The following is a 57,671-nucleotide window of genomic DNA, read 5'->3' on the forward strand; positions in this document are numbered from 1 at the left end:
CGTAGGGACGTAGGTCACGATTTCACACTGCCAAGAAAAGCCTCTAGTGAGGGGGAAGGCGCCAGTACCGTAAACCGACACAGGTAGGCGAGATGAGAATTCTAAGACGCGCGGGATAACTCTCGTTAAGGAACTCGGCAAAATGGTCCCGTAACTTCGGGAGAAGGGACGCTCTACATGAGTAGAGCCGCAGTGAATAGGCCCAAACGACTGTTTAGCAAAAACACAGGTCTCTGCTAAATCGCAAGATGACGTATAGGGGCTGACGCCTGCCCGGTGCTGGAAGGTTAAGGGGATGGGTTAGCGCAAGCGAAGCTTTGAACCGAAGCCCCAGTAAACGGCGGCCGTAACTATAACGGTCCTAAGGTAGCGAAATTCCTTGTCGGGTAAGTTCCGACCCGCACGAAAGGCGTAACGATTTGGGCACTGTCTCAACGAGAGACCCGGTGAAATCATAGTACCTGTGAAGATGCAGGTTACCCGCGACAGGACGGAAAGACCCCATGGAGCTTTACTACAGCCTGATATTGAGGCTTTGTGCATGATGTACAGGATAGGCGGGAGACGTCGAGCCCGGAGCGCCAGCTTCGGAGGAGTCACCCTTGGGATACCGCCCTTCATGCATAGAGTCTCTAACTCGCAGCCGTGATCCGGCTGGAGGACCGTGTCAGGCGGGTAGTTTGACTGGGGCGGTCGCCTCCTAAACAGTAACGGAGGCGCCCAAAGGTTCCCTCAGAATGGTTGGAAATCATTCGTAGAGCGCAAAGGCAGAAGGGAGCTTGACTGCGAGACCTACAAGTCGAGCAGGGACGAAAGTCGGGCTTAGTGATCCGGTGGTTCCGCATGGAAGGGCCATCGCTCAACGGATAAAAGCTACCCTGGGGATAACAGGCTGATCTCCCCCAAGAGTCCACATCGACGGGGAGGTTTGGCACCTCGATGTCGGCTCATCGCATCCTGGGGCTGGAGTAGGTCCCAAGGGTTGGGCTGTTCGCCCATTAAAGCGGTACGCGAGCTGGGTTCAGAACGTCGTGAGACAGTTCGGTCCCTATCCGTCGTGGGCGCAGGAAATTTGAGGAGAGCTGTCCTTAGTACGAGAGGACCGGGATGGACGCACCGCTGGTGTACCAGTTGTTCCGCCAGGAGCATCGCTGGGTAGCTACGTGCGGACGGGATAAATGCTGAAAGCATCTAAGCATGAAGCCCCCTCCAAGATGAGATTTCCCTTTGAGTAATCAAGAAAGACCCCTCAGAGACGATGAGGTAGATAGGTCACGGGTGGAAGCATGGTGACATGTGGAGCTGAGTGATACTAATCGGTCGAGGCCTTGTTCTAGCAGATGCTTGTTGATGACTTCAGTTTTGAGGGCGCGAGCCCGATCGTCTGGTGACGATAGCCAAGTGGTCACACCCGTTCCCATGCCGAACACGGAAGTTAAGCACTTGAACGCCGAAAGTAGTTGGGGGCTTCCCCCTGTGAGGATAGGACGTTGCCAGGCATTTAATTTATTCCGCAATAGCTCAGTGGTAGAGCAACCGGCTGTTAACCGGTAGGTCGTAGGTTCAAATCCTACTTGCGGAGCCAATGGCCCGTTGGTCAAGCGGTTAAGACACCGCCCTTTCACGGCGGTAACACGGGTTCGAATCCCGTACGGGTCACCATTATACTTTTTGTGCCGGTGTAGCTCAGCTGGTAGAGCAACTGACTTGTAATCAGTAGGTCGCGGGTTCGACTCCTGTTGCCGGCACTGTTTTTCTCAATTGTATAATTTTCCTAGACAAACTGGGGGGGTAGCGAAGTGGCTAAACGCGGCGGACTGTAAATCCGCTCCCTCGGGTTCGGCGGTTCGAATCCGCCCCCCCCCACCATGTCGAGCCATTAGCTCAGTTGGTAGAGCATCTGACTTTTAATCAGAGGGTCGCAGGTTCGAATCCTGCATGGCTCATTTCTTGCGGAAGTAGTTCAGTGGTAGAATACGACCTTGCCAAGGTCGGGGTCGCGGGTTCGAATCCCGTCTTCCGCTTTTTCTTTCGGGGCCTTAGCTCAGCTGGGAGAGCGCCTGCCTTGCACGCAGGAGGTCAGCGGTTCGATCCCGCTAGGCTCCACCAATTTTATTTAAAGATCTTAAGCGAGTTTCGTTCGTCTTAAGTTTTTTTTATATGAAATGCCAAGCATAACCAGAGTACGTACGCAAGAACACCGTGATTCCCTTCACGGTGTTTTTTTGTATATTCATGCGTTTTTTTGTTGAGTTGAACCACTTGTTTGTTACCGCTTACAATACATGTAGAAGTGACTATGACATAGGGGGAATATCGTATGAACATCGCGTATATCAGCGTACCGTACCGTTATGGACAAGGAAAGCCAGGCACTGAACATGGACCTGCAGCTGTCGAAAAAGCGGGTCTACTCGCGACACTCGAAGCACGGGGACAAGAAGCAGTACGCTACGGGGAAGCGGCTGTCTTATCCGAGGATGCAGTCCGGGAAGAAGATCCGAAGCTGAAACGTCTTGAAGGCGTCGTCCATACGACGAATGACTTGCATCTGATCGTACGTGACGCGTTATCGGAACAACGTTTTCCGTTATTAGTCGGTGGTGATCACAGCATGGCGATCGGAACGATTGCAGGGTTACGTCAGACTGTACCACGTCTTGGCGTCATCTGGTTCGATGCACACGGTGATTTGAATACACCGGAAACATCACCGTCTGGCAACATCCACGGTATGCCGCTCGCTGTAGCCCTTGGGGAAGGACATCAGCGTTTAACGGAAGTCGGAGGAACAGATGTCAAGCTGCAACCGGAACATCTCGTCTTCATCGGATTACGTGACGTTGATCCAGGCGAACAAGAGCTGATTGATCGTCTTGGTATTCGTGTCTATGATATGGAAGCGATCCGAACTCGGGGAATGGACGCGATCATGGAAGAAGCGATTGCCTATTTGAAGGAAACGACGGATGCGTTCTATCTTAGCTTCGATATGGATGGTCTCGATCCATCGCTCGTCGTCGGTACAGGAACACGTGTCGCCGATGGCATTTTCTTAGACGATGCGAAGACGGTGCTCAAGCATTGCGCAACGGCAGAAGACTTCATTGCAGCTGAATTCGTTGAAGTGAATCCGTTACTTGAAGAAGGAAACGGAACAGCAGAACTTGCGAATGAACTGATCGGAGATCTACTTTTGGCAATGGAAACACATCGCTTAGTAAAATAATGGATAGAACTTGAACTCTTTTCATCGGGGTTCAAGTTTTTTTTGTTACAATTTAAAAGGAGATGAAACATTTATCGGTCGACTTCGTATAAGAGATTGACCGCATAGAGCGGGGGGTATTCAAAGTGGAAGAAACGACACTACGCTTAATTGAGCGAGTGAAACAGGGAGACCGTGATGCATTCGCGGCACTTGTTGATCTATATAAGGAAGGTGCCTTTCTTGTGGCTTTCCGTGTCTTGCGCGATCGAATGGAAGCGGAGGATGCGACACAAGAAGCCTTCATCCGTGTATTTACGAAGATTGATTCGTATAATGCACAATGGAAGTTCCGGACTTGGTTGTACCGAATCGTCACGAACGTATCGATTGACCGATTACGGAAAAAGAAACCTGATTATTCTCTTGATGCTGAGATGTCAGGTACTGAAGGACTGACATTGTATTCACAACTCGAGAGCAAGGACACCTTGCCGGAGGACCAAGTGGTCGATAACGAGCAACGAAACGAAGTCGGGGACGCGATTGCAGCTTTACCAGAAAAATACCGTGTCCCACTCGTCCTGAAATATGTAGAGGATCTTTCGCTAAAGGAAATCAGTGAAATGATCGAATTACCTGTCGCTACTGTCAAAACTAGAATTCATCGTGGACGAGAAGCGCTGAAGAAGCATTTTGCCAAACGATGAGAAGGAGGAACTCACCATGTCACGAGAGCATGTACATGAACGGATCCAGGATTATTTAGATCAAAACCAACCACCTGAGGAATTCGAGCGATTAGAAGCAGAGTTACGAGAAGTAGACGCGATGGACGAGTTCGAAGAGTATCGGCTCCTTGATGCTCGACTGCGTCAACTTCCAGCGCCTAAATTATCGGCAGATTTTACATCCCGCGTGCTGGCACAATTGCCCGACCAGGTGGATACGCCAAGCGCTGCTTTGCTACACCAACCGCAACCGTCCCGTTTTGGAGGGAAGATGAAGCAGTACCCATTGCTCGCGGCAGCGGCTGTTTTCTTACTCTTGTCGGTCGGTAGCCTAGGTGGTTATATGGCACAAGAAGAACATGACTTATCCTATACGAATGCACCAGGCATCGTCGCTCAAAATGGCGAGGTCGTCGTCCCGAAAGGCGTCACGGTCGATCAAGATCTATATGTCGAAGGCGGGAACGTCCGCATCGAAGGGAAAGTCAATGGTGACGTCATGACCGTTGACGGGAAAGCGTACACAGCGAGTGCCGGTAGCGTGACCGGAGAAATCAAGGAAATCGATCAATTATTCGAACGCGTATGGTACGGAATCAAGCGTCTATTTCAATAATCAGCTGGGACGAGTCGAACTCGTCCCTTTGTGCTATAATGGAAACTGTTTAAATCAGATGAGTTAGGGGGCACGGTTGGTGAATTACTTCAGCTGGCAACCACTTCAATTTCAATTGTTGAAACTGGGAGAAAACGTACATTGGTACGATTATATTAATGATGTGATTGATATCGCGGTCGTGACGTTCGTCATTTACCGGCTCATGATCATCGTCAAAGGAACAAAAGCGGTCCAGCTCATTAAAGGGATCTCGGTCATTTTGATCAGTTGGTTCCTGAGTGGCTTTTTTGGACTCAAAACACTGCAATTCTTATTGAATCAAATCATCACCTACGGATTACTAGGGATCATCATTATCTTCCAACCCGAACTTCGGCGCGGACTGGAACACTTAGGACGAACGAGTAAATTCTTTTCACGTAGTGCCATCAGTGATGAAGATGAACAAGTTCGAATCGTCGATGCACTCGTATCGTCTGCTCAGTACATGTCAAAACGTCGTATTGGGGCACTCGTGACGATTGAACGGGAGACCGGACTGAGTGAATACGTGGAGACGGGTATTCCGCTCGGTTCACAAATCACGAGTCAGTTGCTGATCAACTTGTTCATTCCGAATACACCCTTACATGATGGTGCCGTCATCGTCCAGCAAGGCAAGTTAGCAGCAGCCGCTTGTTACTTACCGCTGTCTGAGAGTGCACATATCTCAAAAGAGCTTGGAACACGTCACCGTGCTGCCATCGGTGTCAGTGAGGTGACGGATAGCGTCACGCTCGTCGTCTCGGAAGAAACGGGTGGTGTCTCACTCGCCATCAATGGACGTCTGTACCGGGAACTCGACGAAGAATCCTTACGAACGAAGTTACTTGAGACGATCGTCAAAGCCGAACCGACGAATACTTCCTTCTTGAACTGGATGGGGGCGAAAAAATAATGTTCGAAAAGTGGTTCAATGAACGCTGGTTTTTACGCATCGTTGCCGTCGCCTTAGCCGTCATGTTGTATTTGATGGTCGCAGGTTCGAATACGACGGGAAAAAGTGATGCCGCTAGTCTATTACCGATCGCAGGACAAGGTTCGACGAAATTTGACGTGCCGGTCACGGTCCAGTATGATGAATCGCAGTGGGTCGCCTATAATATTCCAGATAGTATGGAAGTGACCGTCAAAGGGCCGTCGAGTAGCTTGACGATGCTCCGGCTCGTTCAGGATTTTGGATTATCGATTGATTTGAAGGGACTCGACCCTGGCTATCATCGTGTCCGTGTCACAGCAACCGGCTTCGGAAAAGATGTCGAGGTGACACCGAAACAGGAGACGATTGAAGTTTTCCTCGATAAGAAGATTACAAAGGAAGTACCGGTACAAGTCGCCTTACTCAATAAAAACAAAATCGCTGAAGGATATGTCGCTGGAGAAGCGCAACCGAACCAACAAACTGTTGAAGTCACGGGAGGCGCAGAGAAGTTACAGGCGATTTCAGCAATCCAAGTACCGATCGATGTGACCGGTCGGGCAGAAACGTTCAAAGAGACGTTCAATGCTAAAGCGACTGACACGAACGGGAATACGATCAGTGCATCTTATCAACCGGAACAATTAGAAATCACAGTACCGATCTATAAGGAAAGTAAGACGGTACCGATTAATGTGAAGACAAAAGACAACGTCAAAAAAGGGTATACTGTCGTCAAGATCGTTCCCGTCACGACGGAAGCTCGTCTATATGGAACAAAAGAAGAATTAGAGCGCATCGGTTCTGTTGATACGGAAGCGGTCTCGCTCAAAGGATTGACGAAGACGACCGAAAAAACCGTCAAACTCGTCGAACCGGAAAACGCGACAGCGATGGATCCGACACAGGTCACCGTCAATATCGTCGTCGAAAAAGAAAATGCCAATTCGACGACAGAAACCGTCGAGGATCGAGCGGAGAAAACAATTCCGGGTGTGACGGTCACGTTGAATGGATTTGATGAATCAAAGTATACGATTGATTACAATCAAACGATTGATGTCGTCGTCCGCGGGAAAGAATCTGATTTAGCATCGATTGATGCGACGGATATCAAAGCGGTCATCGACGTGACAGGATTAAAAGAAGGAACGCATGGATTGCCGATCTCGTATCAGACATCAAAAGCCTTTGATGTCCTGCGTCCGGATAATATGGATGTCACATTAAAAGCAATTCCCCGGACATCGATTCCGACCAATTAAAACAAATTAGTGAAATGAGGAAATAACACATGGGTAAGTATTTTGGAACTGACGGCGTACGCGGCGTCGCAAACGTAGAATTGACACCGGAACTTGCGTATCGCCTCGGTCGAACAGGTGGTTACGTGTTGACGAAACACGAAAGCACACGACCAAAAGTCTTGATTGGACGCGATACACGTGTATCTGGTCAAATGCTTGAGAATGCACTCATCGCGGGTCTGTTATCAATTGGTGCAGAAGTCATGCGTCTTGGTGTCATCTCGACACCAGGTGTTGCATACCTGACAAAAACGATGGATGCGACAGCCGGAGTCATGATCTCTGCATCGCACAATCCAGTGGAAGATAACGGGATCAAGTTCTTCGGTTCAGACGGCTTTAAGCTCGATGACGCAACAGAACTTGAGATCGAAGCATTGCTCGATGAAGCAGAAGATACATTGCCACGCCCAGCCGGAAAAGAACTCGGCTTCGTTCATGATTACTATGAAGGGGCTCAGAAATATCTTCACATGCTTCGTCAGACATCGGATGAAGATTTCTCAGGCATCCATGTCGCGATCGACGGTGCACACGGGGCGACGTCAAGCCTCGCACCACGTCTATTCGGTGACTTGGAAGCGGAAGTATCAACGATCGGTACAACTCCGAACGGACTCAACATCAATGATGGTGTCGGTTCGACACACCCTGAACATCTTGCTGCCTTCGTTAAGGAAAAAGGCGCAGACGTTGGTTTATCGTTTGATGGAGACGGCGACCGCTTGATTGCAGTCGATGAGAACGGTGATATCGTCGATGGCGATAAAATCATGTTCATCTGCGGGAAATACTTGAACGAACTCGGTCGTCTAAAAGACAACACGATCGTTGCGACGGTCATGAGTAACCTCGGTTTCCATAAAACCGTCGAAGAAAACGGGATGACGGCGCTTCAGACAGCGGTCGGTGACCGTTATGTCGTCGAAGAGATGCGTAAGAACGACTACACACTCGGTGGCGAACAGTCGGGTCATATCATCTTCATGGACTACTCAACGACAGGAGACGGCATGTTGTCAGGCGTCCAGTTGTTGCAAATCATGAAAGCGACAGGGAAGAAGTTATCGGAACTTGCAGCTGAGATGCCGATCTTCCCACAACGTCTCGTAAACATCCGTGTTTCAGACAAAAATGGCGCAATGAGCGGTCCTGCCGTGCAAGCAATCATTGCCGAAGTCGAAGCGGAGATGGCGGGGAACGGACGGATCCTCGTTCGTGCGTCAGGAACAGAACCACTCGTTCGTGTCATGGCAGAAGCTCCGACACAAGAAGCATGTGATGCATACGTCGAGCGGATCGCGAACGTCGTTCGTGAGAACTACGCGTTACAAGAAAACTAAGCAGCCCGAAGCAGAGCGATTGCTCTGCTTCTTTTTTTACAATTATTTTAGAAAAACAGATTGAGTTTTTTACAAAATATAGGGATTATACGTATTGATTAGAAAAATATCGGGAATAGTTACAAATACGTTACCTTTCTTGCTTTTTCAGATTAAAGTTCGTATGATGGTGAAGTCGGACAGAAACGGGGTCAGACGGAAACAAGAAGCGCCAGGGCTTTCTTCGTAGGATGAAAGCTGACGAGGTGGAGGTTTATCGAATTATTCGGCGGATGCCTCCCGGTACCAGATCCATACCGTAAATCGTTCTGAAATCGTCCAAGTGATTGGACGGACAAACAGACCGATCGGGATCCTCTCAACAAGAGCCGTTTCCTCTTTAGGGAAATACTTGTAAATGGAGAGATGTAACATGTGCGGAATCGTAGGTATGATCGGACAAGTTAACACGAAGGAAATTTTATTAAAAGGTCTCGAGAAGCTCGAGTACCGCGGCTATGACTCGGCAGGTCTTGCGTTCGTCAACGACGGCGTCCAAGTCCACAAAGAAGTAGGCCGGATTGCTGCGCTACGCGAAGTCGTTCCTGCTGATGCAGACGGCACAGTCGGAATCGGACACACACGCTGGGCAACACACGGTGTCCCAAGCGTACCAAACGCTCACCCACACCAAAGTGCGTCAGCACGTTTCACACTCGTGCACAACGGCGTCATCGAGAACGATGAGCAGCTAAAAGCAGAATTGAATGTCGATCTTCTCAGCGACACGGATACAGAAGTCATCGTTCAGATGATCGAAAAGAACTTCAACGAGACAGGTGACGTCGCGGAAGCATTCCGTCAAACACTCCGCGTCTTGCACGGTTCGTATGCCCTCGCATTGATCGATGCTGAAAATCCAGACGTCTTATACGTCGCAAAAAACAAATCACCACTTCTCGTTGGTCTCGGTGACGGTACGTTCAACGTCGTCGCATCAGACGCAATGGCAATGTTACAAGTAACGGATCAATTCATCGAGTTGCATGATGGCGAGATGATCATCTTGACGCGTGATAGCGTCACGATCCAAGATCTCGATGGGAACGTCCAAGAGCGTGAAGCGTACACGGCTGAAATCGATGCATCAGACATCGAAAAAGGAACGTACGCGCACTACATGCTCAAAGAGATGGATGAGCAACCAGCGGTCATTCGTAACATCGTTCAAAAATATCAAAACGAAGCAGGCGACATCACACTCGACCAATCGGTCCGTGATCTCGTACTCGGTCGTGACCGTGTCTATATCATCGGTTGCGGAACAAGCTACCATGCTGGTTTGATCGGGAAACAGTTGATCGAACAAATCGCAGGCATCCCGACAGAAGTGCACATCTCTTCTGAGTTCGGATACAACATGCCATTATTGACAGAGAAACCGCTCTTCCTCTTCCTTTCACAATCAGGTGAAACAGCGGATAGCCGTGCTGTTCTCGTCGAAGCGAAGAAACTTGGTCACCCGGCACTGACGATCACGAACGTTCCAGGATCAACATTGTCACGTGAAGCAAACGCAACATTGTTGCTCCACGCGGGTCCAGAAATCGCCGTTGCTTCAACAAAAGCGTATACAGCTCAAATCGCTGTCCTTGCTGTCCTTGCGTTTGACCTTGCTCAAGCAAAAGGAGTTGCCGTCAACTTCGATCTCATGAAGGAACTCGGTAAAATCTCAAGTGCGATGGAATCGGTCATGTCTCAAAAGGATCGTTTCCAAGAAATCGCGACAGAATACTTGTCTGAGTCACGTAACGCGTTCTTCATCGGTCGTGGACAAGATGCATACGTCGGGATGGAAGGTGCATTGAAACTCAAAGAGATCTCGTATATCCAAGCAGAAGGATACGCGGGTGGAGAGCTCAAGCACGGTCCAATCGCCTTGATCGAAGACAACACACCGGTCATCGCGCTCGTGACACAACCACATGTTCACCTCAACAACCGTGGGAACGTCAAGGAAGTCGTCGCACGTGGGGCGAACGCGTGTGTCATCGCAGCAGAAGGTCTTGAATTGCCGACGGATGCATTCGTCATCCCAGCAGTCGAGCCACTCTTGTCACCGCTCTTGTCTGTCTTACCACTTCAATTGATCTCATACTACGCGGCACTCGGTCGCGACTGTGACGTCGATAAGCCACGTAACTTGGCGAAGTCGGTAACGGTTGAATAAGGAAACAAATCGACTCCAAATGACAGGCGTGTAAGCGTCTGTCATTTGGAGTTTTTATATTAGGAGGAGAACGAGATGAACCGCTGGATCACCGCATTTCCTAAGAGATATGAACAGGACGTTCGGGTCGTTAAAGCATGTCTACCGTTTGGATGGACGCGTTTATCACCAGGGGCGATCGAAGTAAATGTAGAGCAGGAACACATACAGCTTCCGATTCGCGTATATGTGCCAGAAGTTGCGCCCGAGCGGATCAAGCAACTAACGCCGACTCAGCAGACGATTTTATACTGCCTTTATACCCGTCACCATGATGGTCATGTTCGTGAGCATTATCTTCAGCAGTTACTTAAAAACCATTCACACGACGGATGGGTTCTCGCCTATCTCATCGAACTTGCTAGTGAGTACGTCCGTGAAATCGTCGACATCATCGTACCCGCAATCGAGCAATGGGATCCGGAAGTGAAGCGGCGGTTCGTTGAGGATGATCCGGCATACATGAAGCGAATCGAAGACCGGATGATCAGTTACTGGAATGCTTATTATCGGTCAAGTGGCGAACGACGATCCGAAGCGGACTACCCAGGCTTTCGGATTATAGAATCGTTACGGGAGGATGCTTCGGTAGAGGAAGTGTGAAAAGATGAAAAGGAGGGGCGCACTTGATTACGAAATCAAAGGATCTGTACTTAGAAGGACCCGGACCTGCTGTTTTGTTGTTACATAGTTTTACTGGAAGTGCGAATGAGATGCGGGGACTCGCTCGTTTTTTACATGCAGCCGGCTATACCTGTTACGCGCCCAATTACGCCGGGCACGGGGAATCGCCGGAGCGCTTGTTTGCGACGACGATCGAAGACGTCTGGCAATCCGCGCAAGCCGGACTCGCGTTTTTACAAGATCGAGGACACAACGACATCTTTTTGGTCGGACAATCACTCGGTGGAGTAATGGCACTTCGACTAGCAGAACAGTCAGGATGCGCAGGACTCGTCTTACTCTCAACGCCGATTCTTGAGCGGACGATTGCGGGACTCGAGCACCGCGTCCGTCGGTATACAGAACGGTATTTTCAGTTTGACGATCGTTCACCGGAGTGGATCGTAGACTTTGTCGACCGTCATTTTCCACGACCGGAGAAAGACTTACGGGCACTGCAACAGTTCATTCTCGACACAGGAGTCGTCTTGCCGAAGATCACGCAACCCATCGCCTTGTTCCTTGGTGCCTTAGATGATGCCGTCTATCATGCGAGTCTCAATCGAATCGAAACGACAGTGCCGAGCCGAGATCAGAAGAAGGTCCTTCTTCCAAACAGTAAACATTTATTGACGCTCGATCGGGATAAACAACGTTTGTTCGAAGAAATCCTCGTCTTCTTGAAGACGCATCCGGTAGATTCCTTGAAACCATCAGCTGCTGTGCAGTAGGCTAGATAGGTAAGCTAGACGTGAAAGGGGAAGGGATCATGCGAATTTTAGTAGTAGGAGCAAGCGGAACGATTGGACAGGCAGTCGTCGAACGGCTGAGTGAGCGGCATGACATCATTCGTGCCGGACGAAGCGGAGCGGATGTACAAGTCGATATTACGTCAGAAGCAAGTATCCGGGCGATGTATGAAACAGTCGGTTCTGTTGATGCCGTCATCAGTGCGACAGGTGGCGCTCATTTTGGTCCATTGACGGACTTAACACCGGAGCTTAATCAAATCGGGATCGACAGTAAACTAAAAGGTCAGGTCAATCTCGTCTTGCTTGGTTTAGAGTCAGTACGAGACGGGGGAAGCTTTACGCTGACGACCGGCATCATGATGGACGATCCGATTCGCCAAGGCGCATCTGCTGCGCTTGCGAACGGTGGAGTCAAAGCGTTCGTTCATGCAGCAGCGATCGAGATGCCACGAGGTATTCGGATCAACAGTGTCAGCCCGAACGTACTGATCGAGTCGCTTGAAAAGTACGGACCTTTCTTCCGTGGTTTTGAAGCCGTTCCGGCGTCACGTGTCGCGACGGCGTTTGAGAAAAGTGTCGAAGGGGCACAGACTGGGCAAAATTACGAAGTCTATTAACTAAAAAAGCAGATAGCGAAAATCGCTATCTGCTTTTTTAGAATCCGGATATGACATAACGTTCGATTCCGAATAGTAATAGAGTGATCCCGAGACAAATGAGTAAGTTGCGTACGAACCAACTACCTGTCATCGTCCGGTTCATGATCAGTTTCTCCAGTGTCAGATTGACGAGAAGCACACATAAGAAGATGACGCCAAACCAAATCATCCAGACACATCCTTTCCTTCTTCTTAACGAATCCAACAACTAAAAAGTTTCACGTCCGTCAAGAGCAGGAAATCATTCAGAAGAACGGGAAGGAAACAAGTAGTCGATTTTACAAGGAGGAACATGACGATGAAACAAGCAGTCCTAGTGATTGATTTTCAACAGGAACTCGTCGACGGAAACACGGAAGAACGTCCGGTATACTTAAAAGAGCAAGTCGCGCATGTCATCGAAGCGGTCGTACTTGAAGCAGACGAACGAAACGTTCCGGTCGTTTTCATTCGGGATCTGGACGTCGCTGGCGGAACAGGACCTGGGTTTGCAGTTCATGACTCGATTCCCGTTCCAGCTTCCAGTGTCACGTTCGATAAAGCGGCGACGAATTCGTTTCATGGCACCCCCTTGCTTGATTATCTACGCCAAGCATCGATTGAACATCTGATCGTCTTAGGCTGTAAGACGGAACACTGCATCGATACTGCGGTGCGCAGTGCGACGGTGCATGGCTTTGATGTCACACTCGTCGCCGACGGGCATACGACGAACGGGTCCGAGGTCCTGACGCCGGAGCAAATGATCGCCCACCACAATCAAGTCTTGCACGGCCATTATAACGTCGAACATTTTGCGATCGTTCGTCCGTCGACGGAAGATGTCTTCACCCCAACCCACAATGACTACCGGACATGAAGAGGAGAATAAGATGATTGAATTACGAAAAATAACAGCGTCCGATTACGATCGCTACGCGACGCTCGTCCAAGATGAACGTGTCATGCGTTACATCACGGAACAGGCATTAACAGATACGGAAACGAAACAACGCTTTGAGCGAATCCTTGAACAACAGCAGCACGACCGACTCGGATCATATCTGATTTATACCGAAGAGACATGGATTGGAATCGGGCACATGACCCGGAGTCAAACGCAACCGTTTGAAGCAGAGCTCGGTTACATGCTGCTACCCGATCAGTGGGGACGCGGATACGGCACAGCGATTGCAGAGCGTCTCTTACAGTTAGCGACAGAAGAAGAGCTGCAGGTCGTCACGGCGACGATTGATCCAGCACATGAAGCGTCGCGCCGTATTTTGATCGGATTAGGTTTTGAATCGACCTATGTTGGACCGATTGACGGTCTACCAGGTGAAACGCTACAGAAAATAGTGGGAACGATGGAATGACGCGAGACGAATGGATTGAACATTTTCAACTCGACGTCGCAGCATGCGCGACTGTCGACGAATCGTATAGTTCTGAAGTCGATCGTCTCGTCCTAACGGATGGTCAGGTCGTTTTCTTAAAGCGCCCGTATACGGCTGAAAAGTGGTACCGGGAACGTGGCTGGATTCATGCACTAGAAGAATTTGTACCCGTGCCGCACATCTTAGCTGAAGCAACTCCCGGGCAGACGACAGGGGCGTTCGTACTTGCTGCCTTAGCGGGACAGGCACCGATTACGATGACTAAAAAATTGGCGTACGAAATTGGTCGAACGCTCGCAATGCTGCATACGTGTACAGGAGAAGCTTACGGCGAGTATACGGAAGATGGATTTTATGCCTATCCGGTTCAGGACTGGCGACGCTTCCGGAATGAAAAACTCGATGGATTCATGCCGTTCATCACGACCGAACTTGATCCGTTTTTTTTAGAGAACATCCAAACAGAGTTAGTCAGACGAGAACAGTCGTTACCGGAGCCTTCACGTCCCGTTGCCACACATTGTGACTTCCGCCTAGCAAATTTACTGACGGTAGGTGATCAAGTCACAGGGGTGATCGATTTCGAGACGACCCGCTACGGGGCCGTCGAGATGGACTTCACGAAGATCGTCCGTAATCTCAATACGTTCGGCTCCATTTACGTCACGGCATTTCAAGAAGGATACGCGACGTTACACCCAGACGTGCCGATTGAGACGTATCTAGCATACTATCGTTTGTGGGAAGCACTCACGGCCGTTGGCTGGTGCATCAAACGTGGACTAGAAGAGCACCGGACGTTCTTTGAGGAGAACATCATGCTCATCGAGCAGGAATTACAAACGACGAGCATATCGGACGGATATTGATTCACCCATGTCTTGGAAGAAACCTCTATACTTAGGGAAATGAGGAATATGAGGGGGAAGCGAGATGACAGGGAAACGAATCGGAATCATCGGTGGTGGACTCGCCGGAATCTTTGCGGCACGCCAATTGCAGGCAGCAGGACATGCTGTTGAAATCATCGAAAAAAGCCAGAGCGTCGGGGGGCGAATGGCAACTCGTCGGATTGATGAAGGAACAGCGGATCATGGTGCCGTCTTCTTCACGGTTCGGACGGAAGAGTTAGGACGCGAAGTCGATGAATGGCTTGAGAAGGGATGGGTTCGTAAGTGGTTCGGAACGGATTTTCCACGCTATGTCGCAACGAACGGTATGAATCAACTCGTACAAGCGATTGGTCGAGGGATTCCCGTCCAGTTGAATGAACAGGTCACGCATATTACGGCAACGGAAGACGAACTCGTCACACAAGCGACGGATCATCAAGGTACGTATGATGCGTTACTCGTGACGGCGCCTGTGCCGCAAGCATATGAACTGTTGCAGTCTTCTGATCTGGCGCTCGGAGATGACGATCATGAGCAGTTACGCCAAGTGACGTTCGAGCCGACATTCGTGGGTCTGTTTGAAATCAAAGAGCGATTGACGATCGGGGAAGTCGGTCTACAAGACGAACAACTCGTCGATGGGATGTTAAAACTCGTCAATAATGCCGAGAAGCAGATTTCGAAGACGACACTCTTGAGTGTCTATATGACAGCTCGCTTCAGTGAAGACTGGTACGAGCGTCCGGAAGAAGAGACACTCGCTGAAGTCGAGCGGCTGTTACAACAGCAACTCGGACCGGTGACGATTGTTTCGCGTCAGCTCAAACGTTGGCGTTACGCTCAGGCACGTGCGGTTTACCGGACACCGCATTTGAAACTAGCGGCACATCCGCTTTGGCTTGCCGGGGATGCGTTCCTTGAAGCCGATGATGCGTCAGGGCGGACGCGCGTCGAGAGTGCTGTCATCTCCGGATTACGCGTCGCAGAGGCGATTGATACCCACTTACGTCAGACGGTGACAGCGACGGAATGAACGACAACATGCACTTCTTTTCTGAATCGAGAAGAAGCGCATGTTTTTTTGTTACTCACGATCATTCCCCCTGGAAGTGTTGCTCACTCCAAGCTGCCATTTGGTCAAGAATCGGTAAAAAACTATGTCCGGCATCCGTCAGGGAATATTCAACGCGAGGAGGAACTTCGCCAAAGACGTGTCGTTGAATCAAACCATCCGCCTCGAGTTCGCGAAGCTGACGCGTTAATGTTCCTTTAGAGATGCCTGTTAATTGTTGCAGTTCATGAAAACGATGCGTTCCGTGCGTCAGGTGCCACAGCAAGATGATCTTCCATTTGCCAGCGACCATCTGTTGAACCCGAGTGACTGGACAAGCCGTCCGTTGATTGGTCGTTGAATCGAATACAGCCACGTTCATCCTCTCCCATTGGTTCGTTTTGAGGGACCTAGTTTCAGATAAGTGCCTACTTTTTTTAGTGTATCACCTGGCGTATCATGAAGAACAACATCAAACTTCAAAGGAGTGGTTTCATCATGAAATGGTTAATTACAGGAGCAACCGGAAAATTAGGTGCGCGCATCGTGCAACATCTCAGTGAACAAGTCGGCAACGAACATGTAGCGGTTAGTGTCCGTGACGTTGAAAAAGCAGCGTCGCTTGCAGCGCAAGGAATCGACGTCCGGCATGGTAATTTCGATCAGCCGGAAACACTCGGACTCGCGTTTCAAGGTATCGATCGTCTGCTGATCATTTCGACGGACGGTGAAGAAGCAACACGGATCCGGCAACATCAAGCCGCCGTCACGGCAGCACAAGCGGCAGGCGTCAAGCTGATCGGCTATACGAGCATCGCTAATGCGGCACATAGCACGAACGGACTTGCGCGAACACATCGGGTCACAGAAGAAGCGATTCAAGCGACAGGTATCCCGTATGTCTTTTTCCGCAACAACTGGTATCTCGAAAATGAACTCGGAACGATGGATGCCGTCGCACAAGGCGCAGATTGGTTAACGGCAGCAGGCGAAGGAAAAGTCGGATGGGCGTTACAAGAGGAGTATGCGCTAGCGATTGCGACGGGGCTGACGCTTGAGCATCCAAAAGCGATCTATGAACTCTCTGGACCGTTGCATACACAAGCAGAACTTGCGAATGCAGTTGGAACAGTGCTTAACCGATCGGTCGCTGTAGATGAAGTAGATGGCGCGACCTATGGTGAGCGGATGCAAGCAGCTGGCTTACCTGACTTCTTGATTCCAATGTTGACGAGTATCCAGGCAGATATCGCGGCCGGAACTCTGGCAGTAGAAAGTACTGATTTTGAAGAATTACTCGGTCGTCCTGTGACGACGCTAGAAGAGGGAGTCCATCTCCTTTTGAAAAGATAAGTTCATCTGAACGTTTTCAGGATGAACGAGTAGGGTAAACCCCCTTTAGAAGCAATTAAAGGAGGAGCCCTACCATGAAACTGTCATCCTATCGTGTTAAGGAAGGCGAGCAAGTCTCGTTTTCGAATTACCCGACATCAGAAAAACATGAGATTTCGGAAGCGGAATTGCGAGAAAAGCGGATTCCGAAAAGTGTCGAGACGTTACAAGAGTTACACTGGCGTTTGCATGCCGAAGAGAAGAACGGCGTCCTCGTCATCCTGCAAGCGATTGATGCAGCAGGGAAGGATGAGGCAATCAGCTACATCTTTTCTAACTTGAACGCACAAGGACTCCGAACGATTTCCGTCAAAAAACCGTCGGATACGGAGCAAAAACACGACTATCTATGGCGAATCCACGAAGGACTACCGGAAAAAGGGGAAGTCGGCATCTTGAACCGTTCCTATTATGAGGAAGTCATTGCGCCACGAATCCATGATTTGCTCGAGGAAGAGGAAAAGCCGAATGATGGGGATGTGTGGCAGATGCGCTATCGTCAAATCAATGACTTTGAACGCTATCTCGTCGAGAACGGTTTCCGGGTCGTCAAGTTTTTGTTCCATGTCTCAAAAGAGGAGCAACGGCAACGATTGTTGACTCGTCTGAAGGATCCAAAGAAAAACTTCGAATTCTCGTTCAGTGATATTGAAGAACGCAAGCACTGGGACGAATACCATGAGATTTTTGCTGAGCTTGTCTCGGCGACGTCGACATCGTATGCACCGTGGTACATCTTACCGGCAGATGACGAATGGTATTCCCGCTATATCGTCACCGAAGTCATGAATGACGTCCTGAAGGAAATTGATCCGCAATATCCAAAGTTATCGGAAGAGGATCAGGAACAACTAGATGAAGCGATTAAACGATTGGAAAACGAATGAACAAAAATGCCACCGATGAATGTCATCGGTGGCATTTTTGAGTTAGAGTCCAGGTAAGATCCCTGTGAATAGACTTAAGAGGAAGACCGTAGCGAGCGCTGTTAAACCAGCGATAAAGCCACCTCCGGTCCAAGCAAGGAGTGTTTGAGGAATCGTCAATTTACCAAACCGGTTGACGACCCAAAAACCTGAATCGTTGGGTAAGGAAAGTCCAATCCCACCAGCACAAATCGCTAGGCCAAGAAGAATCGGAGACACACCTAATTCTCCGACCATCGGACCGAGAATACTCGATGTCGTAACGAGGGCGACCGTCGCTGATCCAAGTGACGCCCGGAGGATTTGCGAAAAGATGAATGCCAGCAAAAGAACCGGGATACTCCAGTTTTGCATCGTCGTAATGAGGTGATCCCCGATGCCACTATTATTGATGACGGCACCAAAGGCACCACCGGCTCCAGTAATCAAGATGATGATTCCGGCTGAACTGATCGCTTCCGAGTATAAGCGTGCGTTCGGGATTGCGATGTATGGGCGTAATAAGATGACAGCAGCAAAGACACTAATCAATAAGGCAACGTTTTTCTCACCGATGAAGCCAAAGAACGTTGCAATCGAAGTTCCGGGAAATAGCAGTTGAGAGACCGTATTCAATAAGATCAAGACGATGGGTAAAGCTAACATGAAGAAGCTAAGCCCTGTGCCGATTTCTTTCTTCGGTAAATCCGCTGGGTCGATTGAGAGTTCTTCGATGTCGCCAGAATGCTTAATTCGTTTTCCGATGAACATACCGTACAGGTAACCACCAACGAGAGTAGCTGGAATGGCGACGATGATCCCATACAGAATGAAGAAGCCGAGCTCTGATCCTGTATTTTCTGCGACGACGAGTGGTCCAGGTGTCGGGGCGATCATGTTATGCGAGACGATTAGACCGACCCCGAGTGCCGTAACGAAACTGACGACGGAGATACCTGTTTTAGAAGAGAGCGAACGAATCAATCCACTTAAGATGACGAAAGCTGCATCAAAAAAGACAGGAATGGAAACCGCTGTTCCAGTCAGGGCGAGTCCGGCAGAGGATTTTTTAGGTCCGAACACATTCAAGACAGCTTGGGCAATCTTTTCGACAGCACCCGATGCACCAAGAAATTGACCAAAGATGACACCAAGACCAATCAGGATACCGACACCCGCAAGTGTGTTCCCGAAACCAGTCGTGACGACGGATGCGACTTCTTTGACAGGCATCCCGATGGCTAAAGCCGTCAAGATGGAGATCGCTACAAGTGCCAGAAACGGTTCGATTTTAAGCTTTAGGATGGAAAAGAACAGTAGAGCTAGAGACAGAATAAAAATGACGACCAATAAATTACCCGTAACCATCAAGATCTCTCCTTCATATCATGAATTCCACTGAGGTGATGACTCACACCTTGTATCCGCTTACAAAATTATCAAGCGTGAAGTAGTTCTGCGACTTCTTTTAGCGTCGTCTTCGAACCGACATTCCCTGGGAAGATGACGTATGTCAGTCCGGGGAACTTACTTTCGGCTCCTGTTTTCCAAACCGGGATACCGGGTTTGACTTGACCGGCAACAGTTGCTCGTTTGACTTTTAGACCAGTCGTTCCGATATCACTTGACGTGATTCCGCCTTTAGCGATGATGTAGCTTGGACGTACATCCAGACGGGTAACGATGCTCGTCACAGCATCAGAAATTTTAACGGATAGCTTTAATTCATTCTCTTGTTGATTCTCTCCTAGGTCGAGACGTTCTCGTCTCGTATAGACGGCAACTGTCTGTCCAGATGCAATCAATTGTTCCGTCGTCGTGATGATTCGATTGATTTCTTGTTCGAATTGATCAGGAGACAGGACAAGATGGACATCAAACTCAATGAAATGAATGAAGTCACACGTTTTTAATTCGGCTAGTTGCTCTGTCGTTTTTTGGACATGTGATCCAATCATGATTAAACCGCCAGGCGTCGTATCGGACACGAGTTCTTCTTTTGTCAGGAGGGGACGCTGATCGATTCCACCGATGACTTTCGTAAAAGCTGCGGCCGTCCGGAATAAAAATCGTTTTCCTGCATTCATTGCGCGAATCAAAGCAATCGTCGCGACTTTGACATCAAGATAATCTGTCGCATTGATGATGATTTTATTGAAATCTTGAGCGTTCATCAGTTGTGCCACGAGTGCGTCAAGACGTACCTGCCGTAAATCATCCAGTGATAAGGAGATGACGTTGTCAGCTGGGAAAGCCCCATCCGATTTTTCTTCTGCCCATTCCCCAAGGTGCGAAGCGGAATAACCGAATGTCCGGTCCTTTGCGAACTCTGTTTGCCCTGCTGGTACGAGTGTGTCGTCTTCAAGCACATAATGGACATCGTTGATCGTAAGACGACCACCTTCTTGGAAGAATGGCATCAGGATTTCACCATCGAAGTGACCACTGGATTGTTGTTCGAGGGTGTGGCGTAAGACGTCCGTTTCGAGCGGATAATGTCCACGAAGTGTCGAATCACCACGACTGATTAAAATAAACGGCTGATCTCGTTGATCGGAAACGGCTTGGACGGTAGCCGCGATGTCTTCATGGACTTGTCGTGTTTCTTCACGCGTAAATCCACGAGAATTCGTCAAAATAAAAAACATTGACTGGTCTTCGCTAAATCCAGCCTCGATACTTTCGCTCGTCCAGTCAGTATAGACAGACACGCCATGGACAGTCTGCACACCTGTTGGATCATCGTCGAGGACGATGATTTTATGAGGAAACTGATGTAAGGCTTCAACTAACAATTCATCGACTACTGTTGCATTCGGTAGGGATGGTAATTGGTTGAGTGTCGTTTTACTTGGTAATGTCGGGAATGTCGAAATCATCCTTTACACCTTCCTTACTTCAACATGTGCTAATTTTTCGTAGTACTGAATGATGCCGCCGTGATCATCCGCAGCTTTTCCATCAATTTTCAACGCATGGAAAATCTCAACGAGTTGGCTAGAGAGGGGTAAAGGAACACCGATCTCATGCGCGGTTTCCATGACGTTCGTCATATCTTTTAAGTTGATATCGATGCGTCCCCCGGCAACGAAGTTTCGCTCTAGAATCAACGGTACTTTCGCATCGAGTACAGCACTTCCAGCAAGTCCCCCGCGAATGGCTTGATACATCTTCTCCACATCGATGCCTGCCTTCGCAGCGAGCGTCAATGCCTCGGACATGGCAGCGATATTTAAATTGACGATGATTTGATTGGCAAGTTTAGCCGTGACACCGCTCCCGTTTTTGCCGACGAGCGTGATGCTTGCACCGATGACTTCTAGGAGTGGTCGGACGGTTTCAAAGACGTCGTCTTTCCCACCGACCATGATGGAAAGCGTCCCGTCGATTGCTTTCGGTTCTCCACCACTGACGGGTGCGTCGAGCATCTCGACTCCGCGTAGTGTTGCTTGTTGTGCAATCTCGACCGAGGCGACAGGGGAAATCGAACTCATATCAATCAAGATCGTTCCAGCTGTAGCCGTTTGTAAGAGACCGTTTTCTCCAAGGACGACTTGCTCGACGTGATGCGAAGCCGGTAGCATCGTGATGATGACATCACACGTCGTTCCCATATCAGCAGGTGTTCCGAATGCCGCACCCGCTTGAACGAGTGTCTCGACACTTTCCGTATTTAAATCATTCACCGTGACGTCATAACCGGCTTTTAGTATATTCAAGGCCATCGGTTTTCCCATGATGCCTAAACCAATAAATCCAACGCGTATGTTCATCTAATCAAACTCCTTTTCATAAAAAGATAGCGCTTTCATAAAGTCTTTAACCGAATTGTACACACTAAGTTCATTTTTGTATACAATTTATTTAAAAATGTATACAAAAATATGTCTCTTTCCAATTCCCAATATTAAACTTATACTTTGAACTAGAAGAAATTCGAATGTAGGAGACGATGTCTGTGGGGAAGAAAACGACACAATTAGCATATGTTCAGGCATATGAATACATCCGGGATCGCATCTTAAACGGAGAACTGGAACGTGGAACGAAGTTAGTCGAAGAGCGTCTAGCTGAGGAAATGGGAATTAGCCGTACTCCCGTCAGAGATTCGATTCGAAAACTGGAGCAAGAAGGATTGATTAAGCAAAAACGTGTCGTCAATCCGAGCGACATGGATCTGCGACACATCTTTCAAGTCCGGATGTTGCTTGAGGGCTTCGCAGCCAGTCATTGTGCGACATATATGCGAGAAGCCGATTTAGAAAAGTTGAAGCAGTGTGTCGAGATCGGTAGAACGGGCGAACTCGAAGAAGTGATGGCGGCGAACAAGGAATTCCACGATGTGATCGTCGGGGCAACGAACAACCCGGTGATGATTGATATCATTGATCGGATGCAATCCATCATCTATCTATTCCGTAAGACTGTTGTCCACCATAAACGACCACTCTTGATTGAAGAACATGATGAGATCTATCAAGCGATTTTGAATCATCAACCGGAAGAAGCGGAGCGATTGATGAAAGCGCATCTTCAACTGGATTTAGAATTTTGTTTGAACTGGATGAAAGGATGAACGAGGTTGATATCGTTCATCCTTTTTTACATCTTGACGCGTTCTCAGGACAAATGTCCTGTTCAAATCAGATGGACTCTCGTTAAATGAAAGTATTATGGAACAAGAGAGGAGTATGCACATGCGTGGTGTCTTATTTGCGATTGCTGGTGGCTTTTTCTTAACGCTTCAAAGTGTTGCTAATGCCCGAATCAGTCAAACGATCGGGACGTGGCAAGCGGCGACGATCACCCAGATGACCGGGTTCATCGTTGCGATCCTCTTAGCGATCGTCTTACGGGATCGCAGTTTTTCAGCGATGCGACGTGTCAAACCGCTCTATCTGGCAGGGGGAGCCTTTGCGGCGATTATATTATTCAGCAACATGACAGCGGTCCACCGGATGGGCGTGACTTTGACGATTTCGCTCTTTTTATTGGCGCAATTAGCGCTGGCACTCTGGATTGACGGAAGAGGCTGGTTCGGCGTCATGAAACGTCGACTGCGGGGTCCGCAGATCATCGGCATCGTGATGATGGTCGCAGGCATCTTCATCTTAAAGAGTTAAGGAGGAGAAGAAGTGACGGACATTGTGAGCTATTTGGAGCGGTATCAGTTAACGCATGTCTTTGACGCATCGCTACGCAAGGCGATGCACATTCAGACGTTCGCACCGGGTGAGGCTTTATGCCGACAAGGTGATGTTGCGCATGAACTCTACCTGCTCGTCGAAGGGAAATTGAAGATCACGCATATGTCGGCAACGGGGAAACGTCTCGTGTTGTCCTTTAAACATCCGTTTGATCTCGTCGGTGATATTGAGTTCGTCCGAAAGATTGATTTGATGAACACGGTCGAGGCAGTGACACCAGTGACCGTCTTACGCATTGCCTATCCGGATTTGGAAGAAGCACGTGTCCATCATCCTGCCTTTCTATTATTTTTACTCGAGACGATTACGAAAAAGTTTGAATTAAAATCGCATACGCTCAGCTTCAATCTGTTGTACCCGGTTGAAGTTCGGCTCGCCAGTTATTTGTTGTCGATGACACCTAATACGGATGCTTTTGCGAGTAAGGAACTCGTCGATGCGGCAGATTTGATCGGGACGAGCTATCGTCATGTTAATCGTGTCTTACGCCAGTTCGTCGACGATGGGTTGATCCGCCGGACGCAGCATACGATTGAGATCATTGATCGAGACGGATTGATGGAGCGAGTCGGAGAAAGCATTTACGAATGAAGGAGGTGCGACATGGTTACGGGAATCATCCTTGCCCTTTGTGGGGGCATGCTCGTCTGTATTCAAAATACGTTTAACGCAAAAGTCAAAGAACACGTTGGTGCTTGGGCGACGACGACGCTAGTCCTTGGACTCGGGTTCCTCGCTTCACTGACGATTGGTTTAATCGTCGAAGGATCACAACTGTTTGCCCTAAAAGAGGCGCAAACCTGGTTTTGGTTCAGCGGAATCATTGGTGTCGGTGTCGTCCTCTGTGTGACGCAAGGCGTTCAACAACTCGGACCGAGTCGTGCGATTTCGATCGTCATGGTATCACAAATCCTGTTTGCCTTACTGTGGGATACGCTCGGTTGGTTCGGTTTACAGACCGTTCCGTTTACGTGGACGAAAGCACTCGGCGTGCTACTGATTGGTGGCGGAGTTCTTTTATTTCAACTGGGCGGGAAAACAACGACTGTACAACACGTACGAAAAGGAGCTTGAATATGTTTTACACGACGGTATTATTCGATATTGACCATACATTACTCGATTTTGAAGCGACGGAACGGATTGCCTTTCGCCGCCTGCTCGAGCAACAAGAGTTGCAGTGGACGCCGGAGCGAGAAACGCGCTATAAAACACTCAATCAAGCGCTTTGGAAAGCACTTGAACGAGGCGAGGTGACACGCGAGGAAGTCATTCACTCACGGTTCGTGACGTTCTTCGCGGAAGAAGGACGGACGGTCGACGGACGAGAAGTTGACGAAACGTATCGTGGCTATCTCGCACAAGGAACAGAATTGATTCCGGGTGCGACGGCGCTGCTTGAGCAGCTAGCCGGAAACGTCACGATGTACGTCGTCACGAACGGTATTTCGAAGACGCAACGCGCACGGCTCGATGGCGCTGGATTAACGGATTTCTTTGAATGGATTTTCGTTTCAGAAGAGACAGGTTTTCAAAAACCGATGGCAGGATTTTTCAATCATGTGTTTGCGCGGATTCCACAATTCGACCCAGCGCGAACAATCATCGTCGGGGATTCCTTGTCAGCTGATATCGCAGGTGGAAATCAAGCTGGTATCGCAACATGTTGGTTTAATCCAGAAGGAAAATCAGCGGCGGATATCAAGCCGACGTTTACGATTACGTCGTTAGCCGAACTACCTACTTTGCTTGAAAACGCAGCAGTCCTTCAATAATGAATCAAACCAACCGATAGGAGAGAGAAGGAAAGGAGGCGATCACTGTGCAACGATGTGATCAACAGACGCTGGAGGCAACTCCCGTCTAACTAAAAGGGGAAATGAACATGATTCAACTTGTACCGGTAACAGCAGAGAACTGGGAAGCGTGTTGTGAGCTTACACTGACAGCAGAACAGCAAGATTTCATGGAAGCGAACGTCTACTCGATCGCGCAAGCGAAGTTCGAACCGAGCCTTGTCCTTCGGGCGATCATTGCAGGTGAAGCCGTCGTTGGTTTTGTGATGTATAACACGGAGCTAGAAGAACTCAACGGCTACTGGATTTACCGCATCATGATCGATCAGACGCAACAAGGGAACGGAATCGGACGATTGGCGATGCAAGCCGTAATTGACGAGATGCGCGTGTTACCTGCAGCGAAACGAATCGTCGTCGGCTATCGACCGGATAATCAGGCGGCACACCGTCTGTATGCGAGTCTCGGCTTCATCGACCACGGGGATCGATTCGGTCGGGAAATGGCGGTGCGATTAGATATTTGAAGGATGGAAGGACTCTTGAAACGCAAGAGTCCTTTTCTTTTGGATATTTTTTGAAACTTTTCTCGGCTCATCATGCTCTAATTAGTAAAGGGAGGGAACACGATGGACTTACGAAACGAGCACACGACACTCGTCCGCCGTGCAATGAAGCACGATGAAGCGGCATTTGAGCAATTGGTGCTCCTACATAGCGAACAACTCTACCGAACAGCGTATCTATATGTGAAGAACGAACACGATGCCTTAGACGTCGTACAAGAGACAGTTTATAAAGCGTTCATCTCGATCGAACAAGTGAAGGAACCAAAACATTTCGTGACATGGATCACGAAAATCCTGATCCGCAATTGTTATCGCGTGCTTGAGAAACAACAACCAACCGATGACATCTTACTTCATGTTCCGGTGCAGGAAGATCAATCGCGAGACGAACATCTTGATCTCGTGCACGCTTTATCGCATCTGCGAAAAGAATACCGGGATGTCTTAATTCTTTTCTATTTTCATGATATTCCGATGAAAGAGATTGCAAGCTTCATCGGCATTACCCTCAATACGGTCAAGACATACTTAAAGCGAGGACGCGAAGAATTGAAGATACAGTTAGGAGGAATGGATTATGGAGCAGCACGATCTACGAAATGACTATGAAAAAATCCCTGTTCCGACGGACGCCTTACAAGACCGAATTCGTCAAGGGATTACGCAAGGCGTAGCGGAAAGAAAACAACGACGTCCTCGTCGGAAACAGTACGTCGCCATTGCGGGTCTTGCCGCCTCACTATTCGTGACGACGTTCATCGTTCCACCGTTTGCTTCCGCGATGTCGCATGTTCCATTGATTGGTGGATTGTATCGTCCCTTTACAGAACAGGGCACAGTCGGTACGGAAATCGAGAAGAAACAACTTGCAACAGCAATTGATCAGACGGTAACCGATCAAGGCATTACGATCAAGGTCGTCGACGCCTACTATGATGGTACGACGATCGGGATGAACCTGACGGCAACTGGTGTACCAGACGTCAACGAAACGAAACGAGCGGCGTTTTATGAAGTGTTCAAAGGGGATAAACGATTCGAAGGTACTGAAAATCAAGAACTGGCATATTTCAAACAGGACGGTAAGGCATGGAAAGCACGAATCGAATATGATGTCGGATTACAGAAATTAAGTGATGCCATGCAGGTACCACTCGTGATTTCGGAAATGTTTGGTCTAGACGGGAACTGGCAATTCGAGGTTCCGGTCAAACGATTGCAAGCGATTGAACAGACGTTTAATACGACGGTAAAAAATCCTGATTATGCGGTCGATGTCACGTTGAAACAGATGACAAAAGGACAGGCAAGTACGACGTTTGATTATACGGCGGTTTATCCGAAGTCGGATCAATATTGGCTAGAACTGGCTCTGTTTGATGATAAAGGGAAGGAAATCATCAAAAACTGGTCAGTTGGAACATCGTTAGTAAGTAGTTCGGTCAGCGGGTCGCAACGAACGGATGTCTCGCGGATTCGATTCGGAAATTATGTCATTCCATCCGGTTCCTATACGTTGCATCCTTCTTTACGTCTTTCACCGAAGACACATTGGCTGTCATTAAAGAATACGACTTTCCCTTATACGCAACAAGATGCGCATCATCCATTGAAGATGACGATTCAACAGGTAGAGACGTCCGGTTCTCATGTACAGGTCGATTTCTTGACGAACTCGGATCAAAAAAATTCAGATATCAAGTTGGATGTTAAAAACAGCATGTTCCTGATTCAAGGAAACGAACCACCGGATGGTCGTGAAATCAAACCGACTGTTGAAGTCATCGATGCGAAACAAAAGTTGCTTCGGGCGACGTTCACGTTATCAGCGTCACAAATCGATGCAATCGATGACTTCTATCTACAAACGGGCTATTCCAACACCGTGACGAATACACCAATCGACTTGAAACCGATTCCGTTCACCGTCGATTAAACAGGAGACTCCTGACATGCTGTCGAACTAGAATCAGCATGTGAGCAACAAAGGAGTCTGATGAGATGGAAGTACGTCAAATGACAGTGGACGATTATCCAGAAGTCGTTCGGATCTACGAACAAGGAATAAAGACGGAGAATGCGACGTTTCGTACGGAAGCATTACCGTACGAAGAATGGACGAAGCATCACCACGCACACAGCCGCCTCGTTGCGATGGAAGACGAGCAACTGCTCGGCTGGGTCGCGTTAAGTCCATTCTCTTCGATTCCGGCATACGCCGGTGTCGCTGAAATCAGCCTCTATATCGCGGAAGAAGCACGCGGTAAAGGTGTCGGCACACGCTTGATGGAAGACGTCATTCAAGCAAGTGAAGCAGCCGGAATCTGGACGTTGCAATCGCAAATTTTTCCGGAAAATCAAGCGAGTCTACGCCTTCATGAACGATTTAATTTTCGGGAAGTCGGTCGCCGGGAGCGAATTGGTCGGATCGGAGGCAGATGGCGCGATACGGTATTGCTCGAGCGACGTAGCACATATCTCTAAAATTCGGCAAGTGGACACAATGTTCCCTTGCCTTCTTTGTGTTGAAAGCAAGGGATAACGGGAAAAGACAGACAGCAGAAAAAGGGGGAGGGATCACGATGGATGATTTTTTTGGTGAAGGACTGGAGACCAATCAACAAAAACGGAAACGCAAACTGGAGGAAATCTTTGATCAATCGTTTGAATCGGAGCGACGGGATTTCAATCAATCGCTGGAGCAGGACGTGACGGTTGCCCTGATCGGAGATGTCAATGCGGGAAAATCTTCGACCTTGAACGCGATTCTTGGTCGTGAAGTCGCAACGGTCGGGGCGCGCCCGGGTGAAACGGTCCGGATTGATCAAGTAAGGCAGCATCCGGAAGATAAAGTCATCTTCGTCGATACACCAGGATTGAATGATGCCAATACACAGAACTCGGAAGCGACGTGGACGTACTATCAAAGTGCCGATGTCATCCTTTACTTTTTAAATGCGGCAGGTACCGTCTTATCTGAGACGGAGACGAAAAACTTCCGTAAGATCTATCAACATAACCAAAATGTCTTGATCGTCGTTACGAAGATGGATGCGACGGATGATGTCGACACGATCGTTCAGCATATTGAAGAAAAACTACCAGGACCCAAAATCATTCCCGTATCAGCACGAGAAGGAACGAACATTGATCGGCTCCGTCGGGAGGTCCTCGATATCTTAAAAAAGTTCGACAAGGATAATGTGTTCGTTCGTCAGATGGATCCGACCGTTCGTGGCAAGATCGCCAACAACTGGATTGTGGGTGCCGGAACAGCCGCAGGTGCGATTGGTGCCGTTCCATTCCCGGGAGCTGATATCATTCCATTGACTTCAATTCAAATCGGCTTGATGCTCAAGTTATCGAATCTGTACGAACGACAGTTATCCAAGGAGAGTGCGAAGGAGTTGCTTGTCGTGACGATCGTCGGAAACTCCGGAAAAACCGCCTTTCGGCAAATGGCGAAGCTCGTTCCGGGGTATGGTGCCGTCATTGCCGCGGGCGTTGCTTCGACCGCCACCCTTGCACTCGGATATGGAACAAAATATGTCTATGAGAATAAGCTTGAGCTGACACCGGAACAACTGATGGGGTTCGTGAAACGATTCCGGAAGAAGGCAGAAGAGTCGTCAGAAGAGACAAACGAGTAATCTCCCTGTTATTCTATACAGCAATAAAGGGGGAGAACACATGACACGATTACTCGAAGAAATCAAACAGTATCAATCGGAATTCCGACAAAAGGCACCTGCTGAGAAACAAAGGTTGATGGCGGAAGCGACAGCTGAGCTGGCTGCTTCTGGTATCGCTAAAGGTCTAGGTATCGGTGATACGATTCCACACTTTACGTTACCCGATGTATCTGGCAAGTCTGTGGCGATCGAGACATTACTCGAGCAAGGTCCTGTCATCTTAACATTCTACCGGGGTGGCTGGTGTCCATACTGCAATCTCGAGCTTCGCGCGTATGAACGGGAAATCGACCGAATTCGTGCTCAGGGAGCGACCGTCGTTGCAATCAGTCCAGAGACACCTGATTTTGCTGAACAGACAGCAAACAAGAATGCGTTAAGTTTCCCTGTCTTAAGTGACGTTGATTTACATGTATCCCGTCAATTTGATCTCGTGTTTGACCTGCCAGATTATTTGATTGAGATTTACAAAACATCGGGACTCGATGTAGCGAAGCACAATGGAAATGAGGATTGGCAGTTACCGAAACCGGCGACGTTCATCATTGATACGGATGGTGTGATTCGTTTCGCAGAAGTATCATCGGATTATACGAAACGCGTGGATCCGCAGACGATCATCGAGTACCTCGAACAATAAAAGAGCTAGCAAACTATGCGAAAACCAACTCCTAGTGATGCACTAAGAGTTGGTTTTTTTATGATTCAACCTGTTTTATTTGGATAATATAGACATAAAAATGGGTATAAAGAGGTAACCAAACGTATAGATGGAGGTGAAGCGTCGCTCCTAGTCTATCGGGAGTCCGCGTCGATATGTATGCCATTCAACCGATTTTCAAAGAACGAATTTGGGGCGGTCGACGTTTAGAGGCGTTGTTTCAGTTTGAGTTACCAGAAGGACAAATTGGAGAATGTTGGACAGCATCTGCTCACGCGAGTGGGCGGACGTACTTCTTAGATGGACCTGATCAGGGGAAGACGCTAGATGAATTATGGCAAACGAAACGGACAGAATTATTCGGTGATTATCTGCTGGATGCCTTTCCGCTTCATGTAAAATTTCTGGACTCGTCCGCTTACTTATCCGTTCAAGTCCATCCGAACGATGAGGAGGCACGACGGCTAGAAGGAGAACCATACGGCAAGAATGAGTGCTGGTATATCTTAGAGGCTGCACCAGAGGCAGAAATCATTCTTGGTCACAATCTACAATCACGAGATGCCTTGTTTCGGTGCGCTCAAGAAAAGGACTGGGAGACGTCACTTCGGCATCAAAAAGTTAAACCTGGCGAATTCTATTACATTCCGAGTGGTACGATCCACGCTCTAGGACCAGGCATCGTTCTTCTTGAGATTCAACAGATGAGCGATCGAACGTATCGACTATATGATTACGACAGATTAGGAGATGACGGGAAACCGAGAGAATTGCACGTTGAGAAGGCAATCGCTGTCACGACGATTCCAGATGAGCCGTGGACGAACCAACCAGAGACGATCATCAAGGAAGGGGGCATCATGACGAAGTTGCTTCAAGTACCCTCCTTTACAGTGATCCGTCATGAAGTAACCGGTCGATATACACTACAGGATCATCCAGTCTTTCGTTTATTGACTGTCATCGAAGGTAAAGGAGAAGCGCGGCAAGGGAATCGCGTGATTCCCTTACAGAAAGGAAAACAATTCTTTGTACCGCGTCGAGCGGGAGATTACGAAATAGCGGGATCCGTCACATTCGTGACGAGTGAAGTGTTTTTAGATTAGAGCAGACGAAAGGGCACCGATAGGAGGTGCCCTTTCTAACATCATGGTTTGGAACGAATCGAGGTCGGAAGTGGATAGTTATCTTGCTCCGTCCAATCAATGGAATATTTAATTTCAATCATGATCAGATCCTCTAGTGTGGTCAACGTATGCGGAATACCTTGTGGGATATGCACGACAGAAGTTGGTCCGAGTTGCTGTGACTGACCATCGATCAGTGCCTCAGCGCGACCTTGTAAGATGCTCCATGTCGAATCGGTATGCGCATGATAATGATGACTGATTTGCTGATGTGCCTTGATATGCAGCCGTCGGGTCACGGCATAACGCCCGTCCTCTAGTTGCTGTTGATGTAAAATCGTCGCATAGCCCCAGCGTTTCCATTCAAATTGTGGTGGCAAAGTATCATCCGTCAAATATTCTTTTAAAGCAGGTGTCTCATCTTTGGACGCAACGAGGACACCATCTGGACTCACCGACACGATTAAGTTATCGAGTCCGATGCCAAGGACCGGAACCTGTAATTCATTGACGATATGTGTATTTTTCGAGTGGAGCATCCGGGCGTTTCCGTGAAGCGGATGCGGCATCTCTTCCGTTAATGTATTCCATGTTCCGAGATCTTTCCAGTAGCCTTCATACCGATGAACGAATAAGGAATCGGTCTTTTCAACGACCGCATAATCAAATGATGTTTTTTCTAGTGCCTCGTAGTTCGAACGGAGCGCCTCGAATGTCGTCGGCACATCTTGTTCTTCTAGACACTGCATTAAGAAGTCAAGGCGACAGGCAAAGACACCACAGTTCCATAGTGCACCTTGTTCGATTAAGTCACTCGCGACTTCAACAGTCGGCTTCTCTTGGAAGCGATCGACGATGGACATGTTTTCGGAAGTCTGCGGAATGATATAGCCATATTTTGATGTCGGATGCAACGGTTCGACCCCCATTAAATGAAGCGCATCCGGATGTTCTTGGACGGCTTGGTCCAATTGCTCGAAGCGTTCAAAGAACGATAGTTCAACGTAAGGATCGACCGGCATGATAATGATCGTCTCTTCTAAATCGATCCGTTCTGCGAGATAACTTGTCGCAAGCATGATGGCAGGGAACGTATCGCGACGTGAGGGTTCTTGAATAATGGAAGTACGGAAGCCTAGCTGATTTTCAATCGCATCGACTTGTGAACTCGTCGTCGTAATGACGGTCCGGTCGTCCAGACCGACTTCCTGAAGTTGTTGGAAGACCCGCTCCATCATCGATTGTTTATTACCATCGCGATCTTCTAGAATCTTTAAGAACTGTTTCGAGTTTAAATCGTTCGAGAGCGGCCAAAGCCGTTTTCCGGATCCACCTGATAGTAAAAGAATATACATTGACGACCATCCTTTCTTTTTAAAACGGAGGCGATAGCATATGGCACTTTATCTATTAGTTGACTCACATGAACCGACACGACGGATTTTACGCCGTAAACTACTGGCAGCGGGACAAGACGTACAGGAAGCACGATCAGGAGAAGAGGCTTTGGAACAACTCAGCAATTCCGACGTTGATGTCTTGCTGACGGAACTTCGACTTCCAGAAATGGATGGCGTCGAGCTGTTACGTGCTGCTAAACAACGAGCACCGTTAACGAAACAAATCGTCTTGACGGACTATATGCAAGTCCATACGTTGCTGGCGGCTGTGAACGCAGGAAACGTCAGTCGGATGATGACGAAACCATTGAAGATTGACGATCGGGTTCTGGGAATCATGACCCGCATCGGAGATGAGGTCGTGGAAACGAAACAACGTAAACGGAATCTGGGACAACATTTTACCGATGTGTTAATCAATTCAAATCGTCCGTATTGTCTCTTTTACGAAGATGGATCAATCATCAGTCAACGTGCCCTGACGATTGATCATCATGAACAGATTCCAGAAGACCAAAACGGTATTCACCGCTTCGAATTCCCGACACAGTTCGGAACGTACATCCTCTATCAATCGCTGACCGGCAGTCTTACGAAACCCGTTTGAAGAAGAGGGACTCTACACCAATGAAGCTAAGACGCAAGTACATGTAGATGACGCCAACGGTCAACAGCGGATGACGGCTATATTTTCTTAAGTTAGCCTGATGATAGAGAACAGGACGGAAGAAATACCAACGTCGCAAGGCTTTCATGAAGCCGCCCTGTTCCGCGTCGAGCGTCGCAGGCATGACATCAAAGTAATAGCGTTTTTTTCGAAGCAGGTCATTTAATTCGACCTGCTTTTCGTTGTGGTGTACGTAGGTGAACGTCGCACGGCGAATGATCCCGCCTTGTTCCAAATAACGGATCGTCGGCTGCGTCTCTTCGAAACTGATTTGCGTCGGATCAATCTCGCCAGAAGCGACGTACGCCTCGAGTCGCCAGAAGCGCGCGGCTTCCATCGTATGCGTGTCGAGTTGATCCGTCGGAACGTTGAACAGGTTACGCTCAAAGACCTTCACTTGACTGAAGTAATTATCATAATCACTGTACGCGCGTTCGGGAATGACGAGTGCTCCGACCTCTACATGTGCCTCAAGATATAAGAGGCAGCTTTTTAATAACTGATCTTCAAGTACCATATCGGAATCAATGATATAGAGGTATTCGACATCGTGTTGCTTTAAGCGATCAATGGCAGTCTTGCGAGCGATACCTCGTTCACCGTGAGGTAGCGCAAGCACTTCGAATCGCGTATCATTTGCGGTCAATCGACGCATCGTCGCGACAGTCGAATCGGTCGAACCATCATCCGCGATGACACAAAGGAAAGAAGCCTGTTGTGTCTGAAGTGAGCGGATCGTTTCCGTGATGATTGCTTCATTTTCGTATGTGGACATAGCGATTCCAATCATGAAAAATCCTCCTTCAGTGCGACAGGTATTAATTCGCGTTGCAACCAGTTACGAAACGCTTGACCTGTATGATCCCAGTGCAAGGTCTGAGCGAAACGATGACCGGCTGCTTGAATCATTTCGTATTCTTCGGGATCACGTAAGCAGGCACGCATCTCGGCAGCAAGGGCGCCCGGGGTCTGACTTTTTGCCATGTAACCAGTCATACCATACTGGACGGCGTCACGCAGTCCAGGGGCGTCATAGACGATCGTTGGTGTACCGACAGCCGCCGCTTCACTGACCGTCAGACCCCAACCTTCTCGTTTAGAAGGAAACAGGAGCGCCGTCGCGCGACTCATCCGTTCGAGCTTTTCTTCCTCACTGACGAATCCAAAATAGGTGATGGCGTCACGCATCTCTTCCGGGACGATTGGATGAAGGTGCTCGGTGATATACGCCTCGTCTTTTTTTCCGATAACCCAGAAACGAGCGTCAGGATACTCCCGTTTAACGATGACGAAAGCTTGGAGTGCATCATTGATTCCTTTATAGGCCGACATCCGTCCAGCGTATAAAAAAGTCGGATGTGCTTCTTTTGGCTTCCAGTCTTCTTCGTTCCATGGGGTAAAGGAGAGACCTTCCGGTAGAATCGTCACGTCGTCCTTGGAGAAGCCGACAGCAAGTAGATCGTCTGCCGTGGACTGACTGACCGTCAACGCGCGACCGGTCCGGTACAGCTGCAGACGCGGTGTCTCCGTCCATTCGCCGACGTATGAAAACGGAGGACGAACATTGATTTGCCAGATTTCACGTGTCAGTTGATGAATGAAGAGGGCACGTTTCGCTAATGGAACATACAAGGGTGTGAAAAAGTGATGTGTGTTCATCTGATCGACGACTAAATCAATCGTCGCAGCATGCGACTGATAATAAGAAAAGGCGAGCGGAACGACGGAAAGCGCAGTACCTCTCCGGATATAAGTGATTCCATCCAAATACTCGACATCGTGTCCGCCTTCGAATGCGGGAGAAAAATGAGTGATTTCATACTCATCACTGACACGTCGGAGCATCTCGTGGGTGAACACTTCTGCGCCACCTGCTTTCGGGTGTTTGATATCGCGCCAAGATAAAAAAAGTAGATGGGGTTTCATGTTATGCCTCCTTCACAGGATAGGGGTGTCGAGGTAAGGTGAAACGTAAGATCAGGGCGCCAAGTAAAAAGACACCTGCTTGTGCAAGCAACCAAATCTCGACGGTCGAGTGAAATGTCGTCAAGACAAGGACGAACAGAACCAGAATCAGCCAATAGCCTTTCAAGTACCCAGTTCGATGTAGGGAAAACTGAACAAGTGCTTCGTATTGAATCAACGTGATACCCACATAAACGAAAACCATATATTTGATGTAATGAGTTGCCATGTCGTAGCCGCTCCCAAATAGAAGCGGAATCAGATAAGGGACGATCGTCCAATACACCAAAACAGCAAGAGCCATTCCACCTAATAAGATGCGGTAAAAGCGACGCTCCCAAAGAAGAAAGGCTTCGTCCTGACTTTTTTGGCTTAAGCGCGGTAGCAGTAATTGAGCGAGTGATAACGCGACGAACAACAGGAGTTGACCGAATCGTAAGGCAACCGAATAATCTCCTGCGAACTGCGGAAAATAACGGGTGACGAGGAGACTGTCGAGTGTAAAGAACAGCGTCATGACGATCTGTGTATGGATCATATGGACGAGTCCGTTCGCTTGGATCCGCCCGCTACTAACCGGGAACGTGACTTGTATCAGACTTAATAGGTAGGACGCAATCATGCCGGCCAAGATGAATAACAATGCATAGCTGACGTTCGTTTGTTGAATCAAAAGCCATGTAGCTAGGACTTTGACGACGGATTCGATGTAATACGAGAGATTCAGGGCATAGAAGCGTTCAGTCGCTTGTAAGACACCACGACGAAAAGACAGAAGGATATGAAACACGATGATGAAATAAACAATTAGTAGGTTTATTTTGGTAAACGGCAGGAAATAAGGTAATGCATAAAGTAAAATAAGTAAGAAGAACCCTGTAACCACCAGTATAAGGAAACGGAGTTTTTGGTAATTATTTGTCTTCTGTTGACTGTAGTCACGTGTCACGGTCCATTGTAAGGCGCCGCCGATGATGAGTAGAAGACCTAAGAAAGCTAGATAAGCATTCAGTAATCCGTAGACAGCACTAGAAAGCTCACGAGCTAACAGTAAATGATAGGCATAGTTCACGAGATTCAACGCTACATCGAGAATCGGAAAAATCAACAGGACGGCATGTCGCTGAATGAAACTTGTCATGGAGCCACCTCCCATCAGTCAGAGCTGTTTTACGGAAAGGATGAAACTTATGAGTCAAGGACATATTGCTGTTTTCACCGATCACTCACGGCATATTCCATACGAATCTTTGATTTCTTATTATCCGGTTTTGTTTTACACACAACCTGGCAGATGTCCTGCCTCGTTCGAACAAATCGCCAGCACTGAAATTCAAGAAGCGGAAGAACACGAGATTCTGTTGTATGTCGTCGACTATAAGACACGTGAAGAGGAACTTGCGATCGCCAATCAGATTCGAGCTGTACGTCCACGTTCCAAAATCCTGTTGATTAAAGAAGCGATTCGTTTAAAAGGAGATTTTCCGTATCACACGGTTCAAGGAGACGGGGTGCTTCGCTTGTTTTCTTATCGCCCAGCCTATCCGAATGAATTGTTTGCTGAAATCCAGCATATCATCCATCCTGAATATCCCATTTTAAAGGATACTATAGCCTTTATATTGCCAATATTTAACGAAGAGAAACGTTTTAATTATGTAAAAGATTTTTTAGAGTCGCTTGCGACCTTCATCAGCGAAGATTATATCCACGCTTCGATCAATTTCTTTGATGATGCTTCATCGGATCGATCGAAAGCGCTCTTACAGGAGTACCGATCGATCGTCATGGAAGCGACCGATACGTTGTTCACGGTCGGATATCTCGAAGTACATCAGGTCGAACAAAATACACGGAAGGCCGGTTTGTTCATCGAGGGAATGAAAAACGTCTCGAGTGATTATTATGTCTTCGTCGATGCGGATAACTCGTTTCGAATCGAAGACATCGCACGGCTATTGACGATTGCCCAGGAAGGATATTATGACATCGTCGTCGGGACGAAGGATTTGACGATCGAAGACCGTGGAGCCGTCCGGCGTTTCATGAGCTTTGGAAAACGAAATCTGACACGGTTCTTCTTACCAAAAGGGGTGACTGATTCGCAGACCGGTCTGAAGATCATCAACCGACGGGTCGTCCATCGTCTGTTGCCTTATCTACACGTCGAGAGTGGTCTCGCAATCGATTTAGAGCTGATGTATGCAGCGAAAAAAGAACGCTTACGGGTCTACCAACAACCCGTGACCTGCATCGAGCGCGAAGGATCGCACGTCAATCTCGTCAAGGATTCCGTCGCGTTCTTGAAGACGATGGTCAGCCTGTATCAGCGCCACCGGAAAGATGAAGTACCGGTCAAATGAAAAGGACAATGGGGATCCGTGGGATCTCCATTGTCCTTTTTCGATACACTATTTCTGTTTTCGTTTTAGACGAGGAAGACGTTGCTTGAACACGGACGATAGACGTTGTCGGATAGCTAGACCCCGAGTGCTTGTCATGAAATAAATCAACAAGATACTAAGTGGGAGCGCTAAAACGAGAATGGTCAGTCCGGTATAATAAATCGGGCGCAATACGACAGTCACATGTGCCGCCTTTTCGTTCGAACGATACAACTGACTGACGCCGTTTAATGCCGTGTCACCACGCATCGTTTCCTGATCTGTCTGGAGCTTAAATAACGGTGTCGGAGAATCATTGACCGTAAAGCGACCGAGTGGCGCATCACTGTTTATATCTCGTCCCATCTGTGAGGCAGCGACGTCAAGCGCACGGGCAGGTTCTGTTGCGAACAGCGTACCGCTTTGCTCGGAGAGAACGAGTTGATCGACTAGAATCAGTTGATCGTACGGTAGCACTTCTAAATTCTTCAGACGCAATTGCCCAGCCTTTTTCTCATTTCCGCGCGTCCAGATATGCAGTTGCATCCTGACAGTCTTCTTCGGTGGAATGACGATTTGTTCATAATGGTTCCACTGCTTCTTTTTCTTTTCTTCGACTTCATTGATGAAATCCGTACCGATGACACGATCATCTTTATCCAGGTAATACACTTTGAGGTGTCGTTGACGGACGTTCTTGCTGACTGCGTCGAACTGGATCAAATATTCGTGATACGGTTTCACTTTCATTTTTTGCGAGGCATAAATATACCAGTCACAGGAGCAGGTCGGCTCATAATCAATCGTATAGCCATCTTCGGTCTCACTCGCGTCGAACATATCGTCCGTGATCGAGACGCACGTCGCACAATTTGCTGCTGCTTCCGGAGCGGCGAGGGCTTTATCGGTGACGATCTCGTTCGGGTCGAACTTGTGTAGATCCTTCCACTCGACGAGCGACGGCACCTTGCTTGCATAGGACAGCTCTAGCTGATAGCGTCCCTTCTTGAGTGGGATATCGGACAACTTGACCTCGTATAACGTTTGGTAGACATCACTCAACTCTGTCATCCGGTACGGAAACGCTAAGTGTAGCGGATCGTACGTCACCGTCTGATTCCCGATCTGCTGTTGATGTTTGTGACCATTTAGAATATCAGCACGAGACAAAGCGCGTTCGAAGACGACCTGCTTTCCGTCTCGGATTTTGACAGTGATTCGACCATCGTTGCCTGGCGGTGGAGTCAACATCAATTGGAGCTGATAATCGGTCGCTTCGCGAATATCGATCGAACGCTGTAAACGTCCACGTTGCGCAGCGACTCCTTTCCCAAAGCTCAGTCCAGGATAGTTTCGTTCCGACTGCAAGTGACCGGTGTAATCGAATCCGGTCTCTGCCTCGAGTACCATCAAGGTCTTCGTGAAGGCGAGTGTATCATCGACGCGTTTTCGTAAAGCAGTCAGCTTTTCTTCCGGAATCAGAACGATATTTTGGATGGCATTGAAGCCTTCCGTGTTCGTCACACTGAGCGTCGCAGGACCGCTCGGCGTCGTGAACGAACCGAGCGGAACCCAAGCGAGTTTAGCACCGGATCGTTGTCGAGTTGGAATCGTGACGCCTCGTTTGTTGAAGGTCAAATCGAGTTGACCACCTTTTTGGTTCAGCAGCACGCGGGCAAAACCAGCGTAACGACCGGCTGGCAGGTCTTTCGTCATCGTAAACGTGTTCGGAATCATATAATCCTCATAGCTGAATATTTTAATATCGTGGACCCACCAGTACGTTTTCCGCTCAGGACGCTGGAAGCTGAGTAGATCAATCCGCATCGTTTTTGCGTTTCGCGGTGTGACATATTCACCTTGCAAGTGAATCGCATCGACATCACCGGAATCACGCGGAGCGACGACATACGTTTGATTCAGCTCGCGATCCTTCTCATCAAAAAACCGGACCTTGACGTGGAGCCGGTCGACCCCACGACCGCTCGCTGTAATATCGAAGCGGTAGGCGTTATTCGATCGTGCCGGTAGCTTACCGGATTTCGCGACTTGCCAGATGTATTTCGGATCACCTTCCGCAACTTCCGCATGAAGGACAGGCAGATTATTATCTTTTGACATCGGATTCGGAGACAAGTCGACGATGTCTGGGTTATCGGCTTTGAAGAACGTCTCATCCTCAAGCATCGAATTAAAGGAGGCGACCTGCTTCGCCTTTAATCCATCTAATTTGTAGACCGGCGCGTCAATTCGGGCGGAAGCAAACGAGAGACCGATCCCGTCTCCAAAATCGAGGTCAAACGACGGATTCGTCATCCCTTGCGTCCGTAAATACCAGCGCCAATCATTGTTGGCGAGAAACGTCTTACCCCAGTTCAGGAAGGCATTGGCTGAATCAATCGCATCGAACGGTTTCCAGTAGTATTCGTCCGGCACTTGGCTGAGAACAAGGTCGTTTTCCTCGATCATCTCGACGATATCACCCTTCTTCATCCAGGAGAGGCTATCCTGATGTGCCTGTGTCGCATACAAAATCGATTGACGACCAAGATTGTAGCCAGCCAGTGTCGGATAACTGATTGACCGTTCGAGTCCATAAGGGGTCAACATCAACTGTGGAACGGTCCGGGTATCGAGCGGTGCAATCAAGTCGAATAAGGTGAACAAGCCGACTTGTTTCGTCTTCACGAGATCCCGTTGTTCCTGCAGAACCTTTAGATTGAAGTCTTGTCGGTCCTTCATCCCCGTGTATTCATCACGGTAGGCGAATTGCTTCAATCCGAATGCTTTTGCGATCTGTCCGGCTTGTTCCGAGCGACCGGTGTCGAGTAGATATTGCATGAACGTCATCATGTAACCAATCGTCGGTGATGCTCCTTCATGGTGAAAGACGGTATCGTGTGCCGACGTATAGACTTGTACGTCACCCGTAGCCTTGATTTCGCCACCTTTTCGTGGATTTTGATTCCAGCGTGGAGTCGCGATGCCGGTACTTGGTTGCGTCATCTCGTCCGCAATCGGGAATTGCAACCACTTCCCATCGACTTCTTCTTGGATAGCCGTGTATTCCTTAGGCATCTTGACCGGGTGATAAAAACCTTCCATATAGACAGTCCGGTAAGGGAGAAAAAAACAGGCGATGACGATTAGTGTTCCGACGATTGAGACGACCCGGTACAACTTCAGTGGAATCGTCCGAGATGCACGGGTGAAGACAGCATTTAATCCAACGGCGAGCAACAAACTGTAACTGACCATTAAGAGACCAACTAGCTTATTCGGATCGCGGAACATCGCACCAATCAACGGTGTCTTCGTCACGAACAGAACAAATGCATCGGCAACTTGTTCATGGGTACCGGTCGCAAAGACGATCAGCGGAATCGCAAGCAGACTAAAGAACAGATGGATCGGTTGCCGATACGCGACGACGGCTCCTAGCAAGATGAGTAAAAGCGTGATCGCACCACCAATCCAAAACGTCAGCGGTAACGTCGTCAAATCAAACATCGGCCACCAGTAGCTCGTTAAGAATAAAACGTTCGCCCAGCTCGAGTGTCGGCTGAACAACATCAATGTATCAGAGACATTGATATTATGTTGTGAAGCTTGTGAGCCAGTCAGAATCGAGCCGACGTACATCAAGAACCAATATCCATTGAATAGTAGAAATACGAGACCAAATGCACAGGTCGCTCGGACGTAAAACCACAGTAACGACGACCAAATCCGTTCTTTGCGACGCGTCCAACTTGTCTTTAGGAAAATGAGTCCGACCATGATTCCCATATAAATCAGCGAGAAAAAGAAATAATGGATCCCCGCCGCCATGAAGGCGAAGACGATCGATAGTCCGGTGATATCAATCCATGTCCGTCGCCTCAACCGATCAGATAAACGAAAACCAGGATCGAGCTGTTCCCGAAACTTCGGGTCGAAGATATTGAAGAACAACATCAAAGCGTAAGGAAAGACGGAATAGCCACATAGTAAATAGATATGTTGAATTCGCGTAATCACCCACGGGTTTAAGGCATAAAACAACGCAGCAATCGCGAAGGCAATCAGTGAGAGATAAGAAAAGTGCTTCGAGACATAAACGGAATGGAGCCGTTTCGTAAAAGCGAACATCGATAAAGCAGAGATCGTTAACAGTCCGATGATGAATGACTTGATCAAGACAGGACCGGATGAGCCAAACAATAGACTGAGTACATAAAACGGTAGAATGTAGAGCAATCGTGCGACATTCAGAAGCGTCGTCGTACTCCAACGGTTGTTCCAGGCACCGTAGATTTCTTCTAAATAGCGATGGGAGGACAGTCCGAAAGACATGTCGCTGAACGTCACCATACCAGAACGAAACAATGGGAAGCTATAAGCTAAGATGAATAAAAACATACCAGATAGGACAAGGATGTCCTTACGATACGTATACATGAAGTTCTTGAGGTGTTGACGGAACGAGTGCATCGGACAACTCCTTTCTGCGAAAATCCGTGCTGAACTTCTTCTCTACAGGAGGGCGATATTCCTAGAAATGGATGTACTTATTTTAGCAATAAATATGAGAAGGAACGTCCACCCTAAGACGGAGCGTTACGGACGATTCCTTTTGGGTAAAGACCTACAACGAAACGAGTAGGAGGAAAGCGCATGAAATGGAAGGGAAGAGAACGGAGTTCAAACGTTGAGGATCGACGGGGAATGGGCGGGAAAGGAATCGCCGGCATCGGTGGTGGTGTCGGAATCATCCTGCTGATCGTCATCACCTTGATGGGCGGTAATCCAGCTGAATTACTCGGAGACTTAACCGGTGGGGATCAGCAAAATACGACGTATGAAGAAACAGCACAGGAAAAAGAAGCAGCGGACTTCGTCTCCGTCGTCTTAGCGGATACGGAACGGGTCTGGACGAAGGAATTTAAAGAAGATGGCAAAACATATAAAGAACCAAAGCTCGTCTTATATACGGATCAAGTCAGTTCGGCTTGCGGACAAGCAGGGAAGTCCGTTGGTCCCTTTTATTGTCCCGGTGATCAGAAATTATACATTGATTTAAGCTTTTATGATGAACTGCAGACGAAGTACGGAGCACCGGGCGATTTTGCGATGGCATATGTCATTGCGCACGAAGTCGGACACCATGTCCAGACGTTACTTGGAAAGTCGGACGAGATCATGCCACTTCGAGAGCAAATGAGTGAGGAGAAGTTCAACAAGTACCTCGTTCGATTCGAGCTACAGGCCGATTATTATGCCGGCGTCTGGGCGCATCATGCGCAAGGCGAAAACTTGCTCGAAGAAGGCGATCTTGAAGAAGCGTTGACGGCAGCGAATGCTGTCGGGGATGATACGTTACAAGAGAAGGGACAAGGATATGTCGTACCGGAAAGTTTCACCCACGGCACATCGGCACAGCGGGAGCGTTGGTTCAAAAAAGGTTTTGATAACGGCACGATCGAAGGCGGAGACACATTCAAAGCGAAGAATCTATAGGATAGAAAACGACATTCCTTTTGAAACATCTTCCAATCGTTTCCGTAAAGAAGAGGGAAGGATTCAAAGGGGAGTGTCGAAGTTGAAGCACATCAGTCTATTTTTATTGCTCTATACGGCTGTCGTTATAATGACGTACATCGTGTCACGATTTGCGCCGGACTTGTTGATCTACATGGTCTATTTCGCCATTGCGTCATTACTTGTCATCACAGGCTATTTGTTGAAACGACTCATACTAAAGCGCTAAATACCAAAAAACCTGTGTTCTGCTTGCGCGGAACACAGGTTTTTGTTGTTTAAAAGCCATCTTATGAACGGAACATCTTCGGATCATCTGGAACGTTCTCCAGGTAAGCGATTCGTCCGTTTTCATCGAGACGTGCGATATCTTTTCCGTCTTGCGTGAAGACACTACCGTCTGCCCGTTTTCCGCAAACTGCCCAGCGTGTTTCGTACGTTCCGGGTGTTGTTTCTTCCCAGCCTGCGTACATGTGCTTAATATCCTGATTCGCCGTGAACACATGACGGACGAATTGTTTCCAGGCGTCGATGCCGTGTTGTGGTTGTCCGTTCAGGACGAACGTGATGTCTGTCGTGAATAAGGAAACGAGATCCTCAAAAGCTTGTTCATCTGTGCGAGACGCGTCGAATAAGTCAAAATAACGATTCAATACCATAGTAAAAACCTCTTTCTGTTCATTAAAGTGTCATCATCCGGTCTGTGATTAACGCATGCAATCGTTCTAAATGTTCCGGTGGACAGGAGGCGTCGATTGCTTGACGGATCGAGCCAATCGATTCGCGCTTCAACGTCGATTGCCACGCCTCTTCCGCCTCTGTCATTAGATTCGAGAGTAGACCGATTTCCTGTTCCTGAATTCCCATCAAATCCTCAAAGACACCGCTTGACGCATACAACGTCTGCTTGCCCTCGATCGCTTGATAAACGTCAAAGATTTGAATTTCGTCTGCCGGACGCCGTAAGCGAAAGCCGCCTTTGACACCCGGGACGGAATACAACAGATCCGCCTGGACGAGTTTTCGTAAGAGCTTTTGAAAATAAGTCGGCGAGGCACCGAGTTGCTGGCTGATGAATTCACCGGGCAACACAGCGCGATCCGGAAGGAAGGTCAAGAGCAACATCGCGTAGACGGATTGTTCGACCCCGGTTTTCATTTGCATGAGAAGTCCCCCTTTCATTAAATGTGGATAATGTATATCCATAATAGTTTTATTTGAAAGAATTGTCGAGTCATATGCTCTCACAAAACCGTCACACCTTTTCGACAGCATCTGCATGGCATCCCCGTTCCGGATTCGGTATACTAAATGTACGATATGTGAAAATATTCACTAAAAGTCGTTCACACTTTGTGAAAGGACGTTTGTATATGAATCCATTAAAAGGAATCGTCCAGATTCCACGCAGTATTCTCATTCAATTCATTATTGCAGCTTTCCTAATGGGGGTTGCGGTCGTCGGTCAATCGTACGGTATCGTGTTGACGGTCGATCGGATTTTCTTGAAAGAACAACCGTTTGAAGCCGTCATTCCGTTACTACTTGTCGTCCTCGGGATGCTGTTGCTCCGGGTCGCCGTGACGTATTGGAACGGTCGTCTCGGTACGACGTTATCGGCACACATGAAGCAGGCGCTTCGGGAAGCACTCGTCGCGAAATACACAGGTCGTTCGGTCGAGATGATGCTACAAGGGCAAGCGGGACAGAAGGTCAGTGTCTTGCTCGACGCTGTAGACGAGATGGACAGCTACTACAGTCAATACTTGCCGAAAGTCGTCCAGACGACGATCGTTCCCTTGATGGTCCTGATCGCGGCATTCAGCTATGACTGGATCACCGGTCTCGTCATGATGATCACGGCACCGTTCATTCCGTTGTTTTATATCATCATCGGCATCATGACGCAAAAGCGGGCCGATGCTCAACTCGAGAAGATGACGGCATTCTCGGGAACGTTCCTTGATACGTTGCAGGGACTGACGACCTTGAAGTTATTTGGTCGCGCGAAACGACAACGTGACGTCATCGAAAAAAGCAGTCTTGATTTCCGAGATGCGACGTTAACGGTCTTGAAGCTCGCCTTCTTGTCGTCGCTGATGCTTGAGTTCATCTCGATGCTCAGCATGGGAATGATTGCACTTGAAGTCAGTCTGCGCTTGATTTTGTTCCAAAGCATTACCTTCATCCCGGCGTTCTTGATGCTCGTGTTGGCACCAGAATACTATCTTTCCTTAAAAGAGATGGGAGCTGCCTTCCATACGGGACGAGGTAGTGTCGCGGCAGCGAAACAGATCGCAGCCGAACTAACAGCAGACGATCGTCCTGTTGCCTTTGGGCAATCAGAACTTTCGATGAACCGTCCACCACGAATCGTCTTGGATGAAGTTGATTTTACGTATCAAGAAGGACGCTTTGCCTTACAAGACGTGACACTTGCGATTGAACCGTATCAAAAGGTGGCGTTGATCGGTCGCAGTGGTGCCGGTAAGTCGACTGTCTTACAGTTGATTGCCGGACTCGCGGATCCAAAAGAAGGACGGATTCTGCTCGACGGAATCGAGCGCAGTCAGGTGAAGGAAGCGAGCTGGTTCCGTCAGTTGAGCTACATCTCGCAGCATCCGTATCTGTATGCCGGAACGCTGGCAGAAAACATCGCGATTGGTGAACTTCGTCAAGCGAAGCCGGAAGAGATTTTTGAGGCGGCGCAGGCGGCAGGACTCGAGGAGTTGATTGCGACGTTACCTCAAGGGATTGATACAGTGATTGGAGAAGGTGGACGTGGTCTATCGGGTGGTGAGAAACAGCGCGTTGCGTTGGCACGCGCATTCTTGAAACGACCGAACGTCATCGTCTTTGATGAACCGACGACCGGACTCGACGTTAAAACAGAGCGACTGCTCCAACAAGCGATTGAACAGCTTGGACAAACAGCGACAGTCATTACTGTCGCACACCGTCTGCATACAATCGAGCGCTCAGATCAAATCGTCGTCCTCGACGGCGGACGAATCGTCGATCGTGGTACGCACGATGAACTACTTGGACGTGATTCGGAGTATGCCCGGATGCGTAGCGTCCAAAGAGGGGAGGAAACACGATGAAGGAACTACTAGGAGTCTTTCGGTTGATGGTGCATCAAAAACGCGATATCGCCTGGTCGATCTTCTTCGGTGTCCTCGCTGGAGTGACGGCGGTCGGGTTATTCGCAGCAAGTGGTTATCTGATTTCAAAGGCAGCTTTATTGCCACCGATTCAGACGCTTGCCGTCTTGATTGCGCTACAAAAAATCTCGAGTCTGACGCGCGCCGTCAGTCGATATGCAGAACGTTATTATTCGCACCGGGCGACGTTTACGATCCTCAGTGATATCCGGACGTCGTTCTACCGTCGACTCGAGCCGCTCGCGCCAGGAATTTTCGGCAAATACCGGAGTGGGGATTTACTTGCCCGGATCGTCGGGGACGTCGAAAGTCTACAAAATACGTTCTTACGTGTTCTCTATCCACCGATCGTCTTGTTGCTTGTATTCTTCTGTACGATCTTTTTCGTCAGTTTCTTCTCGTGGACGATTGCCGGGATTCTACTACTTGGTTTGATTCTGACCGGCTTCTTGATTCCGGGTTGGTTCGCGTATCGTGAACAACGTTTCGCACGTTCGGTCCGTGTCCGCCGTGGTGATCTGTCGACAGAAGTGACAGAGTTGTTCCAAGGCTATCGGGATTTAAAGATTTACCAGCAACTTGATCAAAAAGAACAGGACTTGAATGCTGTCGCGAAACGGTATGTCGAGGAAGAAAAACGGAATGGGTTACATGCTGTCTCGAACTTGGCCTTGAATACGATGGTGACGCTGATCATCTCTTGGCTCGTTCTTGGTGTCGGTGCCTATCTCGTCGCGAGTGGACAACTCGAAGGGGTCTTCCTCGCTTTACTCGTCATGACATCGTTGACCGTTTTCGAGAATGCGGCACCGATGGCGATTTTACCGGGCTTCTTCGAAGATAGCCGGCATGCTGCGAAACGACTTGATGAAGTCGTGACCGAGCAAGAAGAGCCAGTCTATGACACGTTTGTTCTCGATCAGGCACCATCCTTTGAAACGAACGCGTTGACGTTCACTTTCCCTGATGCACCGCGTCCGGTCTTACGTGACGTCACCGTCTCGATTCCTGCCGGCAAGAAGACGGCGATCGTCGGGGCGAGTGGTTCCGGGAAATCCACGTTACTTCAATTGATGTTACGGATGTATCCAGCGGACGGATTAACAATTGCAGGTCAAGAGAGTCAGACGGTTGATCCGGAAGGACTGTGGCAACACGCAAATGTCGTGCTGCAACAGAATCATTACTTTTATGGAACGCTTCGCGATAATCTATTGCTTGCGAACGAAGCAGCAACGGACGAGGCGATGCGTCAAGCACTCGATGATGTTGGGTTAACGACGTTCGAATTAAACGATCGTGTATTCGAAAAAGGCGAGAACTTGTCTGGAGGAGAAAAACAACGCTTAGCGATTGCTCGTGTCCTTTTGCGGGAAGCGTCGCTTTACTTGCTTGACGAACCGACGTCTTCCGTCGATGCTTTGACGGAACAGATGATTCTCGATCGGTTGTTCGCACGGGCAGAGGACGCGACACTTGTTCTCGTCAGCCACCGGTTAGCGGGTCTTGAAGCGATGGATCAAATCATCGTCATGGATCAAGGTCACGTCATCGAAGTCGGAACATATACCGAATTGATGGCGCGACAAGGAGCGTTCTATGAATTAAAACAAGTCGAACAGTCTGTGTTTGCTCCGATTGGCTAATAAGTAGTAAAAGATAGAGGTTAATCAACAACTATTTGACGAACAGAAGGTCGTTTTCCGAATGAAAAATCGGAAAGCGACCTTTTTTGTTAAATGGGAGAAGAAGCAGATTCATCCTCGACTCCTACAGGAAAAGAAAGCAACAAAGTAGCTTTCGTCAGGGATAGATAAGCCTGTGGAAAGCGAGGATGATATAAGAAGATGGTTTCTTACATCACACTACTTCTTCATGAAATAAGAAAGAGTCAAAAAGACATGACAGTCTACCTCTGAAATGGTAAAGTCTAGAAAAAACGCGGAGGGATTTCATGCGCATTACACAATCATCTATCGTCGTCGATCAGACGAACGTTTCATATGATCATTTTCAAATGAGATCCAAACAGGTCTGCTTCTTGATTTCGGGAGCATCGTACCTATACGATCATCCTTACTTTTACTACAGTCGAATGGCATTACTAGCACGAGGCATCGATGTCATCTGTATTCACTATGTGACAGAAGAGCTCTTTTCGATGACAGACGCAGAATCGAATATGTGCATGACGCGCCGGGTCGACGCCGTCGTCTCAGAAGTGCTTGCGACGAATTCGTATGAAAACGTTCAGTTCATTGCGAAGTCGTTAGGAACGATTCCGTTAGCGGCATTGCTTGCTAAGCCGAATCTACAGACAGCACGCTTCGTCTTCTTAACACCCGTTCTTGAAACCGAAGTGGTCGAACAAATCGCCAATTCGTCACAAACTGGACTCCTTGTCATCGGAACAGCCGATAAGTTTTATGATGAAGCGGCACTTGAAACGTGTCGCACCTCACAACTGACGATTGATGTCATCGAAGGAGCGAATCATTCCCTAGATCAAGGATTCGAGGTCGATCCATCGCTTGCGATCCTCGGACACGTCGTTCGTCAAATCGAAGCCAATTTGTTCGAACCACTACCTAAGTAACAAAAAATCCGTCCAGCAGAGCGCCTGCTGGACGGATTTTTTAGTATGGACGAAGTAAGGCACGGACGGGACTACCGTCGCCATCGACGAGCGGGAGTGGGACGGCGTTGAGGTGGTAATCACCAGGCGTGATCGCATCGAGAACGAGTCCTTCAAGGATATGGACTCCATGCTGCGCCAGTACGTGATGGGCTGCCATTTCCTTGCTATCGATCGCATCGACGCTTGGTAAGTCGAGACCAATCAGCGAAATCCCGAGTTCTCCGAGACGCTCAGCAAGACTTGGCGTCAAGACGGGAATCGTTTCTGGGAAAGTTGATTTGTCCATCCAACCATCCGTTTTGATGATCAAGCGCTGGACATCATTTAGCTCAAAGCCGTCTAAATCAGCGGCTGTGATTTCTGTACGACCTGGTAAGTAAATGACGCGCGCATGTCCGATGTAGAGATCCGGATCAAGATCGATGATTTTTTGTCCGGCATCGTCAAAATGAAACGGCGCGTCGACATGAGTGCCAGTATGCAGACTCATCGTTACCTTTCCGACGTTGACGGAACCGGTGTCTGCCTTATTCCATGTCAATGTCGCTTCAAACGGTGTATCTCCCGGCCACGTCGTGACGTGGCGATCAAGTGGTTGTGAAACATCAATCCATCGTGTCATCGCTTCATCCTCCTCATAATGTCGTGCGGACTGACCACAGTTCCGGGAAGAATCGGTGGTCGAGCACACGTCGTAGATAACTGACGCCAGAAGAACCGCCCGTTCCTGGCTTTTGTCCGATGATCCGTTCGACGGTACTCATATGGTTAAAGCGCCACATCTGCTGTTGGCTCCCGATATCAAGTAGTTTTTCACCGAGCTCATACAGATCCCAGTATTGTTCGACATCCCGATAGACGCTTGCCCAAGCCGCCTCGACACTTGCATTCGGCGTCCAGTCTTGCGTGACATCACGCTCAAGGACGGATTGGTCGATCGGTAGCCCATGGCGCGCCATCGCCCGGATCGTTTCGTCGTAGATGCTTGGTGTCTTCAAGTCTTCGAGCATCATCGGATAGAGTGTTTCGTCATGCGCATACACTTTTAGCATCTGCTCATTCTTAAAACCGAGCGCGAATTCGATTTGACGGTTTTGATACGATTGGAAACCGGACGAGTGCCCAAGCGCATCACGGAATTCCAGATATTCGGCAGGGGTCAAGGTCGACAAGACATTCCACGACTGAATCAACTGGTGCTGAATCTTTGAGATACGTGCGAGCATCTTAAACGATGATTCGAGATCATCGTTTGCGACCGCTTGCGTCGCTGCTCGCATCTCATGCAGGATCAGCTTCATCCAGAGTTCGCTCGTTTGATGAATGATGATGAACAGCATCTCGTCATGATGCCCCGATAAGCGATGTTGACTCGTAAGCAATGGATCTAGTTGCAAATAATCCCCGTAGGACATATCTTTTTTAAAATCCGTTTGAATCGATGCTTCAATAGACGTAGGATCTGTCTTTGTCATTCCCATTCATCCCCTTTATCATATTAATTCAGTTTTCGTTTTTCAGCGGTCTGTGGTTGTTCCGGATGCGCCCGTTTCCAGAAGAAATAGGCGATCGATAAGAACACTAACCACGGTACACCAAACTTCAAGACGATTTGGAAATCCGTGAACCATGTCGTTAGGACGAGTGCGAATAACAACAATGCACCGAGGGCAGTCAGATACGGATAGCCCATCATCCGAACCGGTAACGTCCGTCCACCTTCACGTTCCCAGGCTTTACGGAAGTACAGATGGGAGATGAAAATCATGAACCATGTGAAAATCGCCCCGAACATCGAAATCCCCATCATGAATGGATAAGAGACGCTCGATTGACTGCTGATGATCGCTGCGAGAAAAATGCCGAGTGTCGATAAGGCGAGTGCGAAGAGCGGTACACCTTTTCGATTCAAGCGTCCAAATACTTTTGGCGCATACGTTGCCTTCGATAACGAATACATCATCCGTGTCGAAGCATAGAGCTGACTGTTCATCGCAGACAATGCTGCCGTCAGGATGATGAAGTTCATGATGCCGCCTGCATATGGAATCGATAGCATCTCCATTACTTTAACGAACGGACTTTGATCGACACCGCCCGCTTGTTGCCAAGGGACAATCATCAACATCAAAGCAATCGTGACGACATAAAACGTCGAGAGACGGAAGACCGTCGCTTTTAATGCTTTCGGTACGGCGACGTCCGGGTCCTTCGCTTCACCGGCAGTGACAGCAATCAATTCCGTGCCGAGGAAGCTGAACAGAGAGATGAAGATCGCGATCCAGAGACCTGAGAAGCCGAACGGCATGAAACCACCGTCGTTCGTGAAGTTTTGTGGACCAATCTCAGGACTTGGACTACCAATGACCAAGTAGGCACCGAGCAGGATGAATAGCAAGATGGCACTGATTTTAATGACTGAGAACCAGTATTCGAAGGTCGCGAACGTATTGACTGTCGTGGCATTGATGTAAATCAACGCGGCAGCGAATACGAGAATCCAGACGACCCCGGGAACATCGGGGAACCAGTATTTCATATAGATGGCGATCGCACTGACTTCGACGCCGATCGCAAGAACATTTGCGATCCAGTATGAATAGCGGACGAGAAAACCCGCATATGGACTAATGTATCGTTCGGCAATCGTACCGAACGAGCCAGATGTCGGATGGGCAACCGTCATTTCAGCGAGACAGCCCATTAAAAGTAGGACGATGAAGGCACCGACTGCGTAACTGATCAGAACACTCGGTCCGGCAAGTCCGATCGCAAGCCCACTTCCGAGGAAAAGACCGGTTCCGATCGCACAGCCCATCGCAATCATCGTGAGTTGGCGTGTCTTGAGTTCACGCCGTAGTTCAGTAGGTTGTTCCATGGTGTACTCCTTAAGCAACGACTTCGCGTTCATTCGCGAAACGTTCGTATTCTTTATCTTTCATGATTCGTTTGAGTGTCGCGACGACGTCATAGACATCGGTAAACGTATTGTAGAGCGCGACGGGTGCTAGACGGACGATGTTTGGCGCCCGGAAATCAGGGATAATCCGATTTTCCTTGAGTGCTTTACAAATCCGTGCTGCTTCCGGATGCTCGAGGCTGAGATGCGCCCCGCGGCGTTTATCGTCGATCGGATTTCCGATGACGAAACCGTACGGTGTGAGTTCCTGCTCGACGAGTTCCATCATGTACTGCGTCAACGCGAGTGATTTTGTCCGAACGGCTTCGATACCGACTTCGTCAAACATCTCTAATGCACCGATTTGTGGAGCAAGACTTAAGACGTGTGGTGTCCCGATCTGGAAGGCACCGGCATGCGCCGCCGGTGTCATCGTATGATCCATATCGAACTGCTTATCCTTGCGCGAACCAAACCAGCCCGTCAGACCAGGCAACGTTCCGAAATGACGTTCGTGAACGAATAATCCACCAACCGTTCCAGGACCACCGTTCAAGTGTTTGTAATTACACCAGTAGGCAAAGTCGACGCCCCAGTCATGGAACGCGTGGGGAACGGCTCCGACGGAATGACAACCATCAAAACCAATCAGGATGCCACGGTCGTGTGCCGCCTTCGTCAAACGCTCCATGTCGAGAATTTGTCCGCTTCGGTAAAGCACGGCCGGTAAGACGATCAACGCAATATCGTCTGTCATCGCATCAATGATATCGTCTTCTTCTAAAAAGCGACCGTCCCGACTCGGAACTTGGACGAGGTGTGTCTCCGGATCCAGTCCACGTAAGCGAAGTTGACTTTGGAGGGCATAGATGTCTGACGGGAACGTCAGCGCGTCCGCTAAAATCTTGTCTCGTCTCTCTGTTGGTTGGAAGAATGTCGCGACGAGTTGATGGAGATTGACGGTCGTCGAACCAGTGACCATGACTTCTTCTGCTTGTGCGCCGATGAGCGGAGCGTTGAGAGCAGCGAGACGTTCCGATAATTCGAACCAAGGATGACGTCCTTTCATCCAGCCATCGATCCCGAGTTCTTTCCAGTCTGATAGCGACTCGAGCAACGTCTTCTCGGCACGCTTCGACAATAAGCCGAGCGAGTTTCCGTCCATATAGATACTACCCGGTTGCAGATAAAACTCATCACGATAGGCGGCGAGTGCATCTTGCTCGTCCCGAGCAGCAGCGTCGCTCCGTTTTGCTTGCAGTGTCATACGTCATCCTCCTCAAATGAATGCTCAATCAATTTTGACAAAAGCGTAGCAAACAAATTGACATTGTGTCAATATTATCGAATAGAGAAAACAAAAGGAGTGAAGGACATGTCATCTTCTCAACCAGAAAAAATCGATAAACGTCATCTGCGCACGGTGCGGACACGCGAAAAACTGTTGAGTGCGGCACGTGACGTCTTCTTAGAACAAGGGTTTCAAACGGCAACGATTTCACAAGTAATCAAACAAGCTGGCGTCGGCTACGGAACAGCCTATGTCCATTTCGAAGGGAAAGATGAGCTGCTCGTCGTCCTGATGGAAGATGTCATGAGCCGCTTCCACGCGATCGCGGAACGAACATTCGAACCGACGACGCCGCTAGAGGCAAAGGAACGCATCGTGACGCAAGCGACGGATTTCTTACGTCTCGCGGAAGAAGAACGAGCGATACTACGGATTGTCGAACAAGCAATCGGCGTGTCTTACATCGTCCGTGCGAAATGGAAAGCGATTCGGGAACGGTTCATTGATCGGATCAGTCAGGATATCCAGTATGCGCAGGAGACAGGACTTGCGCGGCAGGATGTCGACTCGAAACTCGTCGCCCGTGGTTGGTTCTTTGCGAATGAGATGTATTTATTCGAAGTCGTCCGCGAAGAGGCGACAGCGACGATCGAAGAGATTGCGCACGTCTTAGCGACGATTTATACGCAAGGACTCTACCGGATCGAGGATTGATGAACGGACGGGAAGGGAACGTTTCGAAGTAGAAGGGAGCGTGACCGGGATGGCGTTTGATTACGACCTCGATTTCAAGACGACGGATTTTCGTAAGGAGCCGGAAAAGTACCGGGTTGGACGCGGGGAGCAAGGGGTCTTACTCGTCGAACCTTACAAAAGTGAGATTTTGCCGCATTGGCGTTTCAAGACGCCGGACATTGCGAAGGAATCGTCTGAGAAAATTTATGAGATGTATTTAGCTTATAAAGAAGACGGGGACTTCGTCGGCATGGATATGGCACGGAAGTTCATTCAGATGGGACATACGCGCGCACGACGTTACGCGAACTATAAGGGTGGGCGTAAATATAAAGATAAAGAGACCAAAGAACTGCACACGCGCGAGATCGACGAAGAAAAAGCAAAATCTGCGGCCATCTTCCAAGAAAAATGGGATTTGATCCGGGCAGATGAAGAATATCTTGAACTTAAACGTGCGCATCAAAAGCAGTACGGATAAATCATTTCAAAATAAAGGGAATCAATTCAAATCATGCGATACTGAAAAGAAAACGGGAGGTATCGGTATGAACCGTTGGTGGGTTCCACTGTATCCGATTGGTCTGTTTTTACTGGTCGATCACTTTTTCTATAATATTTCAGTGACATGGCTTATCGTGCTCGGTGTCGTGAGCATCCTGTTGAGTGTCCGTCCGAAGCGACCATCCTTTTCTTCGTATCGTCCGTTAATGATTGGAACACTTTTAATCGGCTGCGGTCTGATGCCGTGGTTGACGCTAGATTTTACAGGAATCGTCTTCGTTTTCTTGTTAACAGAAATCGTCGCGAAACTGCTTGTGTCAAGAACAGAGGAACAATCCGTATGACGGACGAATATCGTTAAACGAAATAGCCTCGACTGCTCTGTCCGATGGGATGGAGCAATCGAGGCTATTTTTGATTCGTTTAAGAACTTTGTTCGACCTTGGCAATCAATTGTGCTTGACGTTTTTGCCAGATGAATGATCCGATGAACGTCACGACGAGGAAAATCAGACCGAGTGCAAACGGATAGAGAATGTTGACGTCATACAGGACACCCGCAAGCGTTGGTCCGAGCACGTTCCCGATGCTCATGTAGGCGTTGTTCATTCCCATAGCAAAGCCTTGCTCATTACCAGCGAGTTTTGAAATCATCGTATTCAAGACGGGACGTAAAATTGATGTCGCAAGGAAGATGACGAGAGTGATCGCAAAGAATCCACCGTAACTTGATGTCAATAATGACAACAGGAAGCCAAGCGCTGCGATGAACAGGAATAGGTTCAAGACCTTTCCTTCTCCGAGACTACGAGATAACTTATCGACGATGAAGATTTGAGCAATGACACTGATGATCCCGGTCGACGTCACCATGATCGCGATGTCTTTCGGTGAAGCACCGAATTGGTCATCGACGAAGAGACCAAGGACTGATTCGTATGCCATGAGACCAAAGCTCATGACGAGTGTAATGACGAGTGGGACGAAGTACGGTTTCTTAAACGACGTCCCGAGTTTTCGAAGCATCGACCCTTCGTCTGGTGCCATCGCCGTAGCATCGTGCTGTTCGCTTTCTTGAAGCAATAAGACGCTGAATAGGACAGCGAGACCCGAGACGATTGCTGAGACGAGTAACGGCAATTTTAAGTCATACTCGGCAAGGAAACCACCGATTCCAGGACCGATGACGATTCCGAGTGACATCGCAGCTGAGACGTAACTGTTTCCTTTTGCGCGTTGATCCATCGTTGTGATGTCCGCGACGTAAGCAAAAATCGCTGGAATCAGAAGTGCAGCACCGGCACCGCCGATTGCGCGCGAGATGTAGAGGACCGTGACGGAATTGGAGAAATAGAAGACAAACATCGAGAGCGTCAAGCCGATCAATCCATAGATGATCATCTTGCGACGACCGTATTGGTCCGCCCATTTTCCGGCAATCGGTGACATGACGAGTTGTGCCCCGGCAAAGATGGCGATCATTAACCCAGCCGCCGTCCCACCTTGTCCAATCGAAGCTAAGTAAGCGGGTAGAATCGGAATGATGATCCCGAAGCTCCCGACCGCAATAAACATATTGATCATGAGGACCGTTAATTTTTTTCGTTGATCCGCGTGCAAGGGGACCCCTTCTTTCGACCCGCTTTCTGTAAGCGGTTATTTGTTTCACCTTCATTATCTTAGATTCAAGCTAAAGCGCCTGTCAACGCAGACGAGTCGAGGATTCGAAAAAGGGGCTGACTCAAAAAAAGAATGACGCGTCTTTTCACGCCCTTTCCTCAGGCGAGACACAAGCCAGCTTTCCTGCTTCATTTGAGCAGGAAAGCTGATCTTGTTTGTCTCTGACAGCGCATAAATGCGCTTTTCCTGTAGGGGTGGCGTGTGACGCGTCATTTTTTTGTCATGAGATAAGGTAGCAGATCATCATTCTGCCACCCTTATCTTTGTAGAGACTGACTTTTGAGTCAGCACCGGTTCAGACTTATTGTTCTTTTTTTAATAACCATTTGATGTTCGGTGACAGCAACGGTCGGAAGATTGTCACGACGGGGCGACTCGACAGCAACCAGACGAATCCGGTAGCGAGCAAGAAGGACAGTCCGATTAGTAACAGTGGCGACTCCGTAATGGCTGGTGGAACCGAATCACGGAACAAACGGACGATGAACGAGTGAATCAAGTAGATCGCAAGCGTCTGGATGCCGATCTGATCGAATCGATCTCCAAATGACCGGTGCGGCACGAGCAACAAGACCGAGAAGATCATAATCGTACTGACGGCATAGAGGAACAATTGAATCGCTGCTCCCTTCAGAAGCGAGACTTCAAATTCCCCGTAGGTGTCGCGGTAGAAGAGCCAGACCGTATCAAATCCGTTTTTCGTCCAGACAATCATGAAGACGACAATCAAGAGCGAGACGATTAGTCCGGTCAGTCGACCGATCGGTGCCGTCATCTGCTTTCGCCAGCCGGCGTCAGTCAGCCAACCGCGCTCTTTGACGAGGTAACCCATCAAAAAGAACGGATAAAAACTGACGACTTTTTGTAACGACAGGAAGTTCGTGATTGAATCTGGGTTGGCATTGATCAATAAGGCAAATAAGACACTCACGATCAGCGGGAAACGCATCACCTGGAATGCCGGTGTGACGGTTTGCCAAATGATGATCCCAAGAAGATACCAAAGCGTCCAATTCGGAACGAGCGGATGGAGTAGCCCATCGAGCATCTCACGTAAGGAATCATCCTGCGTATAGGACAAATAGATTTCGTGAATCGATTGCCAGATGAAATATAGGGCAACGAAGGCGAGGATGCGTTGAGGTCGAACTTGTTTGAAAAAGTAGCCGCTCATGAAGATGAAGGCGGGCATGTGCAACAAGTAAATGACGTTATACGCCATCCTCACACTATCGTTTCCCGGTAAATCACGGAACGTCTCGATCAAATGACCGAAGACGACCATGAAGATGAGTAAGACCTTATAGTTCCCAAGCCAATGATCGTACGCTGGTGTGGTCACTGGTTTGATGGAGCGATTCATTTTTTCTCACCCAGAAGGATTTGATCAACGAACCGGGCGCTCGATTTCCCGTCTTGATGTTCAAAGAAATACTCTGCGAATGCTTTGACGTTATGCATTTCGAAGTCTTTGTTTTTAATCCGTTCAATCAATTCGTCCGATGTCTTGACGATTGGACCCGGAACGAATTCTTCGAAGTCGTAATAGAAATCACGTTTTGAGATGTAGTCCTCAAGGTCATACGCGAAGAACAACATCGGTCGATTCAATAGGGAGAACTCGAAACACGTTGATGAGTAATCCGTAATCAAGATGTCTGAGACGA

General features: G+C 48.6%; 57 protein-coding genes, 7 tRNA genes and 2 rRNA genes (2 of these 66 only partly in view). 47 read left to right on the forward strand and 19 right to left on the reverse strand.

What is annotated here, in order from left to right:
• From K7G97_RS00885 to K7G97_RS00975, 19 genes are all read left to right on the forward strand, one after another.
• Positions 1-1,336: ribosomal RNA gene (locus K7G97_RS00885) — 23S ribosomal RNA — on the forward strand; it begins 1,578 nt to the left of the window's first position.
• Positions 1,337-1,383: 47 nt separating this feature from the next.
• A 5S ribosomal RNA gene (gene rrf, locus K7G97_RS00890) occupies positions 1,384-1,499 on the forward strand.
• 11 nt (positions 1,500-1,510) lie between these two features.
• A tRNA-Asn gene (locus tag K7G97_RS00895) sits at positions 1,511-1,585 on the forward strand.
• 2 nt (positions 1,586-1,587) lie between these two features.
• A tRNA-Glu gene (locus K7G97_RS00900) sits at positions 1,588-1,662 on the forward strand.
• A 13-nt stretch (positions 1,663-1,675) separates the two neighbouring features.
• Positions 1,676-1,748, forward strand: a tRNA-Thr gene (locus tag K7G97_RS00905).
• Positions 1,749-1,785: 37 nt separating this feature from the next.
• Positions 1,786-1,869, forward strand: a tRNA-Tyr gene (locus tag K7G97_RS00910).
• Positions 1,870-1,873: 4 nt separating this feature from the next.
• Positions 1,874-1,946 (forward strand) — tRNA-Lys (locus tag K7G97_RS00915).
• A gap of 6 nt (positions 1,947-1,952) precedes the next feature.
• A tRNA-Gly gene (locus K7G97_RS00920) sits at positions 1,953-2,024 on the forward strand.
• Positions 2,025-2,033: 9 nt separating this feature from the next.
• Positions 2,034-2,109 (forward strand) — tRNA-Ala (locus tag K7G97_RS00925).
• A 211-nt stretch (positions 2,110-2,320) separates the two neighbouring features.
• Entirely contained in the window at positions 2,321-3,229 is a 909-nt protein-coding gene (gene rocF / locus K7G97_RS00930) for an arginase (RefSeq protein WP_029343103.1), read from the forward strand.
• 125 nt (positions 3,230-3,354) lie between these two features.
• Positions 3,355-3,918, forward strand: coding sequence for an RNA polymerase sigma factor SigW (gene sigW, locus K7G97_RS00935; protein ID WP_023466660.1), 564 nt, complete (start codon positions 3,355-3,357; stop codon positions 3,916-3,918).
• A 16-nt stretch (positions 3,919-3,934) separates the two neighbouring features.
• The gene (locus K7G97_RS00940) at positions 3,935-4,555 is read left to right on the forward strand and encodes an anti-sigma factor (RefSeq protein ID WP_149426610.1); all 621 of its coding nucleotides are present in this window, start codon (positions 3,935-3,937) and stop codon (positions 4,553-4,555) included.
• Between the two features lie 79 nt (positions 4,556-4,634).
• Positions 4,635-5,495, forward strand: coding sequence for a diadenylate cyclase CdaA (gene cdaA, locus K7G97_RS00945; RefSeq protein WP_050676886.1), 861 nt, complete (start codon positions 4,635-4,637; stop codon positions 5,493-5,495).
• Positions 5,495-6,781 carry a CdaR family protein gene (locus K7G97_RS00950; RefSeq protein ID WP_064300434.1) on the forward strand — a complete coding sequence of 429 codons (1,287 nt, stop codon included), beginning with the start codon at positions 5,495-5,497 and terminating at the stop codon, positions 6,779-6,781. The genes cdaA and K7G97_RS00950 overlap by 1 nt, the downstream gene beginning before the upstream one ends.
• Before the next feature lie 29 nt (positions 6,782-6,810).
• Positions 6,811-8,166 (forward strand): phosphoglucosamine mutase, encoded by a 1,356-nt coding sequence (gene glmM, locus K7G97_RS00955; protein WP_029343107.1) that lies wholly within the window; start codon positions 6,811-6,813, stop codon positions 8,164-8,166.
• A gap of 412 nt (positions 8,167-8,578) precedes the next feature.
• Positions 8,579-10,375 (forward strand): glutamine--fructose-6-phosphate transaminase (isomerizing), encoded by a 1,797-nt coding sequence (gene glmS, locus K7G97_RS00960; RefSeq protein ID WP_064300436.1) that lies wholly within the window; start codon positions 8,579-8,581, stop codon positions 10,373-10,375.
• A gap of 75 nt (positions 10,376-10,450) precedes the next feature.
• Positions 10,451-11,017: a hypothetical protein gene (locus tag K7G97_RS00965; protein ID WP_223041114.1), complete on the forward strand. Its 567-nt coding sequence runs from the start codon at positions 10,451-10,453 to the stop codon at positions 11,015-11,017.
• Between the two features lie 23 nt (positions 11,018-11,040).
• Positions 11,041-11,808, forward strand: coding sequence for an alpha/beta hydrolase (locus K7G97_RS00970; protein WP_223041115.1), 768 nt, complete (start codon positions 11,041-11,043; stop codon positions 11,806-11,808).
• A gap of 38 nt (positions 11,809-11,846) precedes the next feature.
• A complete protein-coding gene (locus tag K7G97_RS00975; RefSeq protein ID WP_075643168.1) occupies positions 11,847-12,446 on the forward strand; it encodes a short chain dehydrogenase in 600 nt (199 codons plus the stop codon).
• A gap of 37 nt (positions 12,447-12,483) precedes the next feature.
• Here K7G97_RS00975 and K7G97_RS00980 read toward each other — a convergent pair whose 3' ends face one another.
• Positions 12,484-12,657: a hypothetical protein gene (locus K7G97_RS00980; protein ID WP_158581864.1), complete on the reverse strand. Its 174-nt coding sequence runs from the start codon at positions 12,655-12,657 to the stop codon at positions 12,484-12,486.
• Positions 12,658-12,786: 129 nt separating this feature from the next.
• On the opposite strand from K7G97_RS00980, the gene K7G97_RS00985 reads away from it, so the two are divergent.
• The 4 genes from K7G97_RS00985 to K7G97_RS01000 all read left to right on the forward strand — a co-directional run bounded on the left by K7G97_RS00985 (position 12,787) and on the right by K7G97_RS01000 (position 15,790).
• Positions 12,787-13,347, forward strand: coding sequence for an isochorismatase family protein (locus K7G97_RS00985; RefSeq protein ID WP_223041116.1), 561 nt, complete (start codon positions 12,787-12,789; stop codon positions 13,345-13,347).
• A gap of 13 nt (positions 13,348-13,360) precedes the next feature.
• Positions 13,361-13,843: a GNAT family N-acetyltransferase gene (locus K7G97_RS00990; RefSeq protein WP_223041117.1), complete on the forward strand. Its 483-nt coding sequence runs from the start codon at positions 13,361-13,363 to the stop codon at positions 13,841-13,843.
• Positions 13,840-14,733 carry a phosphotransferase family protein gene (locus K7G97_RS00995; RefSeq protein ID WP_223041118.1) on the forward strand — a complete coding sequence of 298 codons (894 nt, stop codon included), beginning with the start codon at positions 13,840-13,842 and terminating at the stop codon, positions 14,731-14,733. The genes K7G97_RS00990 and K7G97_RS00995 overlap by 4 nt, the downstream gene beginning before the upstream one ends.
• A gap of 64 nt (positions 14,734-14,797) precedes the next feature.
• Positions 14,798-15,790: an NAD(P)/FAD-dependent oxidoreductase gene (locus tag K7G97_RS01000; protein ID WP_058265404.1), complete on the forward strand. Its 993-nt coding sequence runs from the start codon at positions 14,798-14,800 to the stop codon at positions 15,788-15,790.
• A 61-nt stretch (positions 15,791-15,851) separates the two neighbouring features.
• On the opposite strand, the gene K7G97_RS01005 is transcribed toward K7G97_RS01000, so the two are convergent.
• On the reverse strand, positions 15,852-16,184 hold the full coding sequence (locus K7G97_RS01005) for a winged helix-turn-helix transcriptional regulator (RefSeq protein ID WP_023466681.1): 333 nt from the start codon (positions 16,182-16,184) through the stop codon (positions 15,852-15,854).
• A 122-nt stretch (positions 16,185-16,306) separates the two neighbouring features.
• Here K7G97_RS01005 and K7G97_RS01010 point away from each other — a divergent pair, with 122 nt between their 5' ends.
• Together K7G97_RS01010 and K7G97_RS01015 are read left to right on the forward strand one after the other, a co-directional pair.
• The gene (locus K7G97_RS01010) at positions 16,307-17,161 is read left to right on the forward strand and encodes an NmrA family NAD(P)-binding protein (RefSeq protein ID WP_223041119.1); all 855 of its coding nucleotides are present in this window, start codon (positions 16,307-16,309) and stop codon (positions 17,159-17,161) included.
• 74 nt (positions 17,162-17,235) lie between these two features.
• Entirely contained in the window at positions 17,236-18,087 is an 852-nt protein-coding gene (locus K7G97_RS01015) for a PPK2 family polyphosphate kinase (protein ID WP_223041120.1), read from the forward strand.
• Between the two features lie 42 nt (positions 18,088-18,129).
• On the opposite strand, the gene K7G97_RS01020 is transcribed toward K7G97_RS01015, so the two are convergent.
• The 3 genes from K7G97_RS01020 to garR all read right to left on the reverse strand — a co-directional run bounded on the left by K7G97_RS01020 (position 18,130) and on the right by garR (position 21,878).
• Positions 18,130-19,473, reverse strand: a complete 1,344-nt coding sequence (locus K7G97_RS01020; protein WP_064300447.1) for a GntP family permease — start codon at positions 19,471-19,473, stop codon at positions 18,130-18,132.
• 71 nt (positions 19,474-19,544) lie between these two features.
• Positions 19,545-20,984: a four-carbon acid sugar kinase family protein gene (locus K7G97_RS01025; protein ID WP_223041121.1), complete on the reverse strand. Its 1,440-nt coding sequence runs from the start codon at positions 20,982-20,984 to the stop codon at positions 19,545-19,547.
• A 3-nt stretch (positions 20,985-20,987) separates the two neighbouring features.
• A complete protein-coding gene (garR, locus tag K7G97_RS01030; RefSeq protein ID WP_223041122.1) occupies positions 20,988-21,878 on the reverse strand; it encodes a 2-hydroxy-3-oxopropionate reductase in 891 nt (296 codons plus the stop codon).
• A gap of 185 nt (positions 21,879-22,063) precedes the next feature.
• Here garR and K7G97_RS01035 point away from each other — a divergent pair, with 185 nt between their 5' ends.
• The 12 genes from K7G97_RS01035 (at position 22,064) to manA (ending at position 31,136) form a co-directional block, all read left to right on the forward strand.
• Complete coding sequence (locus tag K7G97_RS01035) at positions 22,064-22,681, forward strand: GntR family transcriptional regulator (RefSeq protein WP_064300450.1); 618 nt, start codon at positions 22,064-22,066, stop codon at positions 22,679-22,681.
• A gap of 121 nt (positions 22,682-22,802) precedes the next feature.
• Positions 22,803-23,228 (forward strand): DMT family transporter, encoded by a 426-nt coding sequence (locus K7G97_RS01040; RefSeq protein WP_223041123.1) that lies wholly within the window; start codon positions 22,803-22,805, stop codon positions 23,226-23,228.
• A 12-nt stretch (positions 23,229-23,240) separates the two neighbouring features.
• A complete protein-coding gene (locus tag K7G97_RS01045) occupies positions 23,241-23,903 on the forward strand; it encodes a Crp/Fnr family transcriptional regulator (RefSeq protein WP_064300451.1) in 663 nt (220 codons plus the stop codon).
• 12 nt (positions 23,904-23,915) lie between these two features.
• A complete protein-coding gene (locus K7G97_RS01050; RefSeq protein WP_023466690.1) occupies positions 23,916-24,386 on the forward strand; it encodes a DMT family transporter in 471 nt (156 codons plus the stop codon).
• A gap of 2 nt (positions 24,387-24,388) precedes the next feature.
• Positions 24,389-25,087, forward strand: coding sequence for a YjjG family noncanonical pyrimidine nucleotidase (locus K7G97_RS01055; protein WP_223041124.1), 699 nt, complete (start codon positions 24,389-24,391; stop codon positions 25,085-25,087).
• A gap of 110 nt (positions 25,088-25,197) precedes the next feature.
• Positions 25,198-25,635 (forward strand): GNAT family N-acetyltransferase, encoded by a 438-nt coding sequence (locus K7G97_RS01060; protein ID WP_223041125.1) that lies wholly within the window; start codon positions 25,198-25,200, stop codon positions 25,633-25,635.
• 102 nt (positions 25,636-25,737) lie between these two features.
• Positions 25,738-26,280 (forward strand): sigma-70 family RNA polymerase sigma factor, encoded by a 543-nt coding sequence (locus tag K7G97_RS01065; RefSeq protein ID WP_149426622.1) that lies wholly within the window; start codon positions 25,738-25,740, stop codon positions 26,278-26,280.
• A complete protein-coding gene (locus K7G97_RS01070; protein ID WP_223041126.1) occupies positions 26,255-27,613 on the forward strand; it encodes a DUF4179 domain-containing protein in 1,359 nt (452 codons plus the stop codon). The genes K7G97_RS01065 and K7G97_RS01070 overlap by 26 nt, the downstream gene beginning before the upstream one ends.
• Positions 27,614-27,678: 65 nt before the next feature.
• The gene (locus K7G97_RS01075; protein ID WP_223041127.1) at positions 27,679-28,161 is read left to right on the forward strand and encodes a GNAT family N-acetyltransferase; all 483 of its coding nucleotides are present in this window, start codon (positions 27,679-27,681) and stop codon (positions 28,159-28,161) included.
• Positions 28,162-28,259: 98 nt separating this feature from the next.
• Positions 28,260-29,327, forward strand: a complete 1,068-nt coding sequence (locus K7G97_RS01080; protein ID WP_223041128.1) for a YcjF family protein — start codon at positions 28,260-28,262, stop codon at positions 29,325-29,327.
• Positions 29,328-29,367: 40 nt separating this feature from the next.
• Positions 29,368-30,009 (forward strand): peroxiredoxin-like family protein, encoded by a 642-nt coding sequence (locus K7G97_RS01085; protein ID WP_223041129.1) that lies wholly within the window; start codon positions 29,368-29,370, stop codon positions 30,007-30,009.
• Between the two features lie 176 nt (positions 30,010-30,185).
• Positions 30,186-31,136: a mannose-6-phosphate isomerase, class I gene (gene manA / locus K7G97_RS01090; RefSeq protein ID WP_223041130.1), complete on the forward strand. Its 951-nt coding sequence runs from the start codon at positions 30,186-30,188 to the stop codon at positions 31,134-31,136.
• A gap of 41 nt (positions 31,137-31,177) precedes the next feature.
• Here manA and K7G97_RS01095 read toward each other — a convergent pair whose 3' ends face one another.
• Positions 31,178-32,512: a sugar phosphate nucleotidyltransferase gene (locus K7G97_RS01095; RefSeq protein ID WP_223041131.1), complete on the reverse strand. Its 1,335-nt coding sequence runs from the start codon at positions 32,510-32,512 to the stop codon at positions 31,178-31,180.
• A gap of 40 nt (positions 32,513-32,552) precedes the next feature.
• Here K7G97_RS01095 and K7G97_RS01100 point away from each other — a divergent pair, with 40 nt between their 5' ends.
• Complete coding sequence (locus K7G97_RS01100; RefSeq protein WP_223041132.1) at positions 32,553-33,164, forward strand: response regulator; 612 nt, start codon at positions 32,553-32,555, stop codon at positions 33,162-33,164.
• Here the strand turns inward: K7G97_RS01100 and K7G97_RS01105 are convergent.
• The 3 genes from K7G97_RS01105 to K7G97_RS01115 are packed head-to-tail and all read right to left on the reverse strand — an operon-like array spanning position 33,148 to position 36,330.
• Entirely contained in the window at positions 33,148-34,014 is an 867-nt protein-coding gene (locus K7G97_RS01105) for a glycosyltransferase family 2 protein (protein ID WP_195866234.1), read from the reverse strand. The genes K7G97_RS01100 and K7G97_RS01105 overlap by 17 nt on opposite strands.
• A complete protein-coding gene (locus K7G97_RS01110) occupies positions 34,011-35,150 on the reverse strand; it encodes a glycosyltransferase family 4 protein (RefSeq protein ID WP_214771979.1) in 1,140 nt (379 codons plus the stop codon). The genes K7G97_RS01105 and K7G97_RS01110 overlap by 4 nt, the downstream gene beginning before the upstream one ends.
• A gap of 1 nt (position 35,151) precedes the next feature.
• A complete protein-coding gene (locus tag K7G97_RS01115; RefSeq protein ID WP_223041133.1) occupies positions 35,152-36,330 on the reverse strand; it encodes an MATE family efflux transporter in 1,179 nt (392 codons plus the stop codon).
• 49 nt (positions 36,331-36,379) lie between these two features.
• Here K7G97_RS01115 and K7G97_RS01120 point away from each other — a divergent pair, with 49 nt between their 5' ends.
• Positions 36,380-37,552 (forward strand): glycosyltransferase, encoded by a 1,173-nt coding sequence (locus K7G97_RS01120; RefSeq protein ID WP_223041134.1) that lies wholly within the window; start codon positions 36,380-36,382, stop codon positions 37,550-37,552.
• 48 nt (positions 37,553-37,600) lie between these two features.
• On the opposite strand, the gene K7G97_RS01125 is transcribed toward K7G97_RS01120, so the two are convergent.
• Complete coding sequence (locus K7G97_RS01125) at positions 37,601-42,046, reverse strand: glucosyltransferase domain-containing protein (RefSeq protein ID WP_223041135.1); 4,446 nt, start codon at positions 42,044-42,046, stop codon at positions 37,601-37,603.
• Positions 42,047-42,229: 183 nt separating this feature from the next.
• Between K7G97_RS01125 and ypfJ the strand changes: the two genes are divergently transcribed.
• Both ypfJ and K7G97_RS01135 read left to right on the forward strand, forming a co-directional pair.
• The gene (ypfJ, locus tag K7G97_RS01130) at positions 42,230-43,072 is read left to right on the forward strand and encodes a KPN_02809 family neutral zinc metallopeptidase (protein WP_223041136.1); all 843 of its coding nucleotides are present in this window, start codon (positions 42,230-42,232) and stop codon (positions 43,070-43,072) included.
• An 82-nt stretch (positions 43,073-43,154) separates the two neighbouring features.
• Positions 43,155-43,322, forward strand: coding sequence for a hypothetical protein (locus K7G97_RS01135; protein ID WP_223041137.1), 168 nt, complete (start codon positions 43,155-43,157; stop codon positions 43,320-43,322).
• A 61-nt stretch (positions 43,323-43,383) separates the two neighbouring features.
• On the opposite strand, the gene K7G97_RS01140 is transcribed toward K7G97_RS01135, so the two are convergent.
• The gene (locus K7G97_RS01140) at positions 43,384-43,752 is read right to left on the reverse strand and encodes a nuclear transport factor 2 family protein (protein ID WP_223041138.1); all 369 of its coding nucleotides are present in this window, start codon (positions 43,750-43,752) and stop codon (positions 43,384-43,386) included.
• Between the two features lie 22 nt (positions 43,753-43,774).
• On the reverse strand, positions 43,775-44,257 hold the full coding sequence (locus K7G97_RS01145; protein WP_064300467.1) for an Rrf2 family transcriptional regulator: 483 nt from the start codon (positions 44,255-44,257) through the stop codon (positions 43,775-43,777).
• A gap of 209 nt (positions 44,258-44,466) precedes the next feature.
• On the opposite strand from K7G97_RS01145, the gene cydD reads away from it, so the two are divergent.
• The 3 genes from cydD (at position 44,467) to K7G97_RS01160 (ending at position 48,853) form a co-directional block, all read left to right on the forward strand.
• Positions 44,467-46,197: a thiol reductant ABC exporter subunit CydD gene (cydD, locus tag K7G97_RS01150; RefSeq protein ID WP_223041139.1), complete on the forward strand. Its 1,731-nt coding sequence runs from the start codon at positions 44,467-44,469 to the stop codon at positions 46,195-46,197.
• On the forward strand, positions 46,194-47,903 hold the full coding sequence (gene cydC / locus K7G97_RS01155; protein WP_223041140.1) for a thiol reductant ABC exporter subunit CydC: 1,710 nt from the start codon (positions 46,194-46,196) through the stop codon (positions 47,901-47,903). The genes cydD and cydC overlap by 4 nt, the downstream gene beginning before the upstream one ends.
• A gap of 308 nt (positions 47,904-48,211) precedes the next feature.
• Positions 48,212-48,853: a cyclase gene (locus tag K7G97_RS01160; RefSeq protein WP_223041141.1), complete on the forward strand. Its 642-nt coding sequence runs from the start codon at positions 48,212-48,214 to the stop codon at positions 48,851-48,853.
• Between the two features lie 40 nt (positions 48,854-48,893).
• On the opposite strand, the gene kynB is transcribed toward K7G97_RS01160, so the two are convergent.
• From kynB to kynU, 4 genes are read right to left on the reverse strand one after another with little or no spacing between them, the layout of a single operon-like run.
• The gene (kynB, locus tag K7G97_RS01165) at positions 48,894-49,517 is read right to left on the reverse strand and encodes an arylformamidase (protein WP_223041142.1); all 624 of its coding nucleotides are present in this window, start codon (positions 49,515-49,517) and stop codon (positions 48,894-48,896) included.
• Positions 49,518-49,530: 13 nt separating this feature from the next.
• Positions 49,531-50,370, reverse strand: a complete 840-nt coding sequence (gene kynA, locus K7G97_RS01170) for a tryptophan 2,3-dioxygenase (protein ID WP_195866223.1) — start codon at positions 50,368-50,370, stop codon at positions 49,531-49,533.
• A gap of 23 nt (positions 50,371-50,393) precedes the next feature.
• Positions 50,394-51,773, reverse strand: a complete 1,380-nt coding sequence (locus K7G97_RS01175; RefSeq protein ID WP_152995538.1) for an amino acid permease — start codon at positions 51,771-51,773, stop codon at positions 50,394-50,396.
• Positions 51,774-51,783: 10 nt separating this feature from the next.
• A complete protein-coding gene (gene kynU / locus K7G97_RS01180; protein ID WP_223041143.1) occupies positions 51,784-53,061 on the reverse strand; it encodes a kynureninase in 1,278 nt (425 codons plus the stop codon).
• Between the two features lie 108 nt (positions 53,062-53,169).
• On the opposite strand from kynU, the gene K7G97_RS01185 reads away from it, so the two are divergent.
• The 3 genes from K7G97_RS01185 (at position 53,170) to K7G97_RS01195 (ending at position 54,668) form a co-directional block, all read left to right on the forward strand.
• Positions 53,170-53,799, forward strand: coding sequence for a TetR/AcrR family transcriptional regulator (locus tag K7G97_RS01185; RefSeq protein WP_064300475.1), 630 nt, complete (start codon positions 53,170-53,172; stop codon positions 53,797-53,799).
• 49 nt (positions 53,800-53,848) lie between these two features.
• A complete protein-coding gene (locus tag K7G97_RS01190) occupies positions 53,849-54,301 on the forward strand; it encodes a DUF4385 domain-containing protein (RefSeq protein ID WP_056064504.1) in 453 nt (150 codons plus the stop codon).
• A gap of 67 nt (positions 54,302-54,368) precedes the next feature.
• Complete coding sequence (locus K7G97_RS01195; RefSeq protein WP_058265445.1) at positions 54,369-54,668, forward strand: hypothetical protein; 300 nt, start codon at positions 54,369-54,371, stop codon at positions 54,666-54,668.
• A 79-nt stretch (positions 54,669-54,747) separates the two neighbouring features.
• On the opposite strand, the gene K7G97_RS01200 is transcribed toward K7G97_RS01195, so the two are convergent.
• The 3 genes from K7G97_RS01200 to K7G97_RS01210 form a co-directional block, all read right to left on the reverse strand.
• Positions 54,748-55,944 carry an MFS transporter gene (locus K7G97_RS01200; RefSeq protein ID WP_223041144.1) on the reverse strand — a complete coding sequence of 399 codons (1,197 nt, stop codon included), beginning with the start codon at positions 55,942-55,944 and terminating at the stop codon, positions 54,748-54,750.
• A 361-nt stretch (positions 55,945-56,305) separates the two neighbouring features.
• The gene (locus tag K7G97_RS01205) at positions 56,306-57,367 is read right to left on the reverse strand and encodes an acyltransferase family protein (protein WP_223041145.1); all 1,062 of its coding nucleotides are present in this window, start codon (positions 57,365-57,367) and stop codon (positions 56,306-56,308) included.
• Positions 57,364-57,671, reverse strand: partial view of a CDP-glycerol glycerophosphotransferase family protein gene (locus K7G97_RS01210; protein ID WP_262415778.1) — the 3' end only. It continues 1,459 nt past the right edge of the window; the window shows 308 of its 1,767 coding nt (coding positions 1,460-1,767); the start codon falls outside the window, past its right edge; its stop codon occupies positions 57,364-57,366. Before K7G97_RS01210 ends, K7G97_RS01205 begins: the two co-directional genes overlap by 4 nt.

It is taken from the genome of Exiguobacterium acetylicum, from assembly GCF_019890935.1.
GTDB classification, from domain to species: domain Bacteria; phylum Bacillota; class Bacilli; order Exiguobacteriales; family Exiguobacteriaceae; genus Exiguobacterium_A; species Exiguobacterium_A abrahamii.

Coding starts and splice junctions, on each gene's coding strand:
- rocF (WP_029343103.1), top strand. CDS start 2,321: ATGAACATCGCGTATATCAGCGTACCGTACCGTTATGGACAAGGAAAG.
- K7G97_RS00940 (WP_149426610.1), top strand. CDS start 3,935: ATGTCACGAGAGCATGTACATGAACGGATCCAGGATTATTTAGATCAA.
- K7G97_RS00950 (WP_064300434.1), top strand. CDS start 5,495: ATGTTCGAAAAGTGGTTCAATGAACGCTGGTTTTTACGCATCGTTGCC.
- glmM (WP_029343107.1), top strand. CDS start 6,811: ATGGGTAAGTATTTTGGAACTGACGGCGTACGCGGCGTCGCAAACGTA.
- glmS (WP_064300436.1), top strand. CDS start 8,579: ATGTGCGGAATCGTAGGTATGATCGGACAAGTTAACACGAAGGAAATT.
- K7G97_RS00965 (WP_223041114.1), top strand. CDS start 10,451: ATGAACCGCTGGATCACCGCATTTCCTAAGAGATATGAACAGGACGTT.
- K7G97_RS00975 (WP_075643168.1), top strand. CDS start 11,847: ATGCGAATTTTAGTAGTAGGAGCAAGCGGAACGATTGGACAGGCAGTC.
- K7G97_RS00980 (WP_158581864.1), bottom strand. CDS start 12,657: ATGATTTGGTTTGGCGTCATCTTCTTATGTGTGCTTCTCGTCAATCTG.
- K7G97_RS00985 (WP_223041116.1), top strand. CDS start 12,787: ATGAAACAAGCAGTCCTAGTGATTGATTTTCAACAGGAACTCGTCGAC.
- K7G97_RS00990 (WP_223041117.1), top strand. CDS start 13,361: ATGATTGAATTACGAAAAATAACAGCGTCCGATTACGATCGCTACGCG.
- K7G97_RS00995 (WP_223041118.1), top strand. CDS start 13,840: ATGACGCGAGACGAATGGATTGAACATTTTCAACTCGACGTCGCAGCA.
- K7G97_RS01000 (WP_058265404.1), top strand. CDS start 14,798: ATGACAGGGAAACGAATCGGAATCATCGGTGGTGGACTCGCCGGAATC.
- K7G97_RS01010 (WP_223041119.1), top strand. CDS start 16,307: ATGAAATGGTTAATTACAGGAGCAACCGGAAAATTAGGTGCGCGCATC.
- K7G97_RS01015 (WP_223041120.1), top strand. CDS start 17,236: ATGAAACTGTCATCCTATCGTGTTAAGGAAGGCGAGCAAGTCTCGTTT.
- K7G97_RS01020 (WP_064300447.1), bottom strand. CDS start 19,473: ATGGTTACGGGTAATTTATTGGTCGTCATTTTTATTCTGTCTCTAGCT.
- K7G97_RS01025 (WP_223041121.1), bottom strand. CDS start 20,984: ATGATTTCGACATTCCCGACATTACCAAGTAAAACGACACTCAACCAA.
- garR (WP_223041122.1), bottom strand. CDS start 21,878: ATGAACATACGCGTTGGATTTATTGGTTTAGGCATCATGGGAAAACCG.
- K7G97_RS01040 (WP_223041123.1), top strand. CDS start 22,803: ATGCGTGGTGTCTTATTTGCGATTGCTGGTGGCTTTTTCTTAACGCTT.
- K7G97_RS01050 (WP_023466690.1), top strand. CDS start 23,916: ATGGTTACGGGAATCATCCTTGCCCTTTGTGGGGGCATGCTCGTCTGT.
- K7G97_RS01055 (WP_223041124.1), top strand. CDS start 24,389: ATGTTTTACACGACGGTATTATTCGATATTGACCATACATTACTCGAT.
- K7G97_RS01060 (WP_223041125.1), top strand. CDS start 25,198: ATGATTCAACTTGTACCGGTAACAGCAGAGAACTGGGAAGCGTGTTGT.
- K7G97_RS01065 (WP_149426622.1), top strand. CDS start 25,738: ATGGACTTACGAAACGAGCACACGACACTCGTCCGCCGTGCAATGAAG.
- K7G97_RS01070 (WP_223041126.1), top strand. CDS start 26,255: ATGGAGCAGCACGATCTACGAAATGACTATGAAAAAATCCCTGTTCCG.
- K7G97_RS01075 (WP_223041127.1), top strand. CDS start 27,679: ATGGAAGTACGTCAAATGACAGTGGACGATTATCCAGAAGTCGTTCGG.
- K7G97_RS01080 (WP_223041128.1), top strand. CDS start 28,260: ATGGATGATTTTTTTGGTGAAGGACTGGAGACCAATCAACAAAAACGG.
- K7G97_RS01085 (WP_223041129.1), top strand. CDS start 29,368: ATGACACGATTACTCGAAGAAATCAAACAGTATCAATCGGAATTCCGA.
- manA (WP_223041130.1), top strand. CDS start 30,186: ATGTATGCCATTCAACCGATTTTCAAAGAACGAATTTGGGGCGGTCGA.
- K7G97_RS01095 (WP_223041131.1), bottom strand. CDS start 32,512: ATGTATATTCTTTTACTATCAGGTGGATCCGGAAAACGGCTTTGGCCG.
- K7G97_RS01100 (WP_223041132.1), top strand. CDS start 32,553: ATGGCACTTTATCTATTAGTTGACTCACATGAACCGACACGACGGATT.
- K7G97_RS01105 (WP_195866234.1), bottom strand. CDS start 34,014: ATGATTGGAATCGCTATGTCCACATACGAAAATGAAGCAATCATCACG.
- K7G97_RS01110 (WP_214771979.1), bottom strand. CDS start 35,150: ATGAAACCCCATCTACTTTTTTTATCTTGGCGCGATATCAAACACCCG.
- K7G97_RS01115 (WP_223041133.1), bottom strand. CDS start 36,330: ATGACAAGTTTCATTCAGCGACATGCCGTCCTGTTGATTTTTCCGATT.
- K7G97_RS01120 (WP_223041134.1), top strand. CDS start 36,380: ATGAGTCAAGGACATATTGCTGTTTTCACCGATCACTCACGGCATATT.
- K7G97_RS01125 (WP_223041135.1), bottom strand. CDS start 42,046: ATGCACTCGTTCCGTCAACACCTCAAGAACTTCATGTATACGTATCGT.
- ypfJ (WP_223041136.1), top strand. CDS start 42,230: ATGAAATGGAAGGGAAGAGAACGGAGTTCAAACGTTGAGGATCGACGG.
- K7G97_RS01140 (WP_223041138.1), bottom strand. CDS start 43,752: ATGGTATTGAATCGTTATTTTGACTTATTCGACGCGTCTCGCACAGAT.
- K7G97_RS01145 (WP_064300467.1), bottom strand. CDS start 44,257: ATGCAAATGAAAACCGGGGTCGAACAATCCGTCTACGCGATGTTGCTC.
- cydD (WP_223041139.1), top strand. CDS start 44,467: ATGAATCCATTAAAAGGAATCGTCCAGATTCCACGCAGTATTCTCATT.
- cydC (WP_223041140.1), top strand. CDS start 46,194: ATGAAGGAACTACTAGGAGTCTTTCGGTTGATGGTGCATCAAAAACGC.
- K7G97_RS01160 (WP_223041141.1), top strand. CDS start 48,212: ATGCGCATTACACAATCATCTATCGTCGTCGATCAGACGAACGTTTCA.
- kynB (WP_223041142.1), bottom strand. CDS start 49,517: ATGACACGATGGATTGATGTTTCACAACCACTTGATCGCCACGTCACG.
- kynA (WP_195866223.1), bottom strand. CDS start 50,370: ATGACAAAGACAGATCCTACGTCTATTGAAGCATCGATTCAAACGGAT.
- K7G97_RS01175 (WP_152995538.1), bottom strand. CDS start 51,773: ATGGAACAACCTACTGAACTACGGCGTGAACTCAAGACACGCCAACTC.
- kynU (WP_223041143.1), bottom strand. CDS start 53,061: ATGACACTGCAAGCAAAACGGAGCGACGCTGCTGCTCGGGACGAGCAA.
- K7G97_RS01185 (WP_064300475.1), top strand. CDS start 53,170: ATGTCATCTTCTCAACCAGAAAAAATCGATAAACGTCATCTGCGCACG.
- K7G97_RS01190 (WP_056064504.1), top strand. CDS start 53,849: ATGGCGTTTGATTACGACCTCGATTTCAAGACGACGGATTTTCGTAAG.
- K7G97_RS01195 (WP_058265445.1), top strand. CDS start 54,369: ATGAACCGTTGGTGGGTTCCACTGTATCCGATTGGTCTGTTTTTACTG.
- K7G97_RS01205 (WP_223041145.1), bottom strand. CDS start 57,367: ATGAATCGCTCCATCAAACCAGTGACCACACCAGCGTACGATCATTGG.